The organism is Bradyrhizobium sp. 61 (assembly GCF_023073075.1).
GTDB lineage: Bacteria > Pseudomonadota > Alphaproteobacteria > Rhizobiales > Xanthobacteraceae > Bradyrhizobium > Bradyrhizobium barranii.
In genome coordinates this window covers 1-50,300 of sequence record NZ_JADPIU010000099.1, presented here as the reverse complement: position 1 = coordinate 50,300, position 50,300 = coordinate 1, and the positions used below count along the sequence as shown (strand labels likewise).

General features: G+C 64.9%; 47 protein-coding genes and 1 tRNA gene. 20 read left to right on the top strand and 28 right to left on the bottom strand.

Features of this window, described 5'->3' with window-relative positions:
* Positions 1 to 105 (bottom strand): NAD-binding protein (locus tag IVB46_RS39425; RefSeq protein ID WP_143199629.1); only part of this gene is annotated, 105 nt, incomplete at its 3' end.
* A 192-nt stretch (positions 106 to 297) separates the two neighbouring features.
* On the opposite strand from IVB46_RS39425, the gene IVB46_RS39420 reads away from it, so the two are divergent.
* On the top strand, positions 298 to 1,365 hold the full coding sequence (locus tag IVB46_RS39420) for an acyltransferase family protein (RefSeq protein ID WP_247345295.1): 1,068 nt from the start codon (positions 298 to 300) through the stop codon (positions 1,363 to 1,365).
* Between the two features lie 4 nt (positions 1,366 to 1,369).
* On the opposite strand, the gene IVB46_RS39415 is transcribed toward IVB46_RS39420, so the two are convergent.
* The gene (locus IVB46_RS39415) at positions 1,370 to 2,341 is read right to left on the bottom strand and encodes a quinone oxidoreductase (RefSeq protein WP_247313901.1); all 972 of its coding nucleotides are present in this window, start codon (positions 2,339 to 2,341) and stop codon (positions 1,370 to 1,372) included.
* Positions 2,342 to 2,438: 97 nt separating this feature from the next.
* Here IVB46_RS39415 and IVB46_RS39410 point away from each other — a divergent pair, with 97 nt between their 5' ends.
* The 3 genes from IVB46_RS39410 (at position 2,439) to IVB46_RS39400 (ending at position 7,318) form a co-directional block, all read left to right on the top strand.
* On the top strand, positions 2,439 to 3,284 hold the full coding sequence (locus IVB46_RS39410) for a LysR family transcriptional regulator (protein WP_063979841.1): 846 nt from the start codon (positions 2,439 to 2,441) through the stop codon (positions 3,282 to 3,284).
* A gap of 102 nt (positions 3,285 to 3,386) precedes the next feature.
* Positions 3,387 to 6,440 (top strand): DNA polymerase I, encoded by a 3,054-nt coding sequence (gene polA, locus IVB46_RS39405; protein WP_247345292.1) that lies wholly within the window; start codon positions 3,387 to 3,389, stop codon positions 6,438 to 6,440.
* A 242-nt stretch (positions 6,441 to 6,682) separates the two neighbouring features.
* Positions 6,683 to 7,318, top strand: a complete 636-nt coding sequence (locus IVB46_RS39400; RefSeq protein WP_038933366.1) for a LysE family translocator — start codon at positions 6,683 to 6,685, stop codon at positions 7,316 to 7,318.
* Positions 7,319 to 7,504: 186 nt separating this feature from the next.
* Here the strand turns inward: IVB46_RS39400 and IVB46_RS39395 are convergent, their stop codons facing one another.
* Positions 7,505 to 8,131: a glutathione S-transferase family protein gene (locus IVB46_RS39395; protein ID WP_039154700.1), complete on the bottom strand. Its 627-nt coding sequence runs from the start codon at positions 8,129 to 8,131 to the stop codon at positions 7,505 to 7,507.
* A 171-nt stretch (positions 8,132 to 8,302) separates the two neighbouring features.
* On the opposite strand from IVB46_RS39395, the gene pyrE reads away from it, so the two are divergent.
* A complete protein-coding gene (pyrE, locus tag IVB46_RS39390; RefSeq protein WP_014491354.1) occupies positions 8,303 to 8,866 on the top strand; it encodes an orotate phosphoribosyltransferase in 564 nt (187 codons plus the stop codon).
* A gap of 232 nt (positions 8,867 to 9,098) precedes the next feature.
* Positions 9,099 to 9,881, top strand: coding sequence for a DUF2865 domain-containing protein (locus IVB46_RS39385; RefSeq protein WP_247313181.1), 783 nt, complete (start codon positions 9,099 to 9,101; stop codon positions 9,879 to 9,881).
* Positions 9,882 to 9,992: 111 nt separating this feature from the next.
* Here IVB46_RS39385 and IVB46_RS39380 read toward each other — a convergent pair whose 3' ends face one another.
* The 5 genes from IVB46_RS39380 to IVB46_RS39360 form a co-directional block, all read right to left on the bottom strand.
* Positions 9,993 to 10,424, bottom strand: coding sequence for a hypothetical protein (locus IVB46_RS39380; protein WP_014491352.1), 432 nt, complete (start codon positions 10,422 to 10,424; stop codon positions 9,993 to 9,995).
* 320 nt (positions 10,425 to 10,744) lie between these two features.
* A complete protein-coding gene (pdeM, locus tag IVB46_RS39375) occupies positions 10,745 to 11,443 on the bottom strand; it encodes a ligase-associated DNA damage response endonuclease PdeM (RefSeq protein WP_247312640.1) in 699 nt (232 codons plus the stop codon).
* 116 nt (positions 11,444 to 11,559) lie between these two features.
* Positions 11,560 to 14,136, bottom strand: coding sequence for a ligase-associated DNA damage response DEXH box helicase (locus IVB46_RS39370; protein WP_247312643.1), 2,577 nt, complete (start codon positions 14,134 to 14,136; stop codon positions 11,560 to 11,562).
* Between the two features lie 168 nt (positions 14,137 to 14,304).
* Positions 14,305 to 15,534 (bottom strand): ABC transporter substrate-binding protein, encoded by a 1,230-nt coding sequence (locus IVB46_RS39365; RefSeq protein ID WP_166348234.1) that lies wholly within the window; start codon positions 15,532 to 15,534, stop codon positions 14,305 to 14,307.
* Positions 15,535 to 15,649: 115 nt separating this feature from the next.
* Complete coding sequence (locus IVB46_RS39360) at positions 15,650 to 16,576, bottom strand: methyltransferase domain-containing protein (protein WP_247312646.1); 927 nt, start codon at positions 16,574 to 16,576, stop codon at positions 15,650 to 15,652.
* A gap of 132 nt (positions 16,577 to 16,708) precedes the next feature.
* On the opposite strand from IVB46_RS39360, the gene IVB46_RS39355 reads away from it, so the two are divergent.
* From IVB46_RS39355 to IVB46_RS39335, 5 genes are all read left to right on the top strand, one after another.
* Complete coding sequence (locus IVB46_RS39355) at positions 16,709 to 17,746, top strand: ligase-associated DNA damage response exonuclease (protein WP_247312649.1); 1,038 nt, start codon at positions 16,709 to 16,711, stop codon at positions 17,744 to 17,746.
* Positions 17,743 to 19,641, top strand: coding sequence for an ATP-dependent DNA ligase (locus IVB46_RS39350; RefSeq protein WP_247312652.1), 1,899 nt, complete (start codon positions 17,743 to 17,745; stop codon positions 19,639 to 19,641). The genes IVB46_RS39355 and IVB46_RS39350 overlap by 4 nt, the downstream gene beginning before the upstream one ends.
* Positions 19,642 to 19,714: 73 nt before the next feature.
* Positions 19,715 to 20,020 carry a DUF6460 domain-containing protein gene (locus IVB46_RS39345; protein WP_063979849.1) on the top strand — a complete coding sequence of 102 codons (306 nt, stop codon included), beginning with the start codon at positions 19,715 to 19,717 and terminating at the stop codon, positions 20,018 to 20,020.
* Between the two features lie 21 nt (positions 20,021 to 20,041).
* A complete protein-coding gene (locus tag IVB46_RS39340) occupies positions 20,042 to 20,776 on the top strand; it encodes an MBL fold metallo-hydrolase (protein ID WP_247312655.1) in 735 nt (244 codons plus the stop codon).
* Position 20,777: 1 nt separating this feature from the next.
* Positions 20,778 to 22,103: an MATE family efflux transporter gene (locus IVB46_RS39335; RefSeq protein WP_247345289.1), complete on the top strand. Its 1,326-nt coding sequence runs from the start codon at positions 20,778 to 20,780 to the stop codon at positions 22,101 to 22,103.
* A 99-nt stretch (positions 22,104 to 22,202) separates the two neighbouring features.
* Here IVB46_RS39335 and IVB46_RS39330 read toward each other — a convergent pair whose 3' ends face one another.
* Both IVB46_RS39330 and IVB46_RS39325 read right to left on the bottom strand, forming a co-directional pair.
* Complete coding sequence (locus tag IVB46_RS39330; RefSeq protein WP_247312662.1) at positions 22,203 to 23,300, bottom strand: quinone-dependent dihydroorotate dehydrogenase; 1,098 nt, start codon at positions 23,298 to 23,300, stop codon at positions 22,203 to 22,205.
* Positions 23,297 to 23,641 carry a DUF952 domain-containing protein gene (locus IVB46_RS39325; RefSeq protein WP_166068471.1) on the bottom strand — a complete coding sequence of 115 codons (345 nt, stop codon included), beginning with the start codon at positions 23,639 to 23,641 and terminating at the stop codon, positions 23,297 to 23,299. Before IVB46_RS39325 ends, IVB46_RS39330 begins: the two co-directional genes overlap by 4 nt.
* A 294-nt stretch (positions 23,642 to 23,935) precedes the next feature.
* Between IVB46_RS39325 and IVB46_RS39320 the strand changes: the two genes are divergently transcribed.
* Together IVB46_RS39320 and IVB46_RS39315 are read left to right on the top strand one after the other, a co-directional pair.
* On the top strand, positions 23,936 to 24,589 hold the full coding sequence (locus tag IVB46_RS39320; protein ID WP_071909156.1) for a helix-turn-helix transcriptional regulator: 654 nt from the start codon (positions 23,936 to 23,938) through the stop codon (positions 24,587 to 24,589).
* Positions 24,590 to 24,714: 125 nt separating this feature from the next.
* Positions 24,715 to 25,467: a carbonic anhydrase family protein gene (locus IVB46_RS39315; RefSeq protein ID WP_247313184.1), complete on the top strand. Its 753-nt coding sequence runs from the start codon at positions 24,715 to 24,717 to the stop codon at positions 25,465 to 25,467.
* Positions 25,468 to 25,525: 58 nt separating this feature from the next.
* On the opposite strand, the gene IVB46_RS39310 is transcribed toward IVB46_RS39315, so the two are convergent.
* From IVB46_RS39310 to IVB46_RS39290, 5 genes are all read right to left on the bottom strand, one after another.
* A complete protein-coding gene (locus tag IVB46_RS39310; RefSeq protein ID WP_085398354.1) occupies positions 25,526 to 27,169 on the bottom strand; it encodes a lysine--tRNA ligase in 1,644 nt (547 codons plus the stop codon).
* Between the two features lie 159 nt (positions 27,170 to 27,328).
* On the bottom strand, positions 27,329 to 28,264 hold the full coding sequence (locus IVB46_RS39305; RefSeq protein ID WP_247312666.1) for a transporter substrate-binding domain-containing protein: 936 nt from the start codon (positions 28,262 to 28,264) through the stop codon (positions 27,329 to 27,331).
* A gap of 216 nt (positions 28,265 to 28,480) precedes the next feature.
* Entirely contained in the window at positions 28,481 to 29,071 is a 591-nt protein-coding gene (locus IVB46_RS39300; protein ID WP_247312669.1) for an SCO family protein, read from the bottom strand.
* Between the two features lie 24 nt (positions 29,072 to 29,095).
* On the bottom strand, positions 29,096 to 29,290 hold the full coding sequence (locus tag IVB46_RS39295; protein ID WP_063985923.1) for a hypothetical protein: 195 nt from the start codon (positions 29,288 to 29,290) through the stop codon (positions 29,096 to 29,098).
* 121 nt (positions 29,291 to 29,411) lie between these two features.
* The gene (locus IVB46_RS39290; RefSeq protein WP_063979857.1) at positions 29,412 to 29,933 is read right to left on the bottom strand and encodes a hypothetical protein; all 522 of its coding nucleotides are present in this window, start codon (positions 29,931 to 29,933) and stop codon (positions 29,412 to 29,414) included.
* Between the two features lie 249 nt (positions 29,934 to 30,182).
* Between IVB46_RS39290 and IVB46_RS39285 the strand changes: the two genes are divergently transcribed.
* The 4 genes from IVB46_RS39285 (at position 30,183) to IVB46_RS39270 (ending at position 33,768) form a co-directional block, all read left to right on the top strand.
* Positions 30,183 to 31,841: an FAD-binding dehydrogenase gene (locus tag IVB46_RS39285; protein ID WP_247312675.1), complete on the top strand. Its 1,659-nt coding sequence runs from the start codon at positions 30,183 to 30,185 to the stop codon at positions 31,839 to 31,841.
* Positions 31,842 to 31,844: 3 nt separating this feature from the next.
* Entirely contained in the window at positions 31,845 to 32,762 is a 918-nt protein-coding gene (locus tag IVB46_RS39280; protein ID WP_094183948.1) for a PHB depolymerase family esterase, read from the top strand.
* Positions 32,763 to 32,897: 135 nt separating this feature from the next.
* Positions 32,898 to 33,248: a RidA family protein gene (locus tag IVB46_RS39275; protein ID WP_014491332.1), complete on the top strand. Its 351-nt coding sequence runs from the start codon at positions 32,898 to 32,900 to the stop codon at positions 33,246 to 33,248.
* A 154-nt stretch (positions 33,249 to 33,402) separates the two neighbouring features.
* A complete protein-coding gene (locus tag IVB46_RS39270; RefSeq protein ID WP_166348207.1) occupies positions 33,403 to 33,768 on the top strand; it encodes a nuclear transport factor 2 family protein in 366 nt (121 codons plus the stop codon).
* A gap of 183 nt (positions 33,769 to 33,951) precedes the next feature.
* On the opposite strand, the gene IVB46_RS39265 is transcribed toward IVB46_RS39270, so the two are convergent.
* The 13 genes from IVB46_RS39265 to IVB46_RS39205 form a co-directional block, all read right to left on the bottom strand.
* Positions 33,952 to 34,803: an amidohydrolase family protein gene (locus IVB46_RS39265; RefSeq protein WP_247312678.1), complete on the bottom strand. Its 852-nt coding sequence runs from the start codon at positions 34,801 to 34,803 to the stop codon at positions 33,952 to 33,954.
* Between the two features lie 3 nt (positions 34,804 to 34,806).
* The gene (locus IVB46_RS39260; protein WP_247312681.1) at positions 34,807 to 35,784 is read right to left on the bottom strand and encodes an aldo/keto reductase; all 978 of its coding nucleotides are present in this window, start codon (positions 35,782 to 35,784) and stop codon (positions 34,807 to 34,809) included.
* A 106-nt stretch (positions 35,785 to 35,890) separates the two neighbouring features.
* A complete protein-coding gene (locus IVB46_RS39255) occupies positions 35,891 to 36,823 on the bottom strand; it encodes a sugar-binding protein (protein WP_063985925.1) in 933 nt (310 codons plus the stop codon).
* A gap of 94 nt (positions 36,824 to 36,917) precedes the next feature.
* On the bottom strand, positions 36,918 to 38,000 hold the full coding sequence (locus IVB46_RS39250) for an ABC transporter permease (RefSeq protein WP_247312684.1): 1,083 nt from the start codon (positions 37,998 to 38,000) through the stop codon (positions 36,918 to 36,920).
* Positions 38,000 to 38,758 carry an ATP-binding cassette domain-containing protein gene (locus IVB46_RS39245; RefSeq protein ID WP_247312687.1) on the bottom strand — a complete coding sequence of 253 codons (759 nt, stop codon included), beginning with the start codon at positions 38,756 to 38,758 and terminating at the stop codon, positions 38,000 to 38,002. Before IVB46_RS39245 ends, IVB46_RS39250 begins: the two co-directional genes overlap by 1 nt.
* Positions 38,759 to 38,770: 12 nt before the next feature.
* Positions 38,771 to 40,093 (bottom strand): xylose isomerase, encoded by a 1,323-nt coding sequence (gene xylA, locus IVB46_RS39240; protein WP_247312691.1) that lies wholly within the window; start codon positions 40,091 to 40,093, stop codon positions 38,771 to 38,773.
* Positions 40,090 to 41,547, bottom strand: a complete 1,458-nt coding sequence (gene xylB / locus IVB46_RS39235; protein ID WP_247312694.1) for a xylulokinase — start codon at positions 41,545 to 41,547, stop codon at positions 40,090 to 40,092. The genes xylA and xylB overlap by 4 nt, the downstream gene beginning before the upstream one ends.
* An 82-nt stretch (positions 41,548 to 41,629) precedes the next feature.
* Positions 41,630 to 42,673 carry a LacI family DNA-binding transcriptional regulator gene (locus IVB46_RS39230; RefSeq protein ID WP_247312697.1) on the bottom strand — a complete coding sequence of 348 codons (1,044 nt, stop codon included), beginning with the start codon at positions 42,671 to 42,673 and terminating at the stop codon, positions 41,630 to 41,632.
* 88 nt (positions 42,674 to 42,761) lie between these two features.
* Positions 42,762 to 43,226 (bottom strand): GNAT family N-acetyltransferase, encoded by a 465-nt coding sequence (locus IVB46_RS39225; protein ID WP_247345298.1) that lies wholly within the window; start codon positions 43,224 to 43,226, stop codon positions 42,762 to 42,764.
* Between the two features lie 2 nt (positions 43,227 to 43,228).
* Positions 43,229 to 43,741 carry a GNAT family N-acetyltransferase gene (locus IVB46_RS39220; protein WP_247312701.1) on the bottom strand — a complete coding sequence of 171 codons (513 nt, stop codon included), beginning with the start codon at positions 43,739 to 43,741 and terminating at the stop codon, positions 43,229 to 43,231.
* Entirely contained in the window at positions 43,741 to 44,322 is a 582-nt protein-coding gene (locus IVB46_RS39215) for an XRE family transcriptional regulator (protein ID WP_071917075.1), read from the bottom strand. Before IVB46_RS39215 ends, IVB46_RS39220 begins: the two co-directional genes overlap by 1 nt.
* Before the next feature lie 204 nt (positions 44,323 to 44,526).
* A complete protein-coding gene (locus tag IVB46_RS39210; RefSeq protein WP_247312705.1) occupies positions 44,527 to 47,406 on the bottom strand; it encodes a DPP IV N-terminal domain-containing protein in 2,880 nt (959 codons plus the stop codon).
* A 511-nt stretch (positions 47,407 to 47,917) separates the two neighbouring features.
* Positions 47,918 to 47,991 (bottom strand) — tRNA-Gly (locus IVB46_RS39205).
* Between the two features lie 173 nt (positions 47,992 to 48,164).
* Here IVB46_RS39205 and IVB46_RS39200 point away from each other — a divergent pair.
* From IVB46_RS39200 to IVB46_RS39190, 3 genes are all read left to right on the top strand, one after another.
* Positions 48,165 to 48,740, top strand: coding sequence for a methylated-DNA--[protein]-cysteine S-methyltransferase (locus IVB46_RS39200; protein ID WP_247312708.1), 576 nt, complete (start codon positions 48,165 to 48,167; stop codon positions 48,738 to 48,740).
* A 96-nt stretch (positions 48,741 to 48,836) separates the two neighbouring features.
* Positions 48,837 to 49,676: an AraC family transcriptional regulator gene (locus IVB46_RS39195; RefSeq protein ID WP_231143698.1), complete on the top strand. Its 840-nt coding sequence runs from the start codon at positions 48,837 to 48,839 to the stop codon at positions 49,674 to 49,676.
* A 55-nt stretch (positions 49,677 to 49,731) separates the two neighbouring features.
* A complete protein-coding gene (locus IVB46_RS39190) occupies positions 49,732 to 50,091 on the top strand; it encodes a VOC family protein (RefSeq protein ID WP_247312711.1) in 360 nt (119 codons plus the stop codon).
* Positions 50,092 to 50,300: the final 209 nt, after the last annotated feature.

Here is a 50,300-nt window from a genome sequence, read left to right as displayed (position 1 = left end):
CTTCTTCTCGTCCTTGTCGACGCAGGTGACGTCGTGACCGAAATCCGCAAAGCAGGCTCCGGACACCAGTCCCACATAGCCCGTTCCGATCATCGCGATGCGCATGAAAAACCCTGTTCCAGCTTGGTTAACGAAACCCCAACTCGAGCGGTTTAGCATTTTCCTGAGGGGAGAGAACAGCCCGGATGCAAAAACCGGCACGCGAATTGTACCGGTAAAGAAACCTTAAACCGCAAGGCTTCACACTGCGCCACGTCCGCACAGAGCCGGGCGGACCGCGCCTCGAAACGGGACACCATGGCATTATCAGGCACAATCGCCGCGAGCGGGCTTTTCAAGGCCCCCTCGGCCGCGCGTGTCGACTGGGTCGACTATGCCAAGGGCATCTGCATCGTCATGGTCGTGATGATGCACTCGGTGCTGGGGGTGGAGATCGCGGCCGGCCAGACCGGTTTCATGCATGTCGCCGTGGCCTTCGCAAAGCCGTTCCGGATGCCGGACTTCTTCCTGATTTCGGGCCTGTTCCTGCCATTGGTGATCGATCGGGACTGGCGAACCTATCTCGACCGCAAGGTGGTGCATTTCGCCTATTTCTATGTCGTCTGGGTGACAATCCAGTTCGGCTTCAAGGCACCGGCGTTCGCGGCGGAGACGAGCTGGCGCGAGGCCGGCTTGCTGTATCTGGAATCCTTCGTCGAACCGTTCGGCACGCTCTGGTTCATCTACCTGCTGCCGATCTTCTTCGTCGTCACAAAATTGACACGGCGAGTCCCGCCGCTGGCGATCTGGCTCATCGCTGCCGCGCTGGAGACGGCGCGGATCTCGACCGGCTGGACCGCGATCGACGAATTCTGCGCGCGCTTCGTCTATTTCTATCCGGGATATCTGTTCGCGCCTTACGTGTTCGCGCTGTCCGATCGCGCGCGCAACCATCCCGCACTTGCGCTGGCGGCGCTCGCGACCTGGGCGCTGGTCAATGCGGGCCTCGTCGCGCTCGGCGCCAGCGAATGGAAGATCGTCTCGCTCGCGCTCGGCTTCGCTGGCGCCTGCGCCATCATCACGATGGGCACGCTGCTCGCGCGCGCACAATGGTTGAACTCCTTCCGCTTCTGCGGCGAGCATTCGATCGTGATCTACCTCGCCTTCTTCCTGCCGATGGCGGCGACACGAACGCTACTGCTGCGCACCGGCGTCATTCCCGACATCGGCACGGTATCGCTGATCGTCACCATCGTCGGCGTGATCGGATCGCTCGCGATCTGGCAGACCGCCCTGCGGCTGCACGCCGACTTCCTGTTCGAACGGCCAGAGACATTCTGGATCGCGCCGAAGAAGGCGAGCGCGCGGTTGCAGCCGGCGGAGTAGGCGATCAGGGCTTCAGATAGAGAGCCCCGACCGTGCGCCCGGCCTCGAGGTCAGCTTGCGCCCGCGCCGCGTCGCGTAGCGGGTAGGCGTTGCCAGCCAGCCGCAAGACGCCATCCGTTAGCGCTGCGAGCACGTGCTCGGCCGCACGCCGATATTCAGTCGCATCATTGACATAGGCCATGACACTTGGACGCGCCAACATCAGGCTGCGACGCGGCCCGAGGTCGTTGACATCGATCGGCGGGATCGGACCGCCGGACTGACCGATGCTGGCCACCACACCGAATGGCCTCACGCAGCCAAGCGTCCTTTGCAAGGTCGTTCCGCCGATGCCGTCATAGGCAACGTCGACCCCACGCCCACCGGTGATATCCGCGACCGCGGCAGCGAAATCGGCATCCCGCCCAACGATGGTGTGATGCGCACCAGCGCCTCGGGCGATTTCGGCTTTGGTCTGCGATCCCACCGTCCCGATCACCACGGCACCCAGTGCACTGGCCCAGCGGGTCAGCAACTGACCGAGCCCGCCGGCGGCGCTGTGGACGAGAATCGTTGTGGCACGACCGACAGGAAAGACACGATCGAGCAGCATGTGCGCTGTGATCCCCTTGAGGAACGCTGCAGCCACCGCTTCGTCGGCTACCGTCTCAGGCAGCTTCACGCAACGCCAGGCTGGCAGGTTCCGTTCGGATGCGTAGGCGCCGACCGGCGCTCCCGCGTAGGCGATGCGGTCGCCGACCTCAAGGCCCGTCACGTCCTCGCCGAGCGCGGCGACAACTCCGACCGCCTCGACGCCAGGAACGGCTTCAGGTGGAAGCGCGTAGAGGCCCATGCGCTGATAGATATCGATGAAATTGACGCCGATCGCGGTCTGGCGGAGCCGGACCTCGCCGCGTGCCGGTGGCGCCAGATCGACCGTTGCCAGTTCGAGCTGCTCCACGCTTCCTGGTGCCTTCAACCTGATGATCTCGGCCATGAATAGTCCCTTTCGTTGCCAATAAAAGAGACTATGGGATCATTCCAAATTCTGCGAAACTGCTCAAAGTTGAATTTGTCTTGTGAGATTTTGCACAATGCTCGATTGGTCCGACCTGCATCATTTCCTGGCTCTGGCGCGCGAGGGAAGCCTGTCGGCGGCGGCAAGGGGTCTCGGCGTCGACCATGTGACGGTGGCCCGCCGCGTCGCCGCGCTGGAAGCATCCATTTCGCTCAAGCTCGTCGATCGCCGACCACGCAGTTACGTTCTCACCGAGGACGGCAAGCGGATTGCGGCGATTGGCGCGCAGATGGAGGAGATCGCCTTCGCGGTGGAGCGCGCGGCACGGGCAGCGAAGCCGGAACTCGACGGGGAGATCTCGATCAGCGCGCCGCCCTCACTCGCCAATATCCTGATTGCTCCAAAGCTGATGCAGTTGCGCGAGCAGTATCCAGGCATCCTCATCAAGCTGATCGGTGAGAAGCGAACGGCTTCGCTCAGCCGCCGCGAGGCCGATCTGGCGCTTCGCCTCTCTCGTCCGACACAGGCCGGGCTGATAGCCCGCAAGATCGGCCATTTCGAGTTTGGCCTTTACGGCGCGCCGTCCTATCTGAAGGAGACGCCACCTTATGCGTTCGCCTTTATCGCTTATGATGCCAGCATGGATGACACCCCGCAGCAGCAATGGCTGACGGATATCGCGGGCACCCGCCAGATCGTGCTGCGGACCAATGACCTCGAAAATCAGGCCGCTGCGGCCCGGGCCGGCGTTGGGCTTGCGGCGCTGCCGCGGTTTCTAGGCGACCGCGATCGACAGCTCGAACGTTGCAACACCGACCGCAAGCCTGTCAGTCGCGAGGTCTGGCTCATCGTCCATAACGACTTGCGCCGCGCGCCGGCGGTGCGCGCTGTCGCAGGCTTCCTCGAAGGCTGCCTGCGATAACTGCACCGCAAAGCGCGGCGCTGCCAGGATTTGCCTGTGCGCGCCTGCAAAATCAGGCCGGTGGAGGCTGTCTTTTGCCGCAAAAATTCATACATTGCGGCCATGCCCAAAAGCTCCCCAACGACATCCCCGAAGACCGCCGCCAAAGCCGACACCAAGCCCGCTGCTGACAAGCCTGCTGCCAAACCGGTCGCGGCGAAGGTGGCCGGCAAGGGCGACCATATCTTCTTGGTCGACGGTTCCGGCTACATCTTCCGCGCCTATCACGCGTTGCCGCCACTGAACCGCAAGTCCGATGGCTTGCAGGTCAACGCCGTGCTCGGCTTCTGCAACATGCTGTGGAAGCTGCTCCGCGACATGCCTGAGGACAACCGCCCGACGCATCTGGCGATCGTGTTCGACAAGTCGGAAGTCACCTTCCGCAACAAGATCTATCCCGAGTACAAGGCGCACCGGCCGCCCGCGCCCGATGATCTGATCCCGCAATTCGCGCTGATCCGCGAAGCCGTGCGCGCCTTCGATTTGCCCTGCCTGGAACAGGGCGGCTTCGAGGCCGACGATTTGATCGCGACCTATGCGCGGCAGGCCAGCGATCGCGGCGCCCACACGACCATCGTGTCCTCCGACAAGGATCTGATGCAGCTCGTGAACGACAGGATCATGATGTACGACACCATGAAGGATCGCCGTATCGGCATTCCCGAGGTGATCGAGAAGTTCGGCGTGCCGCCGGAGAAAGTCGTCGAAGTGCAGGCGCTGGCCGGCGATTCCACCGACAACGTGCCCGGTGTGCCCGGCATCGGCATCAAGACCGCGGCGCAGCTGATCGTCGAATATGGCGACCTCGAACAGCTTCTGTTCCGCGCCACCGAGATCAAGCAGCCGAAGCGGCGCGAGGCGCTGATCGAGAATGCCGAGAAGGCGCGGATTTCGCGCCAGCTGGTGCTGCTCGACGACAAGGTCGAACTCGAGGTGCCGCTGGACGATCTCGCAGTGCACGAGCCCGACGCGCGCAAGCTGATTGCCTTCCTGAAGGCGATGGAATTCACCACGCTGACACGCCGCGTCGCCGACTATTCGCAGATCGATCCCGCCAATGTCGATGCCGATGCGTCGAACAGCAGCGGCGCCAGGGCCGGCGGCGACGCCGCCAAGGCAAAAACGTCAGAGACCTCCGGCGATCTTTTCGCCGCTCCAGCCGCGACCGCAACGGGCGGCGACAAGGGCGATAAGTCGGCCGGTCTCAAGGGCTCGCCGATTTCACTGGCCGCCGCGCGCGAAGAGGCGCTGCGCAAGCTGCCGGTCGACCGCAGCAAATACCAGGCGATCAAGACGCTCAAGGAGCTCGACGCCTTCGTCGCGCGCATCCATGACACCGGCCATGTCGCGATCGAGACGAGAGCCAACTCCATCGATCCGATGCAGGCCGATCTGTGCGGCATCGCGCTGGCACTGGCGCCGAACGAGGCCTGCTACGTGCCGCTCGCGCACAAGCAGTCCGGCGGCGGCGCCGGCCTGTTCGACGCGGGCCTCGCGCCGGACCAGGTCAAGCATGCCGACGCCATCGAAGCGCTGCGGCCGGTGCTGGAATCGGCGGGCATTCTCAAGATCGGCTTCGACGTCAAGTTCACTGCCGTGATGCTGGCGCAGCACGGCATCACGCTGCGCAACGCCGACGATGCGCAGCTGATCTCCTATGTGCTCGATGCCGGCCGCGGCTCGCACGCGATCGAAGCGCTCGCGGAGCGCTGGTTCGGCCACGCCATGCTGAAGGAGAGCGAGCTGCTCGGCAGCGGCAAGGGCAAGATCACCTTCGACCAGGTGCCGATCGACAAGGCCGCGCCGCTGTCGGCGGAAGGCGCCGACATGGCCTTGCGCGTGTGGCGCGTGCTGAAGCCGCGCCTCGTCGCCGAGCACATGACCGCCGTTTACGAGACGCTGGAGCGGCCGCTGGTGTCGGTGCTCGCGCGCATGGAGCGGCGCGGCATCTCGATCGACCGCCAGGTCTTGTCGCGGCTATCAGGCGACTTCGCCCAGACCGCGGCGCGCGTCGAAGCCGAGATCCAGGAGATCGCGGGCGAGCCCGTCAATGTCGGCAGCCCCAAGCAGATCGGCGACATCCTGTTCGGCAAGATGGGACTGTCCGGCGGCACCAAGACCAAGACCGGTGCGTGGTCGACGACCGCGCAGGTGCTCGACGAGCTTGCCGAGCAGGGCCACGACTTCCCGAAGAAGATCCTGGAGTGGCGCCAGGTTTCGAAACTGAAATCGACCTACACCGACGCGCTGCCGACCTACGTCAACCCGCAAACCCATCGCGTCCACACCACCTACGCGCTGGCCGCGACCACGACGGGCCGGCTGTCGTCGAACGAGCCGAATCTGCAGAATATTCCGGTGCGCACCGAGGACGGGCGAAAGATCCGCCGCGCCTTCATCGCGACACCGGGACATAAGCTCGTCTCCGCCGACTATTCGCAGATCGAGCTGCGGCTGCTCGCCGAGATCGCCGACATTCCTGTCCTCAAGCAGGCGTTCAAGGGCGGGCTCGACATTCACGCGATGACGGCCTCCGAAATGTTCGGCGTGCCGATCGAGGGCATGCCGAGCGAAATCCGGCGCCGTGCCAAGGCGATCAATTTCGGCATCATTTACGGCATCTCGGCATTCGGCCTCGCCAACCAGCTCGGCATCGCGCGCGAGGAAGCCTCCGCCTACATCAAGAAGTATTTCGAGCGCTTCCCCGGCATCCGCGCCTACATGGACGAGACGCGCGACTTCTGCCGGAGCAACGGCTATGTCACCACGCTGTTCGGCCGGAAGATGTACTATCCCGACATCAAGGCTTCGAACGCCTCGGTGCGCGCCTTCAACGAGCGCGCCGCGATCAACGCACGGCTCCAGGGCACCGCCGCCGACATCATCCGCCGCGCCATGACGCGGATGGAGGACGCCCTGGTCCAGAAGAAGCTGACGGCGCAGATGCTGCTCCAGGTGCACGACGAACTGATCTTCGAGGTACCCGACGCGGAAGTCGAGGCGACGCTGCCGGTGGTGCAGCACGTGATGCAGGACGCGCCGTTTCCGGCCGTGAACCTGTCGGTGCCGCTGCATGTCGATGCGCGCGCGGCGAAGAATTGGGACGAGGCGCATTGATGTCCCCACCAGCACGGTGTCGTCCCGGCGAACGCCGGGACCCATAACCACAGGATCGAGTTAGGCGAAGATTGCCCATGACGATCCAGCCTCAAACTCCTCCCTGGGGGTATGGGTCCCCGCTTTCGCGGGGACGACGTTGGGGTGAGATGCGGGACTCGAATTGTCCTCCGTGCAATTGCGCGATGGCTCCGCCGCGCGGCGCACATTAGAACGGTGCCGTCTCCCACACCGGTTCACCCATGCCCCACACCTCCGCCCTGCTCGGCTTCGCTCTCGTCTGCCTTGGTCTCGTGCTCACGCCGGGGCCGAACATGATCTATTTGATCTCGCGCTCGATCACGCAGGGGCCGGCGGCGGGCATCGTCTCGCTCGGCGGAGTGGCACTCGGCTTCGTGTTCTACATGCTGTGCGCGGCGTTCGGCATCACCGCGCTCTTGCTCGCCATTCCCTTTGCCTATGACGCGCTGCGCTTCGCCGGCGCGGGCTATCTGCTGTGGCTGGCCTGGCAGGCGGTGAAGCCGGGCGGACGTTCGCCGTTCCAGGTGAAGCAGCTTGCGATCGACAGCCCGCGCAAATTGTTCGCGATGGGTTTTGTCACCAATCTGCTCAATCCGAAGATCGCGATGCTGTATCTGGCACTGCTGCCGCAGTTCATCGATCCCACCGCCGGCAGCGTGCTGACGCAGTCGGTGGTGTTGGGGGCGATCCAGATCGCGATCAGCGTCAGCGTCAACGCGATGATCGCGCTTGCCGCCGGATCGATCGCACTGTTCCTGGCGAGCCGGCCGAGTTGGATGTTGGTGCAGCGCTGGCTGATGGGCACGGTGCTGGCCGGGCTTGCGGTGCGGATGGCGGTGGAAGCGAAGAAGGTGTGAGGCACACTGTCATGCCCCGGCTTGACCGGGGCATCCAGTACGCCGCGACCTCTCGGCTCAATCACCGCCGCCTCTGGAATACTGGATCGCCCGATCCCGTCTCCGCCAAGGCTTCGCCGGGCCAAGAACTCACTCGGCCGCCGAAGCCTTAGCGAAGGCGGCAAGTCGGGCGATGACACCGCCCAATCAATCCAGTTTCGCGTCCATGCCCCGCTTCACCGCGGGACGGGCCATCAGCGCCTCATACCAGCGCTTGACGTTGGGAAAATCGGCCAGCTCAACCTTGTGGCGAGGGTGGCGCCAGGCCCAGCCCAGGATGGCAAAATCGGCAACCGAGAGGTCGCCGGCGACGAAGTCGTGGGCCTCCAACCGGCGGTCCAGCACGCCGTAGAGCCGGCGCGTCTCCGCCATGTAGCGCTTCAGGCCATAGGCGCGATCCTGCTCGTTCTCGAGCGCGATGAAATGGTGCACCTGGCCGGGCATCGGGCCGAAGCCGCCCATCTGCCACATCAGCCATTCATAGACGGGGATGCGCTCCGAGAGCGATTTCGGCAGGAATTTGCCGGTCTTTTCGCCGAGATAGAGCAGGATCGCACCGGACTCGAAGATGCTGACGGGCTTGCCATCCGGCCCCTCGGGGTCGACGATCGCGGGGATCTTGTTGTTGGGGCTGAGCTTCAGGAAGCCCGGCGCCATCTGCTCGCCCTTGGTGATGTTCACCGGCACCACCTTGTAAGGCAGCCCCATTTCCTCCAATGCGACCGAGATCTTGCGGCCGTTCGGCGTGTTCCAGGTGTGCAGCTCGATGGTCATTCAGGCATTTCCTTCCCCGAGATATCTGGCATCCAACTACTCCAGAAGGTTGCACCCCCACAACTGGCGGACCGGGATGGCCGATCCCTGTTGACTCGACCGGTCCCCTCTGGAATGTCGCGGCCGTCGCGGATAAATTCCGCCACCTCCAAAAAGCCCCGAGGGACCGCCGTGTCGAAATCTGCCTCCCGCGCCCGCCTGTTCGAAATCATCCGCCGGCGCTCCTTCGGCCGCGGTGACGTCACGCTCGCGTCGGGCCGCAAGAGCGATTTCTACTTCAACCTCAAGCCGACCATGCTTGACCCCGAGGGCGCGACGCTGCTCGCCGAGCTGACCTATGAGGCGCTGAAGGACGACCAGCTCGACTTCATCGGCGGGCTCGAGATGGGCGCGGTGCCGCTGGCCGGCGCGCTGGCGCAGATCTCCTGGATCAAGGGCCATCCAATCGCGGCGTTCTTCGTGCGCAAGAAGCCGAAGGAGCACGGCGCGAAGCTCGCGATCGAAGGTCTGCCCAAGGGCGAGACGCTCGAAGGCAAGCGCGTCGTGATCGTCGAGGACGTCACCACCACCGGCGGCTCGGCGATGAAGGCGGTGGAATCGGTGCGCGAGACCGGCGCCGAAGTGGTGCTGGTGCTGACCATGGTCGACCGCGAGGAAGGCGCCACCGATACGTTTGGCGCGGCCGGCCTGCCGTTCCGCTCGCTGTACAAGGCGTCGGAGTTCCTGAAGGCTTAAGGCCGCGAGACAGTCCGTCTATGCCCGGGCGTTGCCCGGAAGCAACCATCCGCCGGAAGCTGTGCCCGGCCTTGAAGAGGTCACGGCCTCGACTTGAAATCGCCTCCGCTCAACTGCTCATTTACCATCCAGCACTATGGTGAATCATGTGCCGAGACCTCGGAAGGTTCCGGCCGGTTCAGTAGCGTCGGAGTGAGCATTGCGTACAGCCTTGTCCCATGCGCGTCGCGCGATGCTTGTGGCCGCCAGCCTGGCGGCCCCGCTGCTTGCGGCTCCAGCCCCGGCTTCGGCCGAAGGCCTGTTCGACTTCTTCTTCGGCGGAATGCAGCGGCCCCGGCCGCAGCGTGAGGTTCCGCAGCAGTCGAACTCCTTTGCCGATCCCTTCGCCAGCCAGCAGAATCCCGCAAACCCGCAATATGTGCCCCCGACACGCGCGGCGGCGGCCGGCGGCTCCGGCCCGGCCTTCTGCGTGCGCACCTGCGACGGCAAATATTTTCCGCTGATGCGCGGCCTCGCCTCGCCCGCCCAGATGTGTCAGGCGTTCTGTCCTGCCACCACGACAAAGGTCTATTTCGGCTCTTCGATCGACGGCGCAGCTTCGCAGACCGGCGAGCGCTACGCCGACAGCGAAAACGCGTTCGCCTATCGCAAGGCGCTGCGTGCCGACTGCACCTGCAACGGCCGTGAGCCGGTCGGCCTCGCCCCGGTCGATCTCGCGCTGGATTCCTCGCTGAAAGCCGGCGACGTGATCGCGACCAGCGACGGCCTCGTCGCCTATACCGGCATCCGCGTCGGCAATGACCAGGCTGCGGACTTCACGCCGGTTGCTTCCTATCCCGGACTCACCGCGCAGGTCCGCGCGCGGCTCGGCGAGATGAAGGTGGCACCGGTGCGCGCAGAGACGGTCGCGGCGGATGCGCCAGCCTCAGTCGAGATCGTGCGCGAGGCGCCGCCTGACGTGACGGTGCCGAAGACCCCTGCACAGAAGCCGGCGAAGCGGGCGGGGCTGGACTAAGCCCCAACTGAATCAAAGTCGTCATTGCGAGCGCAGCGAAGCAATCCAGTCTGTCACCGCGGACAGATTCTGGATTGCTTCGCTACGCTCGCAGTGACGGAGGGTGCTGCGTCATCTCCCGATGATCACCCCGATCACGTTCGGCGCCGCCAGATATTTCTCCTCGATCGCCGCGCGCGCGGCGGCGCGGTTTTCCTGAGTCAGCAGGCCGCGCTTCTCGGCCAGGATCATCCAGCAGAAGCCCCACCAGTCGGTGAGCATGCCCGCCTCGCCGATGAGATCGTAACCCTGCTCGGCTGCGAAGATGCGCGCATGCGCTTCGTCCAGCGTGTCGAGGAACAGATGATCCTCGGTCGAGAACAGATCGTCGCTGACGTCGTCGATGGTGTAGCCCCAGATCGACTGGCACACCGCGTTGAACTCGCGGTCGAACTGGTCGTCATCGACCGCGTAGCGCCGCGCCGCCTGATGCAGCCGCGACAGTGAGCGCGCGAAATCGGCGATCCGGGTGAGGGCAAATTGATCGAAGGCGATGGTGGACATGTAGTCCTCGCAAAGTCTGACGGACGCTAGATATTGTGTCGGCAACGCGCCGAATCACAATGATATATCAAAGACTTGCTAAAGTGTTCTTAATTTGTTCCGGAACAGGGGACAAAGTCCGGCTGGCGGAATCGAAAGGGGTCGCCTCGCAGCGACCCCTTTGCCGGTTGCAATCGTGTTCGGGATGAAATCCAGCCCCGGCAATTTGGCAAGTTAGAGGTACCTATGGACTTAGGCGATTCCGGATAAGTACTGGACGTAGTCCTGTCCTATTTTCCGTTGGCGGGCCCGATGGATCCGGTTGGCACGAGGCCGGGATCTCAATAACAGCGCGAGGCCGCAATAGCGTGGACGCGGCGGTCACCGAGCAGATGGGCGACAAAGCCATTGCTGGGAAAGATCTTTGCGAACGCGGCATCGCGGATGCTGAGACCGCCGGCATAGGCGCCGAAGGCGGGCATCACGGCGCGCATCCCATCACTGGCGAAGCAGCGGCGTTCCATCGAGCGGCCGCGTGCGGAGACGCGCGCTTTGGGGTGCAGATGGCCGGCGATCTCGCCGCGCGCACCTGTTGGCTCATGACGGAAGGTGATTGCGCCGATCGCGACTTCGTCGGCGACGGTCCCACCCAGATCGCGCGGCAGCATCGGATCGTGATTGCCCGAGATCCAGATCCAGTCGCGGCCGGTCTGGAGTGCGGCAACAGCATCGCGATCGTCGGACGACAACCGCTCATGCGCGGTTCGGTCGTGAAAGCTGTCGCCGAGAGCGATGACCGTTCGGGGATTATGGCGGGAGATGACAGCAGCGAGACGGCTCAGCGTTGCCAACGTATCGTAAGGCGGCAGCAGCACACCGCGCGTGGCGAAGCTGGACCCTTTTTCCAGATGCAGATCGGAGACGACGAGCAGGCGCTGTTCTTCCCAGAACAGCGCACCGGAGAGATCGGCGTGGAGCGCGATGCCAGCCACATCCAAAGTGCGTGTCGATGAGATCGATAGCGCCACTTGCTCCGTCATGGCCGGGCTCGTCCCGGCCATCCACGTTCTTGCCGCTGAAGCAAAGACATGGATGCCCGGCTCAAGCCCGGGCATGACGATGTGGATGGAGTTGCGCGCACCACTGGTAAAATTCTCTACGACATCGCCTCTTTGACCAGCTCGTCGGCGGCTTCGGCCAACAGCTCGTCACCAGCTTCGCCATAGACTGACTCGCGGCCGATTTCCAGCATCACGGGGACGGCGAGCGGCGAGACGTGATCCAGTTCCCGATGCGTGATACGGCCCTGGATGCGGGCAAGCATGGCGCCGAGACGGCGCAGGTCGAGCAGGCCGGTAGCGGCATCAGCACGGGCGGCGCGCAGCAACACGTGATCGGCCTGGTGCTTGCGCAGGACGTCGTAGACGAGATCGGTCGAGAACAGCACCTGGCGGCGGCTCTTGTCCTCGCTGGTGAAGCGCCGCTCGATCAGGCCGGAGATCAGCGCGCAATTGCGGAAGGTGCGCTTCATCAGTGCGGATTCCGCGAGCCAGGCTTCGAGATCGTCCCCGAGCATGTCCGGGTTGAACAGCGCGTCGAGATTAAGCTCGCCGTTGCGGATCATGAAGGATGCATCGCCAAGCCCCCAGATCGCCACCGCATATTCATTGGCGACGAAGCCGAGCGGCCGGGCGCGCATCCGCTCCAGCCGCCGCGTCAGCAGCATGCCCAGCGTCTGGTGCGCGAGCCTGCCCTCGAAGGGATAGCAAATGAGATAATGCTTGTTGCCGCGTGGAAAGGTCTCGACCAGCAGCTCGCGCACGCCGGGCACACGTGAGATGTCTTTCTGCAACGACAGCCAGTCGCGCACCTGCTCAGGCAGACCGTTCCATGCACGGCGGTCGTCGAGCAGGCGCCGCACGCGCTCGGCAAGATAGGTCGAGAGCGGAAATTTGCCGCCCATATAGGACGGCACTTTCGGATCCTTGTCGTTGGCGCGGGAGACATAGACCTGATCCTCGGCCAACGCCTCATAGCGCACGACTTCGCCGCCGAACACAAAGGTGTCGCCGGCGGTCAGGCCCTCGATAAAATATTCCTCGATTTCGCCGAGCACGCGGCCGCCGCGCGCGATGACGCCGGTCGAGCCGCTGCCGGTGGAGCGCCCACGAACGAGCCGCACCTTCAGCATCGGCTCCTCGACGATGGTGCCGACATTGAGACGATAGCTCTGCCGCACCTTTGGATTGGCAACGCGCCAGCGGCCCTGCTTGTCCTGCTTGATGCGGGCGAAGCGCTCGTAGGTCTTCAGCGCGTAGCCGCCGGAGGCGACGAAATCGACGACGTCGTCGAAATCCTGCCGGGCGAGATCTGAGTAAGGCGCGGCCGTGAGCACCTCGCCGTAGAGATCATCGCTCAGAAACGGCTCGCCGCAGGCGCGGCCGAGCACGTGCTGGGCCAGCACGTCGAGTGCGCCGGTGCGCAAGGGTGGCGTATCCTGCGCATTCTCGGCGATCGCATCGATCGCGGCCCGGCACTCCAGCACCTCGAACCGGTTCGCCGGCACCAGCACCGCGCGCGAGGCTTCATCAAGGCGGTGATTGGCGCGGCCGATCCGCTGCATCAGACGCGAAGCGCCCTTGGGCGCGCCGATATTGACGACGAGATCGACATCGCCCCAGTCGACGCCGAGGTCGAGCGAGGAGGTGCAGACCACACCGCGCAGTCTGCCCGCCGACATCGCGTCCTCGACCTTGCGGCGCTGGGCGACGTCGAGCGAGCCGTGATGCAGCGCGATCGCGAGGTTGTCGTCGTTCATGCTCCAGAGATTCTGGAACAGCATCTCGGCCTGGCTGCGGGTGTTGACGAAGACGAGCGTGGTCTTGTTCGCCTTGATCAGCTCGTAGATTTCGGGAAGCGCGTGGCGCGCGCTGTGGCCGGCCCAGGGCAGGCGCTCGCGGGTATCCAGCATCTCGACCAGCGGCGGCGCGGCACCGCCGGCGACGACAATGTCGGCGGCCGCCTCCTTCCCACCGGGCTGCGGCACCAGGAAGCGCGCAAGCTGGTCCGGCTCGGCCACGGTCGCCGACAGGCCGATCGCGCGCAGCTGCGGCGCCAGCCGCCAGAGCCGCGCCAGACCCAGCGAAAGCAGATCGCCGCGCTTGGACGTCACCAGCGCGTGGAGCTCGTCGAGCACGATGCGCTTCAAGGAGGAGAACAGGAACGGCGCGTCGTCGGAGGAGAGCAGCAGCGCGACCTGCTCAGGCGTCGTCAGCAGGATATCGGGCGGATAGCGCCGCTGGCGCTGCCGCCGCGACACCGGCGTGTCGCCGGTGCGGGTCTCGACCTTGATCGGCAGCCCCATCTCCGCAATCGGCCGCTCAAGATTGCGGGCGATATCGACGGCGAGCGCTTTCAGCGGCGAGATGTAGAGCGTGTGCAGACCATCGCTGCGGCGAACATCGCGGCCGGTGGAGACGAGGCTTTGCTTCGCCCCTGCGTCCCGTCCGACCGGCTGCGCCGAGAGCTCCACCAGCGTCGGCAGAAATCCCGCCAGCGTCTTGCCCGCGCCGGTGGGCGCAATCAGCAGTGCGGAACGATCCTCGCGCGCCTTGTCCAGCAGCGCGAGCTGATGCTCACGCGGCGACCAGCCGCGGGCCGCGAACCACGCCTGGAAGCGGTCGGGCAGCAGCGTGGCCGGCTCGGCCGGGATTTTGAGGATGCGGGGCGGCACGGCATCACAGGTAAGCCGTGGGGGTGGGTTCGTCGAGGGGTGGAGATGTGAATAGGTCTCGTAGGGTGGGCAAAGCGTAGCGTGCCCACCATTCGCACCGAGGTGCTCGGAGAGATGGTGGGCACGGCGCGAGTGCGCCTTTGCCCACCCTACGGCACTCTGCCGCACCTACTCCGACATCGGCTTGTCGGAGATGTCCCAGTCCTTGCCGCTGAAGGTGGAGATGAAGAGCGTCTTCATCGGCGTGTAGTCCTCGGGCGTGTAGCTGTAGGTGACGCCGTCGAGGAAATAGGGCGAGTGGAAGCCTGCGAGCGTGGACGCCTGCTTCAGCACGTTGGCGCGGGTGAGGTCGTCGCCGCAGCGGCGCAGGATCTCGCCCATGGTGACGGCCTGGCCGTAACCGGCAAAGGCGATGGTGTTGTCCTGATCGATCGCCGGCGTGTACTTCTTGCGCAGCTCCTCGAACGCCATCACGTCGGGGTCCTTCTCCCATTTGGGCAGGCCGACCTCCTTGTTGTAGCGGATGGCGACGATGCCGGTGGCGTTCTCGAGGCCTGCTGCGTTGAGGATCGAACGACCGGTCGAACCGGCTGACAACAATTGCAGCGGCTTCCAGCCGAGCTCGGCCACTTTGCGGATCGACTGCGACGACGCCTTGCCGGTGGAAATGTTGTAGAAGACGTCGGCGCCCGATTTCGAGAGATTGATGAGCTGGGAATCGACGGTCGGATCGGTCAGATCGTAGGTCTGCTCCATGATCACCTGCGCGGTGCCCCCGGCATCCGCCAGCACCTTCTTGAACGGACCGAGGAAGTCACGGCCGAAATCGTCGTTCTGGTAGAGAATGCCGACCTTGGCATTCGGCTTCACGCTGAGGACGTGCCGCGCCAGGATGCGCGCTTCGGTCGGATAGAGCGGCAGGCCCGCCATCGTCCATTTGAACTCTTTTGGATTGTTCCACTTGGACGCGCCGGTGTTGAGCAGCAGTTGCGGCACGCCCTTGGAATTGAGATATTTGTGCACGGAGGTCTGCGGCGCGGTGCCGAGCGAGCCGTAGAGCGCGAGCACCTCTTCCTGCTCGACCAGACGCCGCGTCGCCTCGACGCATTTCGGCGCGCTGTAGGCGTCGTCCATGGTGAGGAACTTGACCTTGCGTCCGTTGATGCCGCCCTTCTCGTTCAGCATCTGGAAATAGGCCTCGCCAATGCGCCCCAATACCCCATAGAGCGAGCCGGGACCGGAATGCGGCACGGTCTGTCCGATCTTGATCTCGGTGTCGCTGGCGCCCGCATCGTATTTCTTCTCCGCGGCCCAGACATACGGCGCAGGCAAGGTGGATGCAGCGACGGTGGCGAGCGCGCCGGCGCTGAAATCGCGCCGCGTTGGATTTTTGGTCATTTTTGTTTCTCCCTAGCGCCCGCATTGTGCTGGCATCGCAGCGCGGGTCGCAAGTGGGAAGTCGCCGCTTTGCGACGCAATGACGCTTAAATCGCGGGGTTTTTAGCGCCTAAACTCAAGTTTTCTCGGCGACGACGACGAGGCCGCGCACCGGCTCGTTGTTCTCGATGCGTGGCGATGCCGGCTCCAATGTCAGCAGCTTGAGCCCGGCCTTCGCCATCGCGCCGCGCACATATTCCGCCGAATGGGCATAGCGCAGGCCTTCGCCGAGCACGATGCCGCTGCCGTCATGCGTCTCCAGCGTGAAAGCGAGCACGCCGCCGGATACGAGCACGCGCTTGGCTTCGACGAGAACCGGCGCGAGATCGGAGAGATAGACGAAGGCGTCCGCGGCGACGACGAGGTTCGCGCTCGCATCGCCCTTGGTGCGCAGGCCTTCGATCATGTCGGCGACTTCGAGTTCGGCATAGAGCTCGGTGGCGCGCGCCTCCTTGATCATGCCGGGCGACAGATCGATGCCGATGAAATGATCGACCTGCTTGGCGAAGGCGGCGGCCGCAAGCCCGGTGCCGCAGCCGAGATCGATGGTGCGCTTGAACAAGGCCGGCTTCTTCGCGGCGACGCGCGCGGCCACCACCGCCTTGAAGATCAGCGACGGTGCGCGATAGTCGAGATCGTTGATCAGCGTGTGCTCGAAGCGCGGCGCGTACTGGTCGAACAGCGCCTGCACGTAGGCCTTGGGCATCTCCGCCATCTGCGCGTCGCCGAGCCGCATCAGATGCAGGCCGGAGCCGTGCTGGTCCTCAGGGTCGCAGTCGCGTGCTTTCCGGAACGCCGCAATCGCCTTGTCGCGCTCGCCGAGCTGCTGGCGGATCTCGCCGAGCGTGAACCAGGCCGAAGTGAAGTCAGGCGCGAGCTCGATCGCCTGCTCGATGAGGTCGGCGGCAGCGGGCAGATCGCCCTTGAGCTGGAGGTCGCGCGCGAACTCGAAACGGCGGTCGGCCATGAGATCGCCGGAGGAGTGGAACAGGCGCAGGGGCATAGGAACTCGGCTCGTCATTGCCGGGCTCGACCCGGCAATCCATCAAAAAGGGAACTGTTTAAGAGGATGGATGCGCGGGTCAAGCCCGCGCATGACGGGTGAATATCGGGCGCCGGTGCTTATATGAGAACCATGCGTCCGCAAGACATCCTGCTGCCAACTGCTGACGGCCTGTGCTGCAAGCCGGGCAACTTCCACATCGACCCTGTCCGCCCGGTCGAGCGGGCCGTGATCACCCACGGCCATTCCGACCATGCCCGCGCCGGCCATGGCGCGGTGCTGGCGACGCAGGAAACGCTGGACATGATGCGGCTGCGCTATGGCGAGAACTTTGCCGGCTCGACGCAAGCGATCCGCTATGGCGAGGAGATCCGGCTCGGCGACGTCCGCGTGAGGTTTCACCCGGCCGGCCATGTGCTGGGCTCGGCGCAGATCGCCGTCACCTGCAAGGACACCTGCATCGTCGCCTCCGGCGACTACAAGGATGCGCCCGACCCGACCTGCACGCCGTTCGAGCTCGTGCCCTGTGACGTCTTCATCACCGAAGCCACCTTTGGCCTGCCGGTGTTTCGCCATGGCGATGCCGCCGGCGAGGTGAGGAAGCTGCTGGCCTCCGTTGCGTTGTTTCCCGAGCGGGCGCATCTGGTCGGCGCCTATTCGCTCGGCAAGGCGCAGCGCGTGATCGCGCTGTTGCGGCAGGCCGGCTATGCGGCACCGATCTACCTGCATGGCGCGATGGAGAAGATCACCGAGTACTATCAGAGCCGCGGGATCGATCTCGGCGAGCTCAAGCCGGTGATGGGCGTAAAGAAGGCGGCGCTCGCCGGCACCATCACGCTGGCACCGCCGTCGGCCACCTCGGACCTCTGGACGCGGCGCTTTCCCGACCCCGTCACCGCCTTTGCCTCGGGGTGGATGCGGGTGCGTGCCCGCGCGCGGCAGCGCGGCATCGAGCTGCCGCTGGTGATCTCCGACCACGCCGATTGGGACGGCCTTACCGCGACCATCGCGGCGACCGGCGCCGGCGAGATCTGGGTGACGCACGGCCAGGAAGACGCACTGGTGCATTGGTGCAAGTCGCAAGGTCTTCGCGCGCAGCCGCTCGATCTCGTCGGCTATGGCGACGAGGAGGAGAGCGAGACGCCGCTTCAAGATGAGGCCGAAGCATGAACCGCTTCGCCGAACTGCTGGATCGCCTCGCCTACGAGCCCGGCCGCAACAACAAGCTGCGGCTGATCACCGGTTATTTCCGCGAGGTCGGCGATCCCGACCGCGGCTACGCGCTGGCCGCGCTGACCGGCGCGCTGAGCTTCAAGCATGCCAAGCCCGCGCTGATCCGCGATCTGATCGCGGCGCGTACGGATGAGGTGCTGTTCGGGCTGTCCTACGATTACGTTGGCGATCTCTCGGAGACCGTGGCGCTGATGTGGCCGCGGCGGGTGCCCGGCAACGGAAAGTCTTTTCCGGGCCACCCCTCTCCCCCGCCCTCCCCCGCAAGGGGGGAGGGAGCGCAGCGGAGCGCGCGGCGGCCGGTGAGCATCACGATTGACAGTGATTCAGCGAGTGATGGACGCACGCCTTTCTCCGTTCCCTCCCCCCTTGCGGGGGAGGGGCAGGGAAAGGGGTACCGCGGGCGGGATGCTCGTGAGTCCACACATCCAAGCAACCACAACAACCCGCCGCCCCCAACCCTCACGGACGTCGTCACCACTCTGCGCACGCTCGGCAAGACCGAGCTGCCAAAGCAGCTCGAACGCTGGCTCGACGAGCTCGACGAGACCGGGCGCTGGGCGCTCTTGAAGCTCGTCACCGGTGCGCTGCGTATCGGCATTTCCGCGCGCCTCGCCAAGACTGCAGCCGCAGCGCTCGGCGACAAGGACCCGCATGAGGTCGAGCTGATCTGGCCGGGGCTCAGCCCTCCCTATCTCGACCTGTTCGCCTGGCTCGAAGGCCGCGGCGAAAAGCCGGTCAATCGCGATCCCGCGCCGTTCCGGCCGGTGATGCTCGCGCACGCGATCGAGGACACGGATTTCGCCGCGCTCGATCCCGCCGACTACATCGCCGAATGGAAATGGGACGGCATCCGCGTGCAGGCGGTGGCTGGCCGCGATGAGCGCGGGCAGATCACGGCGCGGCTCTATTCGCGCACCGGCGAGGACATCACGGGGAGCTTTCCGGATCTCGTGCCGTCGCTGCGGCTCGCAGGCGCAATCGACGGCGAGCTTCTGATCCTGCGCGAAGGCCGCGTGCAGAGCTTCAACGTTCTGCAACAGCGCCTCAACCGCAAGGTCGTTTCGCCGAAGCTGATCAAGGAATTTCCGATCCATTTGCGCGCCTATGATCTGCTCGGCGACGACGCGAACGATCTGCGCGAGCTACCTTTCGCGGAGCGGCGCGAACGGCTGGAGACATTCATCGGCAAGCTCGACGATCCCCGCATTGACCTGTCGCCCACCGTGCCTTTCGCAAGCTGGCAGGCGCTGACCGCGGCGCGCGCCGATCCCGCGAGTGCCGGTGCGGATGCTGATGCCGTCGAAGGCGTCATGCTGAAGCGGCGCGATGCGCCTTACCTGCCGGGGCGGCCAAAAGGCCAGTGGTGGAAGTGGAAGCGCGATCCGCACATCATCGATGCCGTGCTGATGTATGCCCAGCGCGGCCACGGCAAGCGCTCGTCCTATTACTCCGACTACACCTTCGGCGTCTGGACCGAAGGCGAAGCCGGCGACGAACTGGTGCCGGTCGGAAAGGCCTATTTCGGCTTCACCGACGAGGAGCTCTTGCAGATCGACCGTTTCGTCCGCCGCAACACCACCGAGAAATTCGGCCCCGTGCGCCACGTCGTGCACGAGCGCGACAAGGGGTTGGTGCTGGAGGTGGCGTTCGAGGGGCTGCAGCGTTCCCCGCGGCACAAATCCGGCGTCGCCATGCGCTTTCCCCGCATCAGCCGGCTGCGCTGGGACAAGCCGCCGCGCGAGGCTGACCGGCTGGAAACGCTGGAAAAGATGCTGAAGGCTGACGAATCCCTACCAACAATTAAGGTTGCAGCGTCCGCCGACAGCCATTGACGAGGGAATGCGGGTTCCCCATGTGCCCCGCCGTGACCTATAATGGGGTCGAATCCCCGCGAGGAGTTTTGAGATGGTCCAAGACGTCAGAGATTTGCCGGCCGGCCGCAGCGATGGGCTGAACCGCTTTCTCGGCGGCTCGCCGCTGGCGGTCGCGTTTCGCCTGGTCCTGCTCTCGATCCTGGTCGGCGTCGTGCTCGCCGCGATCGGCTTCGATCCCTGGAATATCATCTACAGCATCCGCTTGCTGTTCCAGCGCCTCTGGGATCTCGGCTTCGACGCGGTGAACTGGCTGTGGCGCTACTTCCTGCTCGGCGCCGTCATCGTGGTTCCGATCTGGCTGCTCTCGCGCGTATTCGGCGCGCCGCGCAACAGGTAAGGATTTGGGAGCCCGCAGCCGATGCAATTGCGCTTTGTCGGCTGCGGCGACGCCTTCGGCTCGGGCGGCAGGCTCAACACCTGCTTCCACGTCTCGGGGCGCGCGGCCAACTTCCTGATCGATTGCGGCGCGTCGGCTCTGCCGGCGCTGAAGCGACTCGAGATCGACCGTGATGAGATCGACCTGATCCTGATCACGCATTTCCACGGCGACCATTTTGCCGGGCTGCCGTTTGTCCTGCTCGATGCGCAATTCTCGCGGCGGACCCGGCCGCTGACGATCGCGGGCCCGCAAGGCCTCGAGACGCGGCTCGGCCAAGTGATGGAGGCGCTGTTCGAGCACTCCTCGAAGACCAAGCAGCGCTTCGAGCTGAACCTCATCGAACTTGCGCCCGGGCGAAGCCAAACCTTCGGCGGGGTGAATGTGACGCCCTACCCGGTGGTGCACGGCGAATCCGGCGGGCCGTTCTTGGCCTACCGCGTCGAGGTTGAAGGCCGCACGCTCGCCTACAGCGCCGACACCGAATGGACGGAGACGCTCATTCCGCTGGCGCATGGCGCGGACCTTTTCATTGCTGAAGCCTATATGTACGAGAAGGTGGTCAAGAACCATCTCAGCCTGAAGACCTTGGAACAGCATCTGCCAGCAATCGGCGCGAAACGCCTGGTCCTCACCCATATGAGCGACGACATGCTGTCACGCCTGGACGACGTACCGCATCTCGCCGCCGAAGACGGCATGGTGCTCGTGTTCTGACATGCACGCGCCCGTTCATCCCAGGATCGGTTCCCGCCAGGTCTTCACCATCGCCGGTCCCGCGATGGTCGCGAACCTCACCACGCCGCTGATCGGCGTAGTCTCGACCACCGCGATCGGGCGGCTCGACGATGCCGCGCTGCTTGGCGGTGTCGCGATGGCCTCCGTCATCTTCGACTGCCTGTTCTGGCTATTCGGCTTCCTGCGCATGTGCACGCTCGCCTTCACGGCGCAGGCGCTGGGCGCGGGCGAGACACGCGAGGAGACCGTGATCCTGGTGCGCGGCTTCATCGTCGCGGGCCTGATCGGCGCCGCGCTGATCGCGCTGCAATTGCCGCTGGCCGCCGGGCTGTTCGACCTGATGGGCGGCAGCGAAGGCGTCACGCGCGCGGCAAAGACCTATTTCATGATCCGGATCTGGTCGTCGCCGTTCGCCTTCGCCAACTACGTCATTCTCGGCTGGCTGGTGGGACAGGCGCGCGCCAATCCGGCGCTGCTGCTGCAGGTCGTCATCAACCTCATCAACATGGCGGCGACGATTTTGCTGGTGCTGGTCTACGACACCGGCATCGCGGGCGCGGCGATCGCCGCACTGCTCTCGGAGACGATTGGCTTCGTGCTCGGCGTGATCGTCTGCCGGCGCTATGCGGATGGCGGCTTTGCGGTGCCCCTTGCCACGCTGCTCGACCGGGCAAAACTGATGCGGCTGCTGGCGGTGAACTCCGACATCATGATCCGCACCGCGGCGCTGATCGCCGTGTTCCTGTTCTTCACCGCCAAGGGCGCACGCGCCGGTGACGTTACGCTGGCAGCGAATTCCGTGCTGAACAATTTCCTGCTGGTCAGCGCGTTCTTCCTCGACGGTCTTGCGAACGCAGCCCAGCAGCTCTGCGGCCGCACTTTTGGCGCGCGCGATGCCAGCGGCTTTGCGGACTCGACCCGGCTGGTGCTGCTGTGGGGCCTCGGCTTCGCACTGGTCGTCGCGGTGCTGTTCGCGCTGTTCGGGCCGAACCTGATCAATGTCATGACAGCGAGCGAGGACGTCCGCCGCGCCGCGCGCGAATTCCTGCCGTTCATCGTGCTTGCGCCGATCCCCGGCGTGTTCGCCTTCGGCTTCGACGGCATCTATGTCGGCGCGACCTGGGCGCGCGAGATGCGCAATCTGATGCTGTTATCGTTCACGATCTTTATCGGCGCCTGGTGGGCACTGCAATCGTTCGGCAATGCCGGGCTGTGGAGCGCGCTGATCGCCTTCTACGTCGCCCGCGGCGGCTTGCAGGGCGCGCGCTATCCGGCGCTGTATCGGGTGACGTTTCCGAAATCGTAGATTCGTAGCCCGGATGGAGCGCAGCGAAATCCGGGGTCTTCGTGCTCGCGGACAGATTCCCGGATTGCGCTGCGCTCCATCCGGGCTACTGGACGGTGGCTACATCCCCGGCCAGTCTTCCGCCGTCAGCGTCGCCGCGTCGGCGCCGACGATTTCGGACAGCGAATCGCGCCCCGTGCGGAGCAGCGTCGAGGTGAGATCACGCTTGATCTCGTCGACCAGGCCGAGGCCCTTGTAGACCAGCGACGAATAGAGCTGGATCAGGCTCGCGCCGGCGCGGATCTTCGTCAGCGCGGCTCCGCCCGAATCCACGCCGCCGACGCCGATCAAGGGGAAGGCGCCCTCGACGCGCACATAGGTCTCCGCGACCATGCGCGTCGACAGGCGGAACAGCGGCCGGCCGGACAGACCACCCTGCTCCTTGGCGCGCATTTCCTCGCGCAGCGTGCTCGGCCGCGCGATCGTCGTGTTCGCCACGATCATGCCGTCGACCCGGCGCGAGCGCGCCACCTGCACGACGTCGTCGAGCTGGGCGAGGCTCAAATCAGGCGCGATCTTGAGCAGCACGGGCGTGTCGCCGGCCTTCTGGCGCACCCGCTCGCGCGCGTCGATCACCCTGGCGAGGAGATCGTCCAGCAGCGCACCTTCCTGCAAATTGCGCAGGCCCGGCGTGTTCGGCGAGGAGACGTTGACGGTGAAATAGCTCGCGACCGGCGCAAAGGTCTCGATCAGCTTGACGTAATCGCCAACGCGATCCGGCGTATCCTTGTTGGCACCGACATTGACCCCGACGATGCCGCCGTGCTGCGCGCGCGCCGCGAGCCTGCGCAGCGCGACTTCAGCGCCGTCATTGTTGAAGCCCATGCGGTTGATCACGGCCTCGTCGCGCTCCAGACGAAACAGCCGCGGTCGCGGATTGCCGCTCTGAGGTTTCGGCGTCACCGAGCCGATCTCGACGAAGCCGAAGCCGAGCCGCAGCAACGCATCCGGCACCTCGGCGCTCTTGTCGAAGCCCGCGGCCATGCCGATCGGATTGGGGAAGTTGAGCCCGAAGGCACGCACCGCAAGCTTGGGATCGTCAGGCCGCGGCTTGACCGGCGGCAGGAAGCGCAGGCCCTGGATCGCGAGGCGATGCGCATCCTCCGGATCGAGCCAGCGCAGCACCGGCAGCGAAAAGGCGTCGAAGGCGCGGATCACGGGATAAGCTCCGGAACGTCGTGGCCGCCATCGGAACGCATGTTGAGGTTCATCACCGACAGCACCGCGCCGAAATCGAGCTCGCCATAGAGGTGCGGAAACAGCTCCTCATTGCGCGAGCGCTCCCAGCGCAATGCGCTGCCGAGCGCGTCGCCGTCGACCTCGACCAGGAACAGCGCGCGCTGCCCGAAATAGTGCTTGCGCAAGGTCTCGGGAACCTGGGGCGCGGTCGAGAAATGGATGAACCCGTCGCGCGAATCGTCCGCGCTGCCCCGGTAGACACCCTGCCGTTCCGCCTCGCGCCAGGCCGAGGCCGGACAGATTTTGTAGATCTTGACCACCGCTCACGCAGCCCTGTTTGCTCTTTGAGTCTTTTGGGTTTTTTCGTCTCGTGCGGGTCCTCAAAACCCGGGCGCGACCGTAATGGCCGCCCCCTCCGAACTCAAGGCTTAGAGCCATTTCCGTTCCGATGAAATCGGAACGGGGCTCCAAATTCTTGTTTTTGACGCGTTTTCTTGACGCGCACCGGTATCGGCTTCGCTTGAAAATGCTTCTCCCGCCACCCCTTGCGCGAAAAACGGAAAACCGGTTGATTTGAGGACAGTTTTCCTGAGTTGCGACGGGCTGGACCTTCCATGGTCAGACAGGCCAAAGCGCAGAGGATACTGACTCACGACCAGATCTGGGGAGCGCTGGATCGGCTGGCGGAGCGTGCCGGCCTGTCGCCGTCCGGCCTCGCCAAGCGGGCGGGGCTCGATCCCACCACCTTCAACAAGTCCAAGCGCGTCACCCCCGACGGGCGCGAGCGCTGGCCATCCACCGAATCGATCGCGAAAGCGCTGGCGGCGGCCGGCTCCTCGATGGACACCTTTGCCGGGTTGACCGGTGACGACGCCAGCGACGGCCGATCGGTGCCGCTGCTCGGCCTCGCACTAGCCGGCGCGAGCGGAGCTTTCGACGAGTCCGGCTTTCCATCCGGCAAGGGCTGGACCGAACTTGCACTTCCCACCGCCGAGGACAGTCGCGCCTTTGCGCTGGAGATTTCCGGCGATGCGCTTGCCCCGGCCTATCGCGACGGCGACGTCATCCTGATCTCTCCCCGCGCGCCGATCCGCAGAGGCGATCGCGTGGTGGTGAAGACCAAGGCAGGCGAGGTGACGGTCGCGACGCTGAAGCGCCGCACGGCAAAGGCACTGGAATTGCAGCCGCTCGATGCATCGCAGGCCGAGCATACGATGGCGCCGAGCGACGTCGGCTGGATCGCGCGAATCGTGTGGGCGAGCCAGTGATTGCGTCGTAACCGCACCATGACGCCGGCCGCGCCGCTTCTCGCCCCGGCGACCTTGCGACTCACCATCCCTCTCGCATAGGTTGCGGCCGATTTTGCCGATCAAATTCATCGCAGGGGGATATGATGAATCGCCGTCACGCATTGAAGGCCCTGGCGGGTCTCGCACTCTGTCCGCTGTGCAAGCCGGCCTTTGCCGCCGAAGGCACGCATTGGAGCTACGAGGGCGCCGGCGGCCCGGCCAAATGGGGCGATCTCGACGCGGCCAACAAGGCCTGCGCGGTCGGCTTGCAGCAATCGCCGATCGACATCGAGGGGACGATCAAGTTGCAATTGCCTGTTCTGAAGCTGAACTGGGGCAAGAGCGCCGACACCATCGTCAACAACGGGCACACGATCCAGCTCAACTTCGCCGAAGGCAGCACGCTCACGCTCGGCGACGTCAAATACAAGCTGCTCCAGGTGCATTTCCACCGGCCGAGCGAACACATGATCGGCGGCAAGAACTTTCCGATGGAAGCGCACTTCGTGCATCGCAACGATGCCGGCGGGCTCGCCGTGGTCGGCGTGCTGATGGCGGAAGGCAAGCCGAACACGGCCTTCGGCAAGATCGTCAAGACCATGCCCGCGGCGGAAGGCCCCGCGGTGAAGGCCGACGCGGCCATCGATCCCCACGCCATGCTGCCGCACAGGCTGAGCTACTTCCGCTACTCCGGCTCGCTGACGACCCCGCCCTGTTCGGAGGTGGTCGAATGGCTGCTGCTGACCGACCCGATCCAGGTGTCAGCCACCGACGTCGCCGCGTTCGCAAAGCTCTATCCGATGAACGCGCGCCCGGTGCAGAAGGACAACCGGCGCTTCGTGCTGCGCTCGATCTGAGGCGCGCTTCAAATCTGTAGCCCGGATGAGCGTAGCGACATCCGGGCTACGGCATCTACTACGCACTCCTCGCCAGCGCGCCGTCGATCATGTTGACCGCGTTCTGCACGCCGTAGACCGCGACGAAGGAGCCGAAGCGCGGGCCCTTCTCCTGGCCGAGCAGCACCTGGTAGAGCATGTTGAACCAGTCGAGCGTCACGCCCGGACGGCCGTCCTTGCCCTTCTTGACCTGGTCGAGGAACGGCTCGCGGCGGCCGATCTCGTAGACGACGTTCTGGATGTCCTCGGCCGAGGATTCCTGCGGAAGCTGCGACAGCGCATCGCGCAGATCCTGCAACGCGGCGCGCTCAACCTCGGTCGGCTCGCGGAACTGCTTCGTCGGCGCCACGAAGTCACGATAGTAGTTGATGGCATAGCCGACCATCGCATCGAGCTTCGGATGCGTCTGCGGGCTCACGCCGGGACGATAGCGACCGATGAAGCCCCACAGCGTCTCGGCATTCTCCGCATTCGACGACGACACCAGCGTCAAGAGGAGCTGGAACGTGACGGGCATGTCGCCCTTCGGCGGATGGCCGTTGTGGACGTGCCAGACCGGATTGCCGAGCTGCTGCTTGCCATCCTGCTTCGCAAAGCCGTCGATGAACTGCTGGTAGTCGTCGACGTTGCGCGGGATGACATCGAAATACAGCCGCTTGGCCGCCTTCGGCTCGCGATACATGAACAGCGACAGCGATTCCGGCGACGCATAGCGCAGCCATTCGTCGATGGTCAGGCCGTTGCCCTTCGACTTCGAGATCTTCTGGCCCTTCTCGTCGAGGAAGAGCTCGTAGTTGAAACCTTCGGGCGGCGTGGCGCCGAGCGCCTTGGCGATCGCACCGGACAACTTCACGGAGTCGATCAGGTCCTTGCCGGCCATCTCGTAGTCGACGCCGAGCGCGACCCAGCGCATCGCCCAGTCGGCCTTCCACTGGCACTTGACGTTGCCGCCCGTCACCGGCGTCTCGACTTCCTGGTTCGTGTCCGGATCGACATAGGTCACGGTACCGGCCGCGACGTCGCGCCGGATCATCGGCACCTGGAGCACGACACCGGTGGTCTTACTGATCGGCAGGAACGGCGAATAGGTGGCGCGGCGATCGGGGCCGAGCGTCGGCAGGATGATCGCCATCACCTTGTCGTAGGCAGCTAACATCTTCAGCAACGTCGCGTCGAAGCGGCCGGACGTATAATAGTCGGTCGAGCTCGCGAACTCGTAGTCGAAGCCGAAATGATCGAGGAAGGCGCGCAGGCGCGCGTTGTTGTGGTGCCCGAACGACGGGTACTCGTTGGAGAACGGATCCGGCACCCGCGTCAGCGGCTTGCCGAGATGCGCGGCCAGCATCTCCTTGTTGGGGACGTTGTCGGGCACTTTCCGAAACCCGTCCATGTCGTCGGAGAACGCCAGCAGGCGCGTCTTGATCTTGTCCTCGGTGAGCACGCGAAAGGCATGGCGCACCATCGAGGTGCGCGCGACCTCACCGAACGTGCCGATATGCGGCAGGCCGGACGGGCCGTAACCGGTCTCGAACAGCACCTCGTCCTTCGGGCTTTTCTTCAGCCGCGCGACAATGGCCTTCGCCTGCTCGAACGGCCAGGCGTTGGATTGTTCGGCGAGCGCACGCAGATCGCTCGGGTTCGCGGCAAGATCGATGACAGACATTCAGGGGCCTCCGGGCCGCGGAAAATAGCGATTTCCGGGCAGAATGCAAAAGTAGCAGCGCCTTTATCGTGGAATCGTAGGGTGGGCAAAGCGAAGCGTGCCCACCACTGCCAAAGACGGTGGGCACGGCGCTAGCGCGCCTTTGCCCACCCTACGGCACTAAAACGGGCTCACCGAAAAATACCGCAGCCACAGATCGGTGTAGCGGCCTTTCTCCCAGACGCGGAACAGGGCCCAGTTCAGGGCCTGGCGCAGCACGTCGTTGCCCTTGCGGACGGCGATGCCGATGCCCTCGCCGAAGAAACGGCTCTCGACAAAGGGGCCGCCGGAGAAGGCGCAGCAATCGCCGGAATCCGTGCCGTTGATCCAGAACGCCAGCGAGATGGCGTCGCCGAAGATGAAATCGACCTCGCCCTTGCGCAACGCCGCGCGCATCGCATCGTCGTTGGGATAGGGGTGCAGCTCGGCGTCGGTGAACATCGCCTTGAGGTACGCTTCGTGCGCGGAGCCGGCGATGACGCCGACTTTCTTGCCTTCGAGATATTCGGGCCGGATCTCCGGCATCACTGCGTCCTTGCGCGAGGCGAAGCGCGCCGGCACGCGGTAATAGGGATCGGTGAAATCAACGCGGACGCGGAGCTGCGGACTCACCGCCATCGAGGCGATGATGGCATCGCCCCGGTTGGAGGAGAGCGCGTCGACCAGGGTCTCGAAGCGGCGCATCTGCACCGTGCAGGTGACCTTGATCTCCTCGCACAGCGCGCGGGCGAGATCGACGTTGAAGCCGGCCGGATTGCCGTCAGCGCCGGTGTAGTTGAACGGCGGATAGTCGGTCTCGGTCAGGAAGCGGATCACGGTCAGGCGCGACAGGTCGGGCCGCTCCGGCCGCCGCCGCGGGTCCCAGAAGCCGGGCACGGCCTGCGGGGCCGCCTGAGGCGCGACCTGTGGCGTGGCCTGGGATGCCGCCGGAGGCTGCTTGGCCGGGGCCTGGGCCTTTGCGGAGGGCAGGCCTGCGAGCAGACATGCGCAGGCGACCAGCCCGGTCAGGACGCGGCGCACGGTTTTGGACGATTTTGCCTGTCGTGACGGGGCCATCGGCGGGAAATGAACGAATTTCGTTGGGATCGGAAGGCGTTATAGACCATCCCGCCGGGAACGCGAGCGCCGATTGCGGGATGGGTAAAGGTCTCTCAGCCGTCATGCCCGGGCCCGTCCCGGGCATCCACGGACTTTCTCGCCCGCCCAAGAACGTGGATGGCCGGGACAAGCCCGGCCATGACGATGTGGAGAGGACTGCGCCCGAAAGGGCCCTCAGAGATACCGCTTCAAATCGGCCGCGGCCTCTTCCGGCGTCCGCTTCATGTTGAACGGCGATACGAACCGCCCGTCGCGGTCCATCAGGTAGATCAGCGCGGTGTGGTCCATGGTGTAGTCGCCGTCCTTGGTCGGGACCTTCTTGGCATAGACCCGGTAGGAGGTGATCACCTTGGCGGTCTCGGCGGGGTCGCCGCTGAGCCCTTCGAGGTGCGGGTCGAAGCTCGACAGATAGTCCTTTATCGTCGCCGGCGTATCGCGCTCGGGATCGACCGAGATGAAGACGGCATTGACCTTGTCGGCATCCTTGCCCATCGCGCGCAGCACCTCCGAAATCTCGAACAACGAGGTCGGGCAGACGTCGGGGCAATGGGTGTAGCCGAAGAAGATCAGGGTCGGCTTGCCCTTCAGGTTCTTGTCGGTGACGGCCTTGCCGTGCTGGTCGGTGAGCTGGAACGGGCCGCCGATCGCGGCCGGCTGCGCCACTTTGCTGACCCCGCCCATCGCCCAGAACACGATCAATAGTCCGACGACGAGGCTTGCAGCGAAGGCGGTCGCGATCACCAGCGGACGGGCGGTGGAGCTCATGAGCGGAAAACTTCCTGTCGCAGGTCAGAAGCAGGCGGCAAAGCCGGTCCTGATCATTTCGAAGAACACCTGGCTGCCGTAGTGGAACCAGAGCGCCAGCGCGCCGAGCATGACCAGACCGCCGATCCCCGCGCCAGCCAACAGCAGCACGAACGGCAGCCGGCCGGCAGTGGGCGAATTGTCCTGTAGCGGTTGGGCCGGGTGCAGTGGTTGAGCCATGACAACGATCGGGGCGAAGGCCCCGGTTCCCTTGCCATTCAAATAGGCGTTGGCCCGGGCCCGGGCAAGCGCCGCGGGTGCTCCAAGGAATACTTCCCGGAATCAGATCGCGCCGATGACGTCAGCGAAGCAGCTGGCCCCGAGCGGACTCCAGCTCTTCCGCTTGCGGGAGAGCCCGGCGCAGGGGGCGGTTGGTGGAGGCCTGCGCGTCGAGGTAGCAGGGCTTGTACATGGCCTGGAGCTGCTTGCCCCTCAGGAAGAGCATGTGCGGGGTGAGGCCGCCGCGCTGGTTGATCCAGCGCTTCACCTGCGAGGGATACATCGCATAGAGCATCTGGGTCGCTTCGGAGTTGGTCACCGCACGGCCGTTGGCGCCAAAATCCCAGGCGGCGTGGAAGCCGAGGGTCGCGTGCGAGGTCACACAGATGCGGTCGCGCGGAATGGCGCCGAGGACGATGGTGCAGGCCGAGGCACAGAGGCCGTCGATGATGACGGTGTCGCCTGACTGGCGCAGATCCTGGTACCTGTCGACGTAGGTTCCGATCCGGCCACCGCGGTCATCCGCAATCCGAACCACTGCGTGAGAAGCCCCCATGCTCGCGATGAGGAGAACCGCCGCGAGCAACCCCGTCAGAAACTTCATTGTCCCCCGCCCCAGTCGAATTCGAATCTGCGTGTCAGGTGGTGATGCGTTGCTAGCGTCCGTCGTAACCGTGGTTTTGTCTAGGCGCGCCGGCTGGCTCAAAACAAATTCAAATCCAGTGTTGCGCCCGCGCTGCACCAGGCCCGACTCGGTCCCAAACCGGAACAAGTTAACGATGTCTTACGCGCCAAGCCCTTGATCTCAGTTGCAACGGCTGGCTTCAATCCGGACAACTACAGGGGGGAACCTATGGCGGAAGAGACAGACGTCATCGTCGTCGGCGCGGGACTATCGGGACTGGTGGCCGCAACCGAGATCGCCGACGCCGGCAAGCGGGTGATCGTGGTCGACCAGGAAGGCGAGCAGTCGCTCGGCGGCCAGGCGTTCTGGTCGTTCGGCGGCCTGTTCCTGGTCAACTCTCCCGAGCAGCGCCGACTCGGCATCAAGGACTCCTTCGATCTCGCAATGCAGGACTGGCTCGGCACCGCCGGCTTCGACCGCGACGAGGATTTCTGGCCGCGCCAATGGGCCGAGGCCTATGTGGCGTTTGCGGCGGGCGAGAAACGCGACTGGCTGCGCGCGATGGGGCATCGCATCTTCCCGGTGGTCGGCTGGGCCGAGCGCGGCGGCTATGACGCGATGGGCCACGGCAATTCGGTGCCGCGCTTCCACGTCACCTGGGGAACCGGCCCTGGCATCGTCGAGCCGTTCGAGCGCCGCGCGCGCGAGGCCATGAAGAGCGGCCGGCTGACCTTCAGGTTCCGCCATCGCGTCGATGCGCTCTCCATCACCAATGGCACGGTGGACGGCATCAGCGGCGCCGTGCTCGCGCCTGACAATGTCGAGCGTGGCAAGAGCTCGTCGCGCAACGTGGTCGGCGAGTTTGCGCTGAAGGCGCAGGCCGTGATCGTGGCGTCCGGCGGCATCGGCGGCAATCACGAGCTGGTGCGGCAGAACTGGCCGAAGCGGCTTGGCGAGCCGCCGAAGTTCATGATCTCCGGCGTGCCCGAGCATGTCGACGGCCGCATGATCGGCATCACCGAGAAATCGGGCGCGCGGCTGATCAACCGCGACCGCATGTGGCATTATGTCGAAGGCATCCAGAACTGGAATCCGATCTGGCCGCGCCACGGCATCCGCATCCTGCCCGGCCCGTCCTCGATGTGGTTCGACGCAACAGGCACGCGGCTGCCGGCGCCGTTGTTTCCCGGCTCCGACACGCTCGGCCAGCTCCAGTACATCATGTCCACCGGCTATGATTATTCCTGGTTCATCCTGACCCAGAGCATCATCAAGAAGGAATTTGCGCTGTCGGGCTCAGAGCAGAATCCCGATCTGACAGGCAGGAGCTGGCGGATGACCCTGCGCCGCGCCACCAACAAGGGCGCGCCGGCGCCGGTGGAGGCATTCAAAAGCCATGGTGTCGACTTCATCGTACGCGACAAGATCGAGGATCTCGTCGCGGCCATGAACAAGCTCGCCGGCAGCGACCTCCTCAAGCTCGAGCACGTCAGGATGCAGATCGAGGCGCGCGACCGCGAGATCGCCAATCCCTACGTCAAGGATGCGCAGGTGATGAACATCCACAATGCGCGGCGCTATATCGGCGACAAGCTGATCCGCACGGCCTCTCCGCACCGCATCCTCGATCCCGCGCAGGGACCGCTGATCGCGGTCAAGCTCAACATCCTCACCCGCAAGACGTTGGGCGGTTTCGAGACCGATCTCGACTCGCGCGTGTTCGGCAGCGAGGGCAGCGTCATTCCCGGCCTCTATGCGGTCGGCGAAGCCGCAGGCTTCGGCGGCGGCGGCGTGCACGGCTATCGCTCGCTGGAAGGCACCTTCCTCGGCGGCTGCCTGTTCTCGGGCCGCAATGCCGGCCGCGCCGCGGCGAAGGCCGTGGGCTAGATCATGCGGAGGTGGATGCAGATCGGGGCGCTTCTTGCGGCATTGGCCGCAGCCTCGGCCGCATCCGCCGATACGATCGACGTCAACGGCGTGAAGCGATCCTACACCGCACAACTGCCGGCGAAGCGGCTGGTGCCGCTCGTGGTCGTGCTGCACGGCAAGACCCAGCGCGGCGCCGACATGGTCGCGCGAACGGCGTGGCCACAGGTCGCAAAGCGTGAAGGTTTTGCCGTGGTCTTTCCTGATGGCCTCAACCATGCCTGGGCCGATGCGCGGACCAAGGCGGGACCGGCGCTCCGTGGCCCGCCCGAGGGCACCGACGACGTCGCCTTCATCGCAAAGCTGGTCGAGACGCTGGTGACGAACGGCACGGCGGACCCGAAGCGTGTCTATGTCGCCGGCATCTCCAATGGCGGCGCCATGGCGATGACGCTGGTTTGCGCGCGCGCCGATCTGTTTGCCGCGGGCGCGAGCGTGATCATGAATCTCACGGATGAGGCCGCAGTCACCTGCCATCCATCGCGGCCGTTGCCGATGCTGCTCATCAACGGCACGGCCGATCCGCTGGTCCCCTACGAGGGCGGACGCGGATCGAGCTATTATGCCGCAGACGGGTTCTGGTCCACCGAAGAGACGCTGGCCTTCTGGCGCAAGCTCAATGGCTGCGAGACCGACGACGCCGAGGTGACCGATTTGCCCGAGAAGGCGCCCGCGGACCAGTCCACGGTCACACGGATCTCCTCACGCTGTCCCAAAGGGCACGACGTCGTGCTCTATCGCATCAACCATGGCGGCCACCGCATGCCCGGCTTCGCTCCGGATGCCCGCTTCCCGAAGGTTGCAACCAGCCTGCTCGGGCCGCAGAACCGCGACATCGACGGCGCCGAGACGATCTGGTCGTTTTTCAGTCAGTTTCCGTGAACGACGCGTGCATCAGCGGGCAACGCAAGCGTGCCTGGCAACGCATGCGTGCCCGGCAACGCATGCGTGCCCGGGGTGGCAGAGCGGGGGGCGCTGGGTTAGACAGGGCCGCCATTCCCACCAGGAGATCCCCCAATGAGCATTCAGCGTTTCGAAACCGGCCCGCGCATGAGCCAGGTCGTCGTGCACGGCAACACCGTCTATCTCGCCGGCGTCGTCGCCAACAAGGCCGCCGGTGAAAGCGTCACGAAGCAGACCCAGGACATCCTGGCGACCATCGACAGCCATCTCGCCAAGGCCGGCACCGACAAGTCGAAGCTGCTCTCGGCCACGATCTACATCACCGACATGAAGACCTTTGCCGAGATGAACGCGGTGTGGGACGCCTGGGTCTCGCCCGGCAACACCCCGGCTCGCGCCACCGTCGAAGCCAAGCTCGCGGCGGCTCAGTACACCGTCGAGATCATGGTCACCGCGGCGAAGTAAATTCGCACTGAGATTGTTGCGAACGTCCGAAGCGCGATGAGAGCATCATCGCGCTTCTTTTCTGCGTACGCATGACCTCCGAGGTAATCGATCTGCGCGTGCGAACCTTCGATAGTCGAGACAGCCGAACACGGCGCCATCGAAGGAGAGCACCATGACCGACCCCGTCACCATCGCCCGCCGCTACATCGAACTCTGGAACGAGCGCGCCGCAGGCCGCCGTCGCGAACTGCTCAGCGAGAACTGGACGGCTGATGCGAGCTATGTCGATCCCCTGATGAAGGGCGACGGGCAGGACGGCATCGACGCGCTGATCGCGGGCGTGCAGCAGCGCTTTCCCGACTTCAAGTTCACGCTGATCGGCGAGCCCAACGGCTACGGCGAGCATGTCCGCTTTTCGTGGGGCCTTGGTCCCGACGGTGTCGACAGCCCGATCAAGGGCACCGACTTCGCCGTGCTGAAGGACGGCCGCATCAGGAGCATCACGGGATTTCTGGACCAGGTGCCCGCGGGCGCGTGACGTCTCTTGCCCTCCCCTGGAGGGGGAGGATCGGCTCACATTGAGCGCAGCGAAATGTGAGACGGGGTGGGGTGACAGTCTCTCCACCGATGCGATGCCCGAGCGGAGAGATCACCCCACCCCGCTCGCGCTACGCGCGATCGACCCTCCCCCTCCAGGGGAGGGTAAGCAAGAGCCCGGCCCTTAGCTTGCAGTTGCCAGCCGATAGGCTCGCTTCGCATTCACACCAAATGCCTTCTCTCGAACATTCGGCCCCAGCTTCGCCAGGCACGCTTCCAGCGCTCCCTTGATCTCGCCATAACTCCCGGCAAGCAGACACACCGGCCAGTCCGAGCCGAAGATCAGGCGATCCTCGCCAAAACATGTTGCGGCATGTTCGACGAACGGAAACAGCCGCTCGGCATCCCAGTCACTCCACACCGCTTCCGTCGCGAGGCCCGAAATCTTGCACCAGATATTGCCGCAGGCCGCGAGAGCCGCGAGGCGATCAGCCCATTCGGCGCTTCCGCCATCGGCGATCGGCGGTTTTGCGGCGTGGTCGAGCACGAAACGCGCTTGCGGAAAGGCCTGTGCAGTTGCGATCGCGGCGGGCAGTTCGCGGGTGCGGACGAGGAAATCGTAGGCGAGATCGCGGGCGAACGTTGCAGTGAGGCCGCGTTGAACGTCCTCGCGCAACAACCAGTCCGAATCGGCCTCGTCATGCACCTGGTGACGAATGCCGACCAGCTTGTCGCCGCCGGGCGAAGCGCGCAAGCGGTCGAGCGTGTCGCCAAGCCCACCGTCCGTCAGGTCGGCCCAGCCGACGACGCCAATCACCGAGGGCGTCGCATGCGCGATCCGCAAGAATTCCTCGGTCTCCTCCAGCGCGGAGCGGCACTGCACCAATATGCTCGCGTCGATGTCGTTTGCTTTCAACAGCGGCGCGAGATCGGCGGGGCCGAAGGCGCGGCGGATCGAGGCCAATTCCGGCGCGTCCATCCAGGGATAGTCGGCGCGCGAAGGATCCCAGAAATGCTGATGGCCGTCGACGATCATGCCTCACGCTCCGCCCGGCAGCGGCGCGCGTGCGTCGACGAGCTTGCGCGCACGCAGCTCCTGCCAGAAGGCCTGTGGCACCGCCCTCTCCGACATCGCGATGTTGTCGGAAACTTCCGCGGCGTTGCGCGCGCCCAGCACGGCAATTGTGACCGCCGGATGGGCCATGCAGAACTGGAGCGCGGCGGCCTTCAGCTCGGTCCCGTGCTTGCGGCAGAGCTCGTCGAGCTCGAGCGCACGCGCGATCAGCGCCGCGTCGGCGTCCTGATAGTTGAACTTCGCGCCGGGATGCGGATTGGCCAGAATTCCGCTGTTGTAGATGCCGCCGAGCAGGATGCCGATGTTCTTCTCGCGGCAGACCGGAAATAGCGCATCCAGCGCGCCCTGGTCGAGCAGCGTGTAGCGGCCGGCGAGCAGGAAGCAGTCGACCGGAACGGCCTGGGCAAAACGGACCAACATTTCCGACTGGTTCATGCCGGCACCGATCGCCTTGACCGTGCCGTCGGCGCGCAGGCGCTGGAGCGCGCGGAAGGCGCCGGCCACGGCGTCGTCATAGTGATCGTCGGGATCATGCACGAGCAGGACATCGATGCGGTCGAGCCCAAGGCGCGTCAGGCTCTCCTCCACCGAACGCATCACGCCGTCATAGGAAAAGTCGAACACCGGTCGCTCGCGCGACGTCCCCTTGTAGTGCGCGTCCTCGGCGGCCGCGCCATCAGGCGCGCGCAGCAGACGACCGACCTTGGTCGAGATGACGTAGGAGTCGCGCGGCTGCTGCCGCAGGAAAGCGCCGATCCGCCGTTCGGCGAGGCCAAAGCCGTAGAGCGGCGCGGTATCGTAGAAGCGGATGCCGGCCGACCAGGCGCGCTCGATCGTGGCGAGCGCATCGGTATCGCTGACGGCGGTGAACAATCCGCCGAGCGGGGCCGAACCGAGACCGATTGAGGTGACGTCGAGGGAGCCGAGCCGCGACCGTTTCATTCCCATTGCCTTCCAAAAGTCTTCCTTCCAACCGTCCAATCATCTCTCCCGCTTGCGGAAACCGCAAGCGGGAGAGGTTCGCAGGAGCACGGGGCTGGCGACGCTCCTACTTCAACATCTGCGCAACGTTGTCCTTGGTCACGAGATCGAGGCCGGTATAGACGATCTCGGGCACCTTCTCGCCCTTCTTGATGGCGAGCAGCGTATCCATCGCCTTCTCGCCCATCTCGAACGGACGCTGGCCGACCAGCGCATTGGCATAGCCGTCGCGCAGCAGTTCGAGCTGCATCTTCAGCGTATCGGCGACAACCAGCGTGAACTTGCCGGAGTCGATATCCTTCTTGTTCCTGGAGGCGAAGGCCTTGAAGCCTTCGGGGGCGAACATCGGCCAGCCGCCGATGGGAACGATCGAGGCGAGGTCGGGCGTTGCGGTGCGCATATCCGTCATCTGCTGGACCGCCAGCGCCGGATCGTCGTTACAGAAGGTCGGCGAGCCCGCGACCTCGGTCCATTTCGAGCCCTTCAGCGCCTCGCGGACGCCGTCGACGCGCTCGGCGAGATTCTTGGCGCCCGGACCGCCCGAGACCATCGCGTATTTGCCGCCATCGGGCCGCAGCTTCAAGAGCTCCTTGCCGAGCGCGACGCCGAACTCCTTGTTGTTGGTGCCGATATAGGCGATCCGCTTGGAGCCAGGCGCATCGGCATCGAAGGTGATGACGGGGATGCCGGCCGCGGTCGCCGCCTCGATCGACTTAGTCATGGCCGCAACGTCGGCGACCGAGATGGCGAGGCCGTCGACCTTCTGGGTGACGAAGTCCTGGATGATCTGCGCCTGCGTCGCCGGCTCATGCTCCACCGGCCCCTTGTAGATGCACTCGATGTTACCGAGCTCCTTGGCACGCTTCAGGCAGCCGTCGCGCGCGAAGTCGAAGAACGGATTGTTCATCGCCTTGGGCACGATCACGAAACGGTAGTTCGCGGCAAACGCCGGCGTCGCCATCATCGCGACGGCGATGCCGGCAAGAAGAAGTTTCCTCATTGTTTCCTCCACCCTTCTCTGGCGCCCATCCTCTCAAGATCGTCCGGGGAGCGGACAGGCGACATTTTCGTTGCCCTCCCGGAACGACGTCATTTCAGATCATCCGCGAGCGGATGCGGTCGACCAACACGGCCAGGATGATGATCACGCCGACCAGCGTCTGCTGCCAGTAGGAGCTGACCTGTGCCAGCACGAGGCCGTTGCGGATCACTTCCAGCAGCACGCAGCCGACGATGGCCCCTAACGGACCGCCGATGCCGCCGGCGAGGTTGGCACCGCCGATGACGGCCGCCGCGATCACGTTGAGCTCGTAGGACGTCGCCATGTTGGCGGGCGCCGATCCGAGCCAGCCGGAGATGATGATGCCCTGGAGCCCTGCAGCAAGCGCGCAGATCACATAGACCTCGATCTTCACCCGCACGACCGGTATGCCCGTGAGTTCGGCGGCCTTCTCGTTGCCTCCGAGCGCGAACACGTGGCGGCCGAACGAGCTGTGGTGCAGGACCACGGCCATCGCCAGCGCGAGGACCACGAGATAGATGAAGGGCACCGGCACGCCGAGCACATCGCCCGAGGTGAGCGCGTAGAAGTAATCAGCGTCCGGCCCGCCCGGAAAACTGCCGCGGCCGTTGGAGACGACGTAGCCAAGCCCACGCACGATCGAGAGCATGCCGAGCGTGGTGACGAAGGGCGACAGGCCGAGCACGGCGATACAGAAGCCGTTGACGAGGCCCGCGATCAGCGCGACGCCGAGCCCCGCGAGGATCGAGATCAGCAGGATCAGACCCGGCACGTTGGCCAGCACGGTCTTGCCGTCAGCGGCCATATGCACGAACAGCGAGCCTGCGGGCGAGCCGGGCGCCGACAGCTCGGTCATGACCATCGAGGTGATCATGGCGGAGAAGCACATCATCGAGCCGACCGACAGATCGATGCCGCCGGTGATGATCACGAAGGTAACGCCGAGGGTGGCGATGGCGATGAAGGAGAAATTCTTCGCCACGTTCTGCATGTTGCCTTCGGTGAAGAAATAGGGGCTGGCGAAATGCATCACCACCAGCAGCATCGCCAGCGCGAGCAGGACATAGCCAGTCTGGGAGGCGAAGATGCCGCGCTGCCACCATTTGATCCGGCCGACATTGGTGAAGCTGATCGGAGATTCCAAGGGCATGGCCATCACGCCGCCTCCTTCGCGCCGGTGATCAGGGCGGTGACTTCCTCGGGCGACGTCTGGTGGATCGGCTTGTCCGCCCGCTTCTCGCCGCGGCGCATGACGATCACGCGGTCGCACACCGCGAACACGTCGGGCATGCGGTGCGAGATCAGCATGACGGCGACGCCCTGCTCCTTCAGCCGGTGGATCAGGCCGAGCACCTGCTCGACCTGGCGTACCGAGATCGCGGCGGTCGGCTCGTCCATCATGACCAGCCGCGCGTTGGAGAGGCGCGTCCGCGCGATCGCAACCGCCTGGCGCTGGCCGCCAGACATCTGCTTGACGAGATCGTCGGGGCGCGTCTCCGAGCGCAATTCGCCGAACAGCTCCAGCGCACGCGCCGCCATCGCCTTGTGGTCGAGCAATGCGAGCGGGCCGAACCTGCGCTTCAGCTCGCGGCCGAGGAAGACGTTGGCAGCAGCCGTCAGATTGTCGGCGAGCGCGAGGTCCTGGTAGACGACCTCGATGCCGACGCCGCGGGCATCGACGGGCCGGTTGAAATGGACCGCGTTGCCGGCAAAGCGGATCTCGCCATGGCTGGGACGGAAATTGCCGGCGATGATCTTGACCAGCGTGGACTTGCCCGCGCCGTTGTCGCCCATCAGGCCGACGACCTCGCCGGGCTGGACCTGCAGGTCGACGCTATGCAGCGCGCGGATTGCGCCGAACTCCTTGCCGATGCCGGTCAGCTCGAGGACCGGTGTCGCTTCAGCCTTTGTCATCAGCGGCCTTCCTCAAACGTAACGGTTGACCAGGGATTCCAGATATTCCTGCCGCCCCGAGCGCGGCCGCGGGTCGAAGCCGGGGCTGAGCGCACGGTCGGCAAGTTCGGCGAGCGAGCGCTGGCCGCCGAGAATGGCCCGGCCCTCGGGTCCCGCCCATCCCTCGTAGCGCTGCGCGAGCGGTGCGGTGAGGGCGCCGGCATCGAGCATGTCGGCGGCGGCGAGGAACGCGCGCGCGCAGGCATCCATCGAGCCGACATGGGCATGGATCAGATCGTCGGGGTCGATCGACTGCCGCCTGATCTTGGCGTCGAAATTGAGCCCACCCGAGGTGAAGCCGCCGCGATTCAGGATCTCGTGGAACACCAGAGCCAGCTCCGGCACGTTCATCGCGAACTGGTCGGTGTCCCAGCCGAGCAGATCGTCGCCGCGATTGACGTCGAGCGAGCCGAAGATTCCGAGCGCCTCGGCGAGCGCGACCTCGTGATGGAAGGAGTGGCCGGCAAGGATGGCGTGGTTCTGCTCGATGTTGAGCTTGACGTCGTTCAGGAGGTCGTAGCGTTCCAGGAAGCCGTAGCAGGTGGCGACGTCGAAATCATATTGATGCTTGGTCGGCTCCTTCGGCTTCGGCTCGATCAGGATCGGGCCCTTGAAGCCGATCTTGTGCTTGTGCTCGACGACCAGCGAGATGAAGCGGCCGAGCTGGTCGAGCTCGCGCTTGAGATCGGTGTTGAGCAGCGTCTCGTAGCCCTCGCGGCCGCCCCACAGCACATAGTTCTGGCCGCCGAGCCGGTGCGTCACCTCCAGCGCGGCGCGCACCTGGCCGGCGGCATAGGTGAAGATTTCGGGGTCCGGATTGGTCGCGGCACCCGCCATGTAACGGCGATGCGTGAACAAATTGGCCGTGCCCCAGAGCAAGCGGACTTTTGCGGAGGCCATCTTCGCTTCGAACAGATCGGCGACCGCGTTGAGATTGGCGACGGACTCGCTGAGCGAAGTGCCTTCCGGAGCCGCATCGACGTCGTGGAAGGTGAAGAAGGGCACGTCCAGCAGGCGGAACAGCTCGAAGGCGACATCGGCCTTGGCGCGCGCCTGCGCCATCGCATCGGCACCTTGATGCCAGGGGCGCAGAAAGGTTTCGCCGCCGAAGGGATCGCCGCCCGGCCAGCAGAACGAATGCCAGTAGCAGACCGCAAAGCGCAGGTGATCCTCGAGCCTGCGGCCATGCACGAGCCGGTCCTTGTCGTACCAGCGGAAGGCGGGCGTGTTTCCCGCATCCTTGCCGCCGAAGGCGACAGGGGCGCTTGCATCGAAGAATTTGGCTGATGCGTTCACTTAAGGGTCTCCTTCAACGCAGGATAAAGTTCGCGCCACCGCCGATAGGCCTCGTCATAGGCCGCAGTGACGGATGCGCGGGGCGCAAAACTCGCGAGCCGCCGCGGGCGCTTGCACACTTCCGCGGGATCTTCACCGGTGGCGGCGAGCCGGCCGAGCCGTGCGGCGCCGAGCGCCGCCCCGACCTCGCCTTCCTCGACGCGGTGGACGGGAATGCCAAGCACATCGGCGCAGATCTGCGCCCACAGCGGCGAGCGCGAGCCGCCACCGACGAGATCGACCTCCGCGATCGGCCCGCTGGCCGCGCTCAGCGCCGCGAGGTTGTCGCGCGCGGCGAAGGCGACGCCTTCCAGCACGGCCTGCACGATCTGGCTGCGCCCGGTCGCACCGCGCAGGCCGACGAAGGCGCCGCTGGCGGCGGCATCGTTGTGCGGCGTGCGCTCGCCGTCGAGATAGGGAAGGAATTTTATGGAGCTCGGCCCGTCGACACGCTCGCCGAGCGGCGCCAGGAGCGCGGCCGCCGGCGTCTCCATCACGCCCGCGAGCCAGGCCAGCGAAGCTGCGGCCGACAGCATCACGCCCATCTGATGCCAGAGGCCGGGCAGCGCATGGCAGAACGCATGCACGGCCGAAGCCGGTGCCGGTGCAAACCGGTCGGTGACGCGGAACACCACGCCGGATGTGCCGAGCGACAGGAACGCATCGCCCGGCGCGATCGCGCCGAGCCCGATGGCACTCGCGGCATTGTCGCCGGCACCGCCGGCGATCACGACATCATTCGCCATGCCCCAGCGCCGCGCGAATTCCGGCGCGAGCACTGCACTGACCTCGCTGCCCTCGACGAGGCGGGGCATGTGATGGAGATCGAGCCCGACGGCATGCAGCAGCAGCGCCGACCAGCGGCGCAGACCGACATCGAGCCACAGCGTGCCGGCGGCGTCGGACATGTCCTCGACCATCTCGCCGGAGAGGCGATAACGCACATAGGCTTTCGGCAGCAGCACCTTCGCCACGCGCTCGAAGATCTGCGGCTCGTGCCGCGCGACCCAGAGCAGCTTTGGCGCGGTGAAGCCGGGCATTGCCAGATTGCCGGCGATCGTATGCAGCGACGGGCAGCGCCGCTCGAGCGCGACGCATTCGGCGTGCGAACGGCCGTCGTTCCACAGAATAGCGGGGCGCAGCGGCCGTCCATCCTCGTCGAGCAGCGTCGCGCCATGCATCTGGCCGGACAGCCCGATGCCGCGCACCTGCGCGACCTGGCGCGGATGGCGGGCGGCGAGATCGTCGACGGCGCCAACCGCCGCATCGACCCAGGCGTCGGGATCCTGCTCGGACCACAGCGGCGCGGGATGCGACAGCGCAAGCTCGCGCGCAGCCGTCGCGACAATCGCGCCGGTTTCGCTCACGAGCACCGCTTTCACACCGGATGTGCCGATGTCGATACCGAGATACACGCCGTCCTCCCTTTCGCCTGATGCGGTGCGCGATCTTGAAGTCGCCCTTTCCGCAACGGACCGTTTCGAAATCCACCCGCCCCTAGGGCAAATTGTCCCGCATCACGATGTCGATCCTGATCTTCTCCTGTTCGCGCAAGATCGGCTCGCCGCGCGCAAGCGCGAGCAGCACGCGCACGGCGGCGCGCGCTTCATGCCCGGGGTTCTGCGAGATCGCGGCATCCATCACGCCCTGCAACAGAAGCCGGCGCGTCAGTACGGTGACGTCGTGTCCGACGAATACCACCTGCTTGCCGCGGCCGGCATCGCTCAACGCTGTGGCGACGCCTTGCGTGCCTGCGCCGACGTTATAAAGGCCGACAATGTCAGCATGCCTGCCGAGCAGCTGCGCCAGAACCTGTTCCGAACGGCCGTCTTCGTCGCGCCCTTCCAGCACCGGCAGCACGCTGAGATCGGGGAATTCCGACGCCATCACCTGGCTGAAGCCGAAGATGCGTTCGGAATGGTCGCGCAGGCCCTGCGAGCCTGCGACGATCGCGACCTTGCCGGACCGTTGGCCGACCAGCCGACCGACCAGCGCGCCGGCGGTGCGCCCCGCCGCAATGTTGTCGATGCCGACATAATGGTGGCGACGCGAGGACGGCACGTCCGAGACCAGCGTCACGACCCTGGTCCCGGCGTCGACGAGATCGTTGATCGCGGCGCGGACCCCGGGATGGTCCAGCGCCACCACGGCGACGCCGTCGTAATCGCCGGACAGCGCCTCCAGCGAGGCCGCGAGCACGGACGGGTCGAACACATCCGTGGCGACCACCTCGACGCCGAGGCGGCGGGCCGAGAGCCAGGCCGACATCTCACCGAGATAGGCCTCGATCTGCTGCATGAAGGGGTTCGGCCCCGCCGGCATCACGAAGGCAAAGCGGCGGGCACGGCTGCGGGCGAGTTCGGCGGCGGCGACGTGCGGCTGGAAGGCGTTGCGCTCGATCGCCGCCTTAACGCGCCGGACCGTATCGGGCCGCACGCCCGGCCGGTTGTGCAGGACGCGGTCGACCGTCGCGAGACTGACGCCCGCCTCGCGGGCGATGTCCTTCAGCGTCAGCGCGGTCGCGGTGAGAGTATCGGCCATGGCTGAAGGTTATCGAGGTGTTTTGAGGTACGCAACTCATTTTGAGGCGCAGGGCGATGTTTTCGGGCCCGGGTTACACCGCGCGGCCTCAGCCGCCGGTCAGGTCGAGCGTCAGGAAGAGGCTGTTGGGATCCTCGACATAGCCCTCGAACGGGCCGCAGAGCACAAAACCGTGCGCCTGGTAGAGCGCATGCGCGGGCTTGAAATAATCCCAGGAGCCGGTCTCGAGGCTGAGCCGCTTCAAGCCACGCGCGCGGGCCTCAGCGATGATGTGGCGGAGCATCCGGCCGCCGAAGCCGCGCCTCCGCGTGGTTTGCACCGTGTGCATGGACTTCACCTCGCCATGGTCGGCCGAGACCATCTTCAGCGCGCCGGTGGCGACCAGCGTCTCGCCGTCCCAGCCGGTCCAGAACGCGACGTCGCTCGCGCGGAGCCCCGCGAGATCGAGCGCATGGGCGCTGCCCGGCGCGGTCTGCGCCCGCGCAGCCGTGACGTGATGGTCGAGCAGCGCAACGACGCGCGGATCAAAGGTGTCGCCGGTGCGGACCTGCATCGTCACGGCCTCACCTCACTTGAAAGCCGCTTCTGCATGAGGACCATATCGAGCCAGCGGCCAAACTTGCAGCCGACCTCAGGCATGCGGCCAACCTCGGCAAAGCCGAACGACGCGTGCAGCCCGGTCGAGGCGGAATTCGAGGCCTCGATCGCGGCGACCATCGTGTGCTTGTTGAGCGCGGTAGCGCGCTCGATCAGCGCGGCCATCAGGCTGCGGCCGACGCCGAGCCGATGATGTTGCTCGCCAACATAGACCGAATTCTCGACCGTGTGGCGATAGCCGGGCCAGGGGCGGAAATCGCCGAATGATGCGAAGCCGACGACGTCCCTGCCCTTCATCGCGACCAGCACGGGATAACCGGCCGCTTGCCGAGCGCGCATCCATTCGCGCCGCGAATCCAGATCGGCCGGTCCGTCGGTCCACACCGCCGTGGTGTTGATCGCGGCGTAATTGTAGATGGCCAGAATATCTTCGGAATCCTCCAGCGTGGCGTCCCGCACGATCAGCGACATCACATTTTCCCATACGATGTGCCGCGCCGCGTGATGATGACGTAGCGCGCATCCTGTTTGGTTTCGTTCTCGAAGGTCACCGCCCGCATCACGTCGAAATCGAGACAATCGCCATCGCGCAAGCGCACGGTCTTGGCGTCGATATGTACGCAGACCGCCCCCTCCAGCATCAGCAGCTGCTGGGTGAACGCGTTGCGGCCCCAGGGGCTGTAGGAGACACGCGCGCCGGCCGGCAGATCGACGACGATGATCTCGATGCCGCTCGCCGCATCTGGCGGCGAGGCGTGCCGCCGACGGTAACCGCTGTCGGGATCGCGCCAAAGCGGCTGGTCGGCAAGCCGCATCAGCCGCTCCGGCGGCTTTTCCGCGAGCGCGACGACGTCGCTGAGGGTGACATCGAGCGCCGCGCAGAGCTTGTTGAGCAGCGCAGCGGTGGCGCTGCTCTGCGCCCGCTCCACCCGCCCGATCATGGCCCGGCTGACACCGGAGCGCGTCGCGAGTTCGTTCAACGTGATGCCCGCCTGCGTCCTCAACGTCTTCAAGCGACGACCGATCGCACGGTCGAGTTTCTGCTGGTCCATCTCTTTGCAGGTCCTGGTCTTCATCCGAACATTGCCCGACACGAGGACCGCACCCATCAGGGCGAGCGAAGCTTAAGCCGGGCGGGGCGCGCGTGCCGGGAGCAAGGAGCTAATATATTAGAATCTTTGCGCGGCAAATTCTCAGGCGCCTTGCCATAGGCGCCTGGAAATGGCGGGTTCGACCGGGCTTTCCGTGGAAATTCGCTAGACAAGAAAATCCGGCGCCGCGCCATGGGCTTGCGGGATCAAGGATCCAGGCGCGAGGTGAAGCGTCATCGCATGATGATCCGCATCGGTCAGTGTCAAAATACCGGTCTGAGCGTCAAATGCCGCGTTCACCTTGGTGTCGAAGCCATCCAGCACCAGCGTTGTGCCTGGCGTATAGTTTGAGATGACGCCGGATGTTTGTTTGGCATCGGGTCCGAAGACAAATGAGTCCGTGCCCGTCAGAACGACATTGCTGCTTAGATTGCCAGTGACCACCAATGTCCCGTTGTTGACGTTGACAGCGCCAGTCCCGCTTAAATTATCGACCTTGAGCACGCCACTATTCAGGACAGCGCCGTTGTTGACGAGGTTGCCCGAAACATCCACCTCACTGCCGGCGTGGACATTGACGATGCCGCCATTGGTCAAGCCATTCCCGAAATCGATCGTGCCGCCCTGATCTGCGGTGATCGTTCCAAAGGTGTTGAAAACGGCGTCGTCGAAATCGAGCGAGGCATGCACGGCTTCGATCAGGCCGCTGCTGGTGACGGAATTGCCGGTATTCACCGCAAGCGGCTGGGACCCGTTCGCCTCGAGCGTGCCGGAGACGCCGATATCCAAGGTGAGGCTGTGATCTCCGTTTCCGATCGTGCCGGCGCCGTCGATCGTGCCGCCGTCAAGGTCGAGCGTGTGATGTGCACCGCTGTTCAGGATCGAGGAGCCCGGATCGAGCTTGATCTCGCCATTGCCAATGACCGTGGCGTCGCCGGTCAGGATGGCTTTCGCGAAATTGAAGAACTCGATCTTGCCGCCATTGTTCAGCGTGCCGCTGACATTCAGAACGCTTCCGGCACTGTCGTCAAACACGGCGCCAGCCTTGAGTGTCACGTTGTTGAAGCTGTTGGCGCTGCCTGCAACGGATTCGATAAGCCCGCCTGACGTCGCATCCAACGACGTCCCGTCCAGATGCACGTTGTCGAAGGTGATGGTGCCGCCATTGGCGACGATCGCACCGAGGGAACCGCCGGCGATCGTATCGTTCACGAACGCGAGCATCGCCTTGGCTTCGCTCAGTGAACCGAGATTGTTGATCGTGCTGTTGCTGATGACACCGGCGCTGCCGGTCTCGTGCAAATTGCCGGTCACGCTGATATTGATCGTGGCCCGGTCAATCGACGTGAAGCCGGTCGAGCCGGTGACCGTCAGAACGCCACCGCCGCCGCTGGTGTCATTCACGTCAGTGACCGTGATCGCGACGTTCTTTGTCGCGATCTCTGTCCCGTCGCTGACCGCGACGGTGACGTCATAGACGTTGTCGTGGTTCGCGTCTTTCGGCGCCTCGAAGTCGGGCGCGGACTTGAACGTCACATCGCCCGTCGCCGACACGTCGAACAGAGCCGCGTCAGTGCCGGACAGCGAATAGGTCAGCGCGGGACTGTCCACATCGGTCGCCGCGACGTGGTAGGCGACGCCAGAGCCATTCTCCGCGAAGCTTGCCGTCGTGCCCGAGCTGATCACGGGCGCATCATCGATTCCCGTCAGCGTCACGGTGATGCCCTGTGTCCCGTAGAAGCCGTCGAGGACCAAGATGAAGATGTCGGTATGGGTCTGTCCGGCCGCGAGCGGAGCGATGTTGGCATGAGAGACATCATAGCTCCACGTCACCTTGCCATCGGCAACGTCGATGGTGGCCGTGAGTGTGCCGAGATTGCCGTCTTGCGGTGCCACCGCGACCGTGTGGGCACCGGCAAAGAAACCCGCCTGCGATGTCGAAACATGGGCAGCGCCATTGTCCGTCAGCTTCGCTGCGGTGAAGGAAGGCGTAGTAAGATCTCTTACAAAGATGTCGTAGGTATGGTTGGTATCGCCCGGCACCAGAATGCTGGATAAAGACTCGAATGCCACCTTGGTGCCATCAGGCGAGAACACGGGTTCCTGGGCTTCGCCATTGTTCTGCGGGACTCCGTCGGCATCCGTCGATACCAGCGTGACCGCGCCTGTGGTCAGATCCTTAATGACGATGTTGCCGATTAGGTTGTTAGAACTACCCGGCACAAGATTGTCGGCAAAGGTATAGAACGCCACCTTGGTGCCATCTGGCGAGAACACCGGGTCGAAGCTGCCGCGATCCCCACGAGCGCCGCTGGCGCTCTCCGACACCAGTGTGGTGGCCCCGGTGGAAAGGTCCTTGATGTAGATCTCGGTGGTGTCGCCGCGCACTGTGGCCGACCCGAACACGATTTTGGTGCCATCGGGCGAGAACGAGGGGGGGAAGGTAAAGCCATTCTCAAGCCCGCCGCCGCCGGGTCCTCCGTTGTATGGACTGGGCGCTATGAGCGTTATCGCGCCAGTGGTCAGGTCCTTCACGAAGATGTCGCGCACGTGGTCGGTATCATCAGGCACGAGATTGTCGGCATCGGAATAGAACGCAACCTTGGTGCCATCAGGCGAGAATATCGGGTTGGTGGTCGATAAGCCGTCCGCCTGCTCCCCACTGGCACTCGTCGATACGCGCGTGAGGGCACCGGTGGCCAGGTCCTTCACGAAGATGTCGACGCCCGTTGCGAACGCCAGCTTGGTGCCATCGGGCGAAAAAATCGGCTGGTAGCCACCCAGCTGAACCCCGCTGGCATCGGTCGACACGAGCGTGATCGCCCCGGTCGAAAGGTCCTTCACGAAGACGTCGGGTGCACCGTTGGTATCGCCGGGCACCAGATTGTCGGCATAGGATGCGAACGCCACTTTCGTGCCGTCGGGCGAGAACGCTGCCTGGACACTCGCGCCATCCGCCTGCGCCCCGGTTGCGCTGGTCGACACGCGCGTGAACGCATCGTCGCTGCCACCGCCAGCGGTGAAAACAGGTGCTGAATTTGTCATCAATGCCTCCGTTTGCCCGGCAACAGGCCGGACCCGAATGTTTTGCACGACAATCAGAAACAGAAACGCGGCACCAATGAGTCCCTGCTGTCCAAGGCAAGTTTAGTGCCCCTAGATGACGAACGCTTGATGCAGCCGCGAAGGATCAGATGAAGGATCAGATTGAGCGTCGTTGGCTGCGCCGCTGCACGACAGGCAATCAAAACTGCGCCAGCAGTCTTTCACGATACGCAGCCGCGCCGAACTGCGAGAGCGCATAGCATCCCTCAGGGTGATCTCGTGTCGTCGGGATGAATAAGCCGCTCCATTCTGAAATGCAGCGCGAGCGGTGATCCGTTACATCACCAAGAATTGCCATCGCCAAAAATTGGCCACTTTAACCGACGCTGGGGAGACCGACGCCATTTGGCGGATCTTTGGCCCCTTCATGCTTCCGGATACGCCAAGATGAACGTGGCCATGGGTCGGAGAAACATCCAACACGCCAAATCAGCGGCCATCAATTTTTGAATGGAGCGGGCGAAGGGAATCGAACCCTCGTATGCAGCTTGGGAAGCTGCCGTTCTACCATTGAACTACGCCCGCTTATGCGCATGCAGCGCCCGCTCTGATTAGCCGAGACGGCGCCTCCCGCCAAGCGGTTTGGCGCACCCGGCCGGACGCTTCTTAACGTTTCAGTAAGATTCCAGGTGCGCCGGATTGTGGCGGTGTTATGATCGCGCGTCTGGGGAGAGACGTGCACTGAGTGGGGCGTGTGCATGGTTGGGCGTGGCTACACGATATTCAACACGGCCATAGGGCGCTGCGGCATTGTCTGGAGCAGCACCGGCGTGGTCGCCGTGCAATTGCCGGAGGCGCGGGAGATCGACACCCGCCGCCGGATTTTCGCGGTCCATCCCGAGGCGCGCGAGCAGCAGCCTCCGCTGAATGCCGAGCTTGCGATCGAGGGCATCGCAGGCTTGCTGCAGGGCGGCGACCCTGATTTTTCCGAGGTCAGCCTGGACGCCGGCGGCGTCCCCGGCTTCCATCGGCGCGTTTATGAAGCCGCCTGCGCCATTCCGCGCGGGGAGACCCGCACCTATCACGAGATCGCCAAGGCGCTGGGCGCCTCCGGCGCCGCGCATTCGGTGGCGCAGGCGATCGCCAAAAATCCCTACATGCTGATCGTGCCCTGTCACCGGGTGCTGGAGGCCGGCAATTACGCCGACCGACTCTCGCCTTACGGCGGGGTGATCTCCAAGCGGCGGCTGCTGGCGCTCGAGGGCGCCCATCCGGTCGCGAGCAAGACGCTGTTCGAGGTGCTGCTGCCCGTTGCGCCACCGAGGCCCAGCTAAGGCGCGATCGGAATCGCACCTTAGCTTTGTTTTTTTGGGCATGATCTTGTCGGACAACCGCTACACACTTGTCCGGACCATGCCTAGATAGGTGGCATGGATGCGACCACGCTGCTGACCACGCAATCGATGACGGTCTCGGAGTTTCGCTGCGATGCGGGACCGGACGACAAGCCGTTCGCGGAGTGCCGCACCGGGCATTCCATTGCCTATGTCCGCTCCGGCAGCTTCGGCTGCCAGTGCCGCGCCGGCTTCTTCGAGCTGGTGGCGGGCTCGATGCTGGTCGGCGCTCCACGCGAGGAATACACCTGCACGCATGAGCACGTCAGCGGCGACGTCTGCCTGGGCTTCTTCTTCAGCGAGGACCTGGTCGATGCCCTCGGGGGACGGCGCGAGATCTGGCAGGTCGGCGCGACACCGCCGCTGCCCGAGCTGATGGTGCTGGGCGAGCTCGCCCAGACGGCGGCAGATGGCAACAGCGACCTCGGTCTCGACGAGGTCGGTCAAATTCTGGCCGGCCGCTTCATCGATGTCGTCTCGGGCAAGGCGCGCAAGCCGGCCACGCCCACCGCACGCGACCGCCGCCGCGCAGTCGAAGCCGCGCTGTGGATCGACGCCAACTCGCATGCCGAGGTCGACCTCGAACAGGCGGCGCGGCAGGCGGGCCTCAGCCCGTTCCATTTCCTGCGGCTGTTCTCGGCCGTGCTCGGCGTCACCCCGCATCAATATCTGGTGCGCTCGCGGCTACGCCACGCGGCGCGACTGCTGACAGATGATGACATCGCGGTCACCGACATCGCCTATGACGTCGGCTTCGGCGATCTCTCCAATTTCGTCCGCACCTTCCATCGCGCCGCCGGCGTGTCGCCGACGAAGTTCCGGCAGGCGTCGAAGGGCGAGCGCAAGATTCTCCAAGAGCGCGCGACCCTCAACTGAATAGGGTCGTCTCCGGCACGCGCCAGTTGCGGCGCGCTTTGCAATGGAGACGATCATGTACGACCACATCGGACTGCGTGTTGCCGACCTCGACGCCGCCACGCGCTTCTACACCGCGGTGCTGGCGCCGCTCGGCTACGCCCTGTGCTCCAGCGGCGACGGCTATGCGGGCTTCGGGCCGAAGGGCGAGCCGGCGCTCTGGCTGCACCTGAACAAGGGACGCAAGGCCGACGGCGCGCATATCGCGTTTCGCGCCGGGGATCATGACGCGGTCAAGGCATTCCACAGCGAAGGCTTGAAGAGCGGCGGCCGCGACAATGGCGGCGCCGGCCCGCGCAAGGACTACAGCCCGACCTACTACGCGGCGTTCCTCATTGATCCCGATGGCAACAATGTCGAGGCGGTTTGTACGTAGAGGCCGCCGCGCACGAGCACTCGTAGGGTGGGCAAAGCGACTTGTCCGCCGTAGCTCGAAGAGCGAAGGCGGAAGCGTGCCCACCATCCCGTGCAACAATGCGATGAATGGTGGGCACGGCGCGCGAAGAGCGCGCCTTTGCCCACCCTACAAACTTCTCAATCAAGGACACCTTCATGGCCTCCATCCACAACGACATCCCCCTCCCC

Excerpts from the sequence above, each read along its gene's own strand:
- IVB46_RS39380 (WP_014491352.1), bottom strand. The coding sequence starts at position 10,424 with ATGTCCACCATCGCCTTCGATCAATTTGCCCTCACCCGGATCGCCGAT.
- IVB46_RS39275 (WP_014491332.1), top strand. The coding sequence starts at position 32,898 with ATGAGCATTCAGCGTTTCGAAACCGGCCCGCGCATGAGCCAGGTCGTC.
- IVB46_RS39215 (WP_071917075.1), bottom strand. The coding sequence starts at position 44,322 with ATGGACCAGCAGAAACTCGACCGTGCGATCGGTCGTCGCTTGAAGACG.
- IVB46_RS39355 (WP_247312649.1), top strand. The coding sequence starts at position 16,709 with ATGCGTCCGCAAGACATCCTGCTGCCAACTGCTGACGGCCTGTGCTGC.
- IVB46_RS39310 (WP_085398354.1), bottom strand. The coding sequence starts at position 27,169 with ATGTCTGTCATCGATCTTGCCGCGAACCCGAGCGATCTGCGTGCGCTC.
- IVB46_RS39200 (WP_247312708.1), top strand. The coding sequence starts at position 48,165 with ATGGTTGGGCGTGGCTACACGATATTCAACACGGCCATAGGGCGCTGC.
- IVB46_RS39400 (WP_038933366.1), top strand. The coding sequence starts at position 6,683 with ATGCCCCACACCTCCGCCCTGCTCGGCTTCGCTCTCGTCTGCCTTGGT.
- IVB46_RS39300 (WP_247312669.1), bottom strand. The coding sequence starts at position 29,071 with ATGAGCTCCACCGCCCGTCCGCTGGTGATCGCGACCGCCTTCGCTGCA.
- IVB46_RS39385 (WP_247313181.1), top strand. The coding sequence starts at position 9,099 with ATGCTTGTGGCCGCCAGCCTGGCGGCCCCGCTGCTTGCGGCTCCAGCC.
- IVB46_RS39270 (WP_166348207.1), top strand. The coding sequence starts at position 33,403 with ATGACCGACCCCGTCACCATCGCCCGCCGCTACATCGAACTCTGGAAC.
- IVB46_RS39415 (WP_247313901.1), bottom strand. The coding sequence starts at position 2,341 with ATGGCCGAGATCATCAGGTTGAAGGCACCAGGAAGCGTGGAGCAGCTC.
- IVB46_RS39250 (WP_247312684.1), bottom strand. The coding sequence starts at position 38,000 with ATGGCCATGCCCTTGGAATCTCCGATCAGCTTCACCAATGTCGGCCGG.
- IVB46_RS39350 (WP_247312652.1), top strand. The coding sequence starts at position 17,743 with ATGAACCGCTTCGCCGAACTGCTGGATCGCCTCGCCTACGAGCCCGGC.
- IVB46_RS39220 (WP_247312701.1), bottom strand. The coding sequence starts at position 43,741 with ATGTCGCTGATCGTGCGGGACGCCACGCTGGAGGATTCCGAAGATATT.
- IVB46_RS39320 (WP_071909156.1), top strand. The coding sequence starts at position 23,936 with ATGGTCAGACAGGCCAAAGCGCAGAGGATACTGACTCACGACCAGATC.
- IVB46_RS39340 (WP_247312655.1), top strand. The coding sequence starts at position 20,042 with ATGCAATTGCGCTTTGTCGGCTGCGGCGACGCCTTCGGCTCGGGCGGC.
- IVB46_RS39265 (WP_247312678.1), bottom strand. The coding sequence starts at position 34,803 with ATGATCGTCGACGGCCATCAGCATTTCTGGGATCCTTCGCGCGCCGAC.
- pdeM (WP_247312640.1), bottom strand. The coding sequence starts at position 11,443 with ATGACGGAGCAAGTGGCGCTATCGATCTCATCGACACGCACTTTGGAT.
- IVB46_RS39305 (WP_247312666.1), bottom strand. The coding sequence starts at position 28,264 with ATGGCCCCGTCACGACAGGCAAAATCGTCCAAAACCGTGCGCCGCGTC.
- IVB46_RS39195 (WP_231143698.1), top strand. The coding sequence starts at position 48,837 with ATGGATGCGACCACGCTGCTGACCACGCAATCGATGACGGTCTCGGAG.
- IVB46_RS39225 (WP_247345298.1), bottom strand. The coding sequence starts at position 43,226 with ATGCAGGTCCGCACCGGCGACACCTTTGATCCGCGCGTCGTTGCGCTG.
- IVB46_RS39295 (WP_063985923.1), bottom strand. The coding sequence starts at position 29,290 with ATGGCTCAACCACTGCACCCGGCCCAACCGCTACAGGACAATTCGCCC.
- IVB46_RS39245 (WP_247312687.1), bottom strand. The coding sequence starts at position 38,758 with ATGACAAAGGCTGAAGCGACACCGGTCCTCGAGCTGACCGGCATCGGC.
- IVB46_RS39260 (WP_247312681.1), bottom strand. The coding sequence starts at position 35,784 with ATGAAACGGTCGCGGCTCGGCTCCCTCGACGTCACCTCAATCGGTCTC.
- IVB46_RS39345 (WP_063979849.1), top strand. The coding sequence starts at position 19,715 with ATGGTCCAAGACGTCAGAGATTTGCCGGCCGGCCGCAGCGATGGGCTG.
- IVB46_RS39410 (WP_063979841.1), top strand. The coding sequence starts at position 2,439 with ATGCTCGATTGGTCCGACCTGCATCATTTCCTGGCTCTGGCGCGCGAG.
- IVB46_RS39335 (WP_247345289.1), top strand. The coding sequence starts at position 20,778 with ATGCACGCGCCCGTTCATCCCAGGATCGGTTCCCGCCAGGTCTTCACC.
- IVB46_RS39365 (WP_166348234.1), bottom strand. The coding sequence starts at position 15,534 with ATGACCAAAAATCCAACGCGGCGCGATTTCAGCGCCGGCGCGCTCGCC.
- IVB46_RS39230 (WP_247312697.1), bottom strand. The coding sequence starts at position 42,673 with ATGGCCGATACTCTCACCGCGACCGCGCTGACGCTGAAGGACATCGCC.
- IVB46_RS39210 (WP_247312705.1), bottom strand. The coding sequence starts at position 47,406 with ATGACAAATTCAGCACCTGTTTTCACCGCTGGCGGTGGCAGCGACGAT.
- IVB46_RS39420 (WP_247345295.1), top strand. The coding sequence starts at position 298 with ATGGCATTATCAGGCACAATCGCCGCGAGCGGGCTTTTCAAGGCCCCC.
- IVB46_RS39315 (WP_247313184.1), top strand. The coding sequence starts at position 24,715 with ATGAATCGCCGTCACGCATTGAAGGCCCTGGCGGGTCTCGCACTCTGT.
- IVB46_RS39290 (WP_063979857.1), bottom strand. The coding sequence starts at position 29,933 with ATGAAGTTTCTGACGGGGTTGCTCGCGGCGGTTCTCCTCATCGCGAGC.
- polA (WP_247345292.1), top strand. The coding sequence starts at position 3,387 with ATGCCCAAAAGCTCCCCAACGACATCCCCGAAGACCGCCGCCAAAGCC.
- IVB46_RS39360 (WP_247312646.1), bottom strand. The coding sequence starts at position 16,576 with ATGCCCCTGCGCCTGTTCCACTCCTCCGGCGATCTCATGGCCGACCGC.
- IVB46_RS39255 (WP_063985925.1), bottom strand. The coding sequence starts at position 36,823 with ATGAGGAAACTTCTTCTTGCCGGCATCGCCGTCGCGATGATGGCGACG.
- IVB46_RS39190 (WP_247312711.1), top strand. The coding sequence starts at position 49,732 with ATGTACGACCACATCGGACTGCGTGTTGCCGACCTCGACGCCGCCACG.
- IVB46_RS39280 (WP_094183948.1), top strand. The coding sequence starts at position 31,845 with ATGCGGAGGTGGATGCAGATCGGGGCGCTTCTTGCGGCATTGGCCGCA.
- IVB46_RS39285 (WP_247312675.1), top strand. The coding sequence starts at position 30,183 with ATGGCGGAAGAGACAGACGTCATCGTCGTCGGCGCGGGACTATCGGGA.
- IVB46_RS39395 (WP_039154700.1), bottom strand. The coding sequence starts at position 8,131 with ATGACCATCGAGCTGCACACCTGGAACACGCCGAACGGCCGCAAGATC.